We start from the raw sequence: 51,189 nt of genomic DNA on the forward strand, positions 1-51,189 counted from the left end.
TCTGCGCAGTCGACCGGGCCAGCACCGTGCCACCGGCGAGCACGCCCCGCGCGGCCTCCGACCGGTTCCTGCTGTCACGCGGGCTCCTTCGCGGACCGCCCGTCGCCCGGGGCGCGTGGAGCTGATCAACGAGCGTCTCCCGTTCGCACGTCCGCGTTGGTCGCCACCAGAGTGGTGGACGAGGCGCGTCGTCGTCGAGACGACGACCATCTTCGCCATGGTGACGACCATGCCGCCGGCCACTCGCGCGCCCCTGCAGATCTCATCAATCCCCGCCTGACCCGCGGGGCTCATCACCGGTGATCCCGCCGTCGCGTGCGCCACGAGGCCGCGGCGCGATTCCGCTCGCCCCGGCCCGGCCACACGCGAGCAGGACACCGGTATCTGCGAGAGGTATCAGCCATGTCCGTAGCACCCACGACTGCCGAACCCACCCGTCCACCGAAACCCACCCGACCGGCACGAACAGCCGGACCCGTCGCCGAACAGCTCAGGGCGATCCTCGCCCGGATCCACTTCTACGCGGGGCTGTTCGTGGCCCCGTTCCTCATCGTCGCCGCGCTGTCCGGCGCGCTCTACGCGCTGTCCCCCACGCTGGAGAAACTCGCCTACCAGGATCAGATCTCCGCGACGACAACGACGACGACAACGAGCACACCCTTGGCCGAACAGATCGCGGCCGCCCGCGACCGTCAGCCGGGCCTCGAGCTGGTCGAGGTCTGGCCCGCCGACGAACCCGGGACCGCCACCCGCGTCCTCTTCGCCGACGGCTCGCTGCCCGAAGGCGTGAACCGCGCCGTCTTCGTGGACCCCGCGGACGCTTCCGTGAACGGTGCGCTGACCAGCTACTCGGGCCTCGGTGAACTCCCCTTGCGCAGCTGGATCTCCGGCCTGCACAGCGACCTGCACCTCGGCGCCGCGGGCGAGATCTACTCGGAACTCGCCGCCTCCTGGCTGCTCATCCTCACGCTGAGCGGGCTGTTCCTGTGGTGGCGCAGGACCCGCGCCGCCAGGTCCGCGCGTCGGGCCGCGATGCTGCGGGGAGTTCCCGCGCGACCGGGCTCGCGCCGCAAGACGATGTCTCTACACGCGACCCTCGGCACCTGGTTCGCCGTGGTCCTCCTCGGGATCGCCACGACGGGCCTGACCTGGTCCACCTACACCGGCGGCAACATCGATTCCGTGGTCTCGGCGATGAACTGGCGATCTGACCCCTTGCAGACCTCGCTCAGTGGTGATGCCGCCACGACCGACGCGCACGCGGAGCACCGGGGCCACTCCGCCCAGCACGCAGGGCACCGATCCCCCGCCGAACAGGCCCCCTCGGTCCTCGACGCGGCACGCCACGCCGGCCTGGACGGTCCGCTCCGGATGAGCGCGCCCACCGACGCTGACTCGGCGTGGACTGTCAGCCAGCTGTGGGGACCGTGGGTGTTCAGCTCGGACTCGGTCGCCGTCTCGGGGGACGACGGGCGGATCGTCGACCGGCTCGACTTCGAGGAACTGTCGCCGTATTCCAAGCTGTCGTCCTGGGGCATCTACCTGCACATGGGTATCATGTTCGGGCTTCCCCTGCAGATAGCCCTCGCCGCGACAGCGTTGGCGGTCGTGGCGCTCGCGATCACGGGATATCGGATGTGGTGGAAGCGCCGCCCGACCCGAGGCGGACTACCCGCACCCCTCGGGAAGACCACCGGACTCTCGTGGCAGGTCTACGCGATCGCGACAGCCGTCGCAGTGGGGCTAGGACTATTCATGCCGCTGCTGGGAATCTCGTTGGCGGCCTTCGTCGTCGTCGACATCCTGGTCACCCGCCGCGCCACAGTCACGGCCCCTGCGACCGGACCCACCGCAACGGCCGGGCCCCTCTCGTAGCTTCGGCCACCTGACCGACCCGCGGCGCGGCACCTGCCGCGCTGCGGGTCGGCTCGGTTCCCGTCACACCCGGCCGCGCCGCCACGCCCACACGGCCAGGCCGACGGTGGCCACGGCGACGATCGGCAGGACCCACCGCGCCACCGAGAGCACCTGCCAACGCAGGTACATCTGGTTGAACTGCTCGTTGCTCAAGAACTGCCCGATGGGCTCGTAACTCGCGTGGTGCACGACCATCGTCCCCGCGCCGGACACCCCGGCCCAGGACAGTCCCATGGCGATCGAGGTGGCCAACACGGTAGTGCCGGCGGGCCCGCCTCTTCACCCGCTACTTCCGGCCGGATGCCTCCGACGACTCAACGGACGGGACAGGCGCCTCGAGAGCGCCGACACACATACTGACCAGGTCGGCGACGATCACATCGCATTCCTCGACGGTCCTCTCATAGCCCTCCCGCGCGGCAAGCGCCGTCACGAGGAGCATGCCGACGTTCTCAATCCGCCACCGCGCGATGTCGGGCGGCGCCGGGCACAGGCTCGTCAACATCTCCACGGTCGTGACGTAGCTGTCCACCTGGAGGTGCTTCTGCACCACGTCGTCGAGGGCCGGGTCGAACACCGCCTGCACGAGGAAGCGGGCGCATCGACTACCCGCCCGGTACACGGTCTCGGCGGCCAACGGCCTAACGAGTACCTCCATGACCTGAGTCAGAGTCGGATCCTGGCCCGAGCGATCGAGGGCATCGAGCATCTCCTGCCTCCGGGACTGCACTCGCACCATCCGTGAGTCCACCACCGCGTAAAGGAGACGTTCGCGAGAACCGAAATGATATTTGGCGGCGGATTTGTTTGATTGATTCGCCGCGATTTGGACATCCTTGAGTGTGAGCGCAGGCATTCCACGCTCAGCAACTATTCGCTCGGCAGCATCAATCATCGCCTGTCGCGAATCGATTCTCGACATATTCCACACTGTAAGGTCACAGCCTTAACTTGTCAACGAACTGATCATTCGCGCAGCTCAAGGACTTCGTGTTGGCGCCCGCACCGGACGCGCAACGTGGGATTTCTGCGCGAATAATCGGGCAAAAATTCTGCGAGCGAGATGCGCGAGGATCGCCTAAATGAAGCTGAACAATTGTGATTGACTAACCACGCAGGGTGCGTGATACTCGTCACTGCAAAGACGCCTCTGCGGCGATTTTCCGGCCTATGCACCCCTCGAGAAAGCACTCGGAGAGAAATGAAATACGTGAAAACAGCGGCGATCTTCTCGGCCGCAACACTTGTCCTCACCGCGTGTGGAAGCGGTGGCGAGACCGCCGACCACGCCGACTCCACCTCCCTCTTGCCCGCCATGGGCGAAGAGTGCACAGAGGACAAGGTCGGTGGAACGATCACCATGGGCGAGTACGTCATGCTGCCGACGTTCGCGCCGGGTCAGGGTGAATACGGTGTTCGCGGCGGCGCCCAGTCCGCGGCCGTCTACGACCGGCTCATGCGCTGGGACAACCAGGCGGAGGAGTTCGTCCCGCAGCTCGCCGAATCGCTCGAGTCCGGTGAGAACCACACCGAGTGGACACTGACGCTGCGCGAGGGGGTCAACTTCTCCAACGGCGGACCGCTGACCGCCCAGGACGTCGCATACACCGTTGGTATCCATCAGGATCCCGCGACGCGGTCGGTCGCGATGACCGACGCCGCGCAGATCGACGACGTCACGGTGGTCGATCCGCAGATCGTCCGGTTCACACTCACCGAGCCCTGGGCGGGTTTCCCGGCCCTGCTCGCCGGGGTCGTCGGAGAAGTCCTCCCGCAAGAAGCGTACGAAGCCTCGAGCCCAGAGCAGTGGGCCAAGGCGCCGGTCGGTGCAGGGGCGTTCGTCGTCGAGGAGGTCATCCCGGACCAGAAGGTCGTCCTTCAACCGAACCCCGACTACTACGGTGGCCCGGTCTGCCCGACCCTGGAGTTCATCCGGATCCCGGGTTCGCAGGGCACCTTCGAGGCCTTCCAGAACGGCGAACTGCAGGCGGGCTTCCTGCGGGGGCCCAAGTTCGTCACGGTCGCGCAGGATGCCGGCGCCAAGGGGTTCCTCGAAGTGGTCAGCTCGGGTGCGGTCGTCAACATGAACACCGGCACGGCCGGCTACGACGGCGTGTTCACCGACGCACGTGCCCGCAAGGCGGTGAGCCATGCTCTGGATCGAGAGCTGATGGACCAGCGGCTCAACGCCGGAGAGGGGGAGCCCGCGTCCTCGATCATCTCCGACTCGTCGCGGTTCTACGACGGCGCCGAGGGCCCGGAGTACAACAGCGAACTGGCCGCCGAACTGGTGGCCGAGCTGAAGCAGGAGACTGGCTGGGACGGCAAGGTCAACCTGCTCATCTCCGATGCGCCGGAGCTCGTCGAGTCCGGCGTCGTGACCAAGGCACTGCTCGACGCGGCGGGCTTCGACGTGACAATCAGCAACGCGCCGATCTCGCAGGTGGCGGCCCGCCAGTTCACCGGTGACTACGAACTCGTCCTGGGAGGGCTCGCGGTGTCCGACGCGGACCCGGCCTCGGCATTCGGATCCGCCATGACCCCGGGAGGTGCGACCAACCTGACCGGTATCGACGACCCGGCACTCACGGCGGCGATCACCGAACTCAAGGCCGCGGACGGTGTCGACGCCCAGAAGGCCGCGTTGAACAAGCTCCAGGAGGTGCACAACGAGGTTCTCCCGTTCACGGTCTTCGCGAACGGTGTGGAGTACGTGGTCGTGGACGAGTCGGTGCACGGAGTCAAGTCGACGATGCACTCGATCATCCTGTTCGACGGCACCTACGTCGAGGGCTGACGCCGTGACCGAAACTGATGCCACGCCCCGCTCGTCCACGACCGCCTCGCCGCCCCGCGATGCCCTAGCACTGGCCGCCGCCATCCGCTCCGGAGAAGCGGACACCCGGGACGTCGCGGAGGAGGCGTTCCGGCGCATCGAGGCGGTGAACCCCGCGCTCAACGCGGTGGTGTCGACCCGGCGAGAGGAGGCTCTCTCCGAGATCGCGGATGGTCTTCCCGACGGGCCGCTGCGGGGCGTGCCGATCCTCATCAAGAACCTCGGAGCCGACGTGCGCAGCCAACCCGCCACTGACGGTTCCCGACTGTTCGCCGACGTGATCGCCGAGGTCGACTCGACCGTGGTCCAACGGTATAAAGCCGCCGGCATGGTCGTTCTGGGCACCACCAACGTCTCGGAGTTGGGCAAGATGCCGACGACGGAATCCTTGCTCTACGGTCCCTGCCGCAACCCGTGGAACACCGGGTACTCCACCGGCGGCTCCAGTGGCGGAGCAGCAGCTGCTGTCGCCTCGGGCATGGTCCCCGTCGCCCACGGAACCGACGGCGGAGGGTCGATCCGGATCCCCGCCTCGGCGTGTGGGCTGGTCGGCCTCAAGCCAAGCCGGGGACGGGTGCCGACCTGGCCGAATCCGGCAGGGTTCGCCTCGCCGGTGACCTCCCACCACGCGCTCACCACGACCGTCCGGGATTCCGCCGCCCTGCTGGACGTGGTCGCCGGACATATACCGGGCGACGCCTACGGCGCGCCGACTCCGGCCAGGCCGTTCCTCGATGAAGTCGGAACCGATCCCGGCAGGCTGCGTATCGGTCTCGTCCGAGCCGCACCGCACCCGTTCCCCACCGACCCGGTGGCGACGGCGATGGTCGACCGCACGGCGGCTGTGATGGAGGAACTCGGCCACGAGCTCCACGAGGTCGAGCTGGGAGTCGACCTCGTCCACACGATCACGGTCAGCGGACGCATCATGATGGCGCAGATGTCAGCGACCATCGACAGGCGACTGGCCGAACTCGGTCGCGAGCTGCGTGACGACGACCTCGAACCGTGGACCCGCACCATTCTCGACAACGGCCGCGGCCTGAGCGCGGCAGATCTCAACGTCGAGCTGCAGTCGGCGCAGCGGATCGGCTGGCAACTCGGGGAACTGTTCGCGCGCGAGGGCGTCGACGTCATCCTGCTACCGACCATCCCTCTTCGAGTTCCGGAACTGGGCCATCTGGACGTGACGGACCCTGCCACACTGTGGACTCGGGCGGCGACCTATTCCACGTGCACGTCACTGTTCAATGTCTCCGGGCAGCCCGCGATCTCGCTGCCCGCCGGCAAGGACGAGAACGGCCTGCCCGTCGGAGTCCAGTTCGCTGCCGACTACGCACGTGAAGACCTACTCCTCCGTCTGGCGGGGCAGCTCGAGACGGCCGCGCCGTGGCCGTCCGTTGCGCCGGGCCACGTGGGTTGGTGAACCACCGCCACGCTGTTGGACTGCCGGCGGCCACACCGTGGTCGCCGGCAGTCTGCAGGTGACGCGCTCGCGCCGGCCCCTCCGCCGCAGCGCCCCTCCCAGCAGGGGCGGCGACCCTACAGTGAAGGCGTGCAGACCTTGTTCATCGTCATCTCCGTCGTCATCAACACGGTCCTGGTCGCCTGGACGGTCCGGCGGCTGATGGGCGGGCCCGTGGGGTGGCCGCGGATCTTCGTGTTCTCGTTCATCGTCGCCCTCGTCGCCAACCCCCTTCTGCTCACCACACTCGAACACACGGGTATCGACGACCCGTCCGCCCCGGAACACATCTGGAGCACGGTCGCCATCTCGGTGCTCTTCGTCGCCTGGGTCATCGCGTTCGAGATCAGCATCCTGGTCGTGACCGAGATCCTCGTGCCCACGGGGAGCCTGCCGGGTCCGATCGAGTTCGTGCGCGGGATGCCCGGCTGGTTCCGGCGCGCCCGCCGGTTCCGGCAGATCTTCGCCATCGCCGCCCGCCAGGGACTCATCGGCTACCTCGGTCGGTCCCGTTCAGCCGTGGACCGCCTGAACCGACCCGGCACCGCTGTCGCGCTGCGTACGGCGCTCACCGAGGGCGGGGTGACGTTCGTCAAGCTGGGTCAGATGCTCTCGACCCGCCCCGATCTCCTGCCGCCTGCGTACATGAGCGAGTTGGCGCAGCTGCACAGCCAGGTCCCGCCGGATCCGTGGGAGACCGTCCGACAATCCCTCATCGCCGAGCTGGGGGGTCCGCCCGAGGAGGTGTTCTCGGAGTTCGAGCCCGAACCGCTGGCCGCGGCCTCCCTCGGACAGGTACACAAGGCCACGCTGACGACCGGTGAGGACGTGGTGGTCAAGATCCAGCGCCCGTCGGCCGACGCGACCGTGCGCGCCGATCTCGACATCATCACGCGGCTGGCCCGGCTGTTGGAGAAGCGGGCCGCGTGGGCTCGCCAACTCGGCGCGGTCGACCTGGCGGAAGGATTCGGGGCCTCCCTGTCCGAGGAGCTGGACTACCGGACGGAGCTGCGTAACCTCGCGGCCCTGGAGGGAACCGATGGTGTGGTCATCCCCGGTGCGCACCGGCGGTTCTCCACCAGGCGCATCCTCACGATGGACCGCATCGACGGCATCCCCCTGTCCCGCGCCGCGGACCAGATCGACGCGCTGTCCGCCACGGAGCGCGAGGACCTCACCCGCACGATCCTCGAGGTGGTCCTGCGGCAGATCCTGGTCGACGGCGTCTTCCACGCCGACCTGCACGGTGGGAACATCCTGCTCACCCCGGACGGGTCGTTCGCCCTTCTCGACTTCGGCTCGGTCGGCCGCCTGGACCGCCAGGCCCGTCTGGGACTGAGATCGCTGCTCATCGCCATCGACCGCCAAGACGGCGCCGCCGCGACCACCGCCCTCTGCCACATCCTCATCCCGCCCGCGGACCTGGACCTCGTGACCACGCAGTGGCTCATCGGCGACCTCATCATGCGCATCGAGGGCATGCCGGCCGACGTGCTGTTCAATGACCTGCTGCGGGCGGTCGTCTCGGCCGGGTTCAAGGTCCCGTCATCCATCGCCGCGGCCTTCCGCTGCCTGGGCGCACTCGAGGGCACCCTCTCGCTTCTGGCCCCGGATATGGATGTCATCGCCACCACCCGGTCGATCGCCTCGTCGGTGTTCCGGGAGAGCCTCTCGCCCGGCCACTCGGTGCGCACTGGCATCGAACAGGCCGCGCTGGTGGCGCCGATCGCCGAGCGAGCGCCCGCCCAACTGTCGTCGATCCTGGGACGCCTCGACCGCGACAACCTGGGGCTGAGCTTCTCGCCGCTCGCCGACCCGGCGAGCAGGGCGGTGGCCAACCACTTCGCGCAGGTCATCTCCCTGTCCGTGCTCACTGTCGTGGCGGCGTTCAGCGGTATCGCCCTGGTGCTGTCCGAGGAGGGGCCGCGGTGGTCGGACGACCTGCTGATGACCACCTACATCGGGATGTCCCTCCTGCTCATCGCCTACGTGATCGGCAGCCGCCTGGTGATCATGACACTGCAGCGCGGGTTCCAGGAGCACACGCGAACTCCCGCCGGGTAGCGCTGTAGGCGCCCGAGACGATTACCATCCGAACAAACGACCACTATTTGCCGGGAGCGTGGAAATGGCTGGCCCCACCCGTGATGCCGCACGCAGCGAGAGTCGACAACGGCGCGGCAAGGAGCCGGTACTGGCCTCGGCGATCCGCAACTTCACCGAGCGGGGCTTCCACGGAACGTCGATGCGGGACATCGCCGGAGATGCGGGGGTCACGGTCGCCTCGATCTATCACCACTTCGCTTCCAAGCAGGACATGCTGCAGGCGATCATGGTGCAGACATTGAGCGACGTGCTCTCGTCGACCAGAACGGCACTGATGGGTGCCGGCACGGACCCGGCCGCACAACTGGGCGCGCTGGTCCACGCCTGGATCCTCTTCCATACCGATCGCCAGGCTGAAGCACTGATCGGCGCATCCGAACTGCGCAGTCTCGACGGACCGGGACGCAAGCTGATCGTGACACTGCGCGATGAGCAGGAACGGATGTTCCAGGACGTGGTCGACCGGGGGATCAGCGAGGGAGCGTTCACCACCAACCACCCGCGCGAGGCCGCGCGCGCGGTGATCAACATGGGTTACGCGGTGGCTTCCTGGTACCGGAGCTCGGGCGATGTCTCGCCGGGCGAGATGGCGGACAGGTACGTGGAATTGGCGCTCGGCACCGTGGGATTCACAGGCGCCTCGGCCCCGGCCGTACCGGGCGGGGCCGCAGAGAGCTAGAGCCGACTTCCCTCCGGGATCCCTTCGTCGACGCTATGGTGTATCCAAACGATCGTTTAGATGAGGGGCTGCGATGGCAGAGAGTGATTCCTCCGCGGGCACGGTGAACATCCCCGCGCTACGAACATGGATGCACGAGGCTCGGCCCGACGGCCTGGCCGGGCCCCTGACGGCCCGCCTGATCGCCGGAGGCCGCAGCAATCCGACCTACGAAGTGTCCGACGGCACCCATCACTGGATCCTGCGACGTCCGCCGTACGGCGAAGTCCTCCAGTCCGCTCATGACATGTCGCGTGAAGCGAGAGTGATGGGCGCCCTGGCCGGCTCCGCCGTGCCCGTCCCCCACGTGGTGGGCCTGTGCCGGGACCCGGCGGTGCTCGGCGCCGAGTTCTACGTGATGGACAAGCTGGTCGGGCGCACCCTGCGTACCGCAGAGGACACCCGGTCCCTGACCCCGGACCAGCGAGGCCGGCTCACCGACACGATGATCAGGACCCTGGTCGCTCTCCACGAGATCGATCCGGCCGACGTCGGACTGGAGGACTGGGGACGACCTCAGGGCTACCTCGAACGGCAGCTCAACCGATGGGAGCGCCAGTGGCACGCCATCAAGACCTCCGAGCGGCCCCGGGTCGACGAGGTGATCGGCATGCTGCGTCGGTCCATGCCGGAGACGACGCTCCCGGGGATCGTTCACGGCGACTACAAGATCGATAATCTCCTGGTCGCCCACGAGGACCCCACGCAGATCCTCGGGGTGCTCGACTGGGAGATGTCCACCCTGGGAGACACCCTCGCCGACCTGGGCATGCTCATCAGCTTCTGGGACGAGGTCGGCACGTTCCACAACCCGATCACCGCCGGGGCGACCGCCCTCGAGGGCTTCCCCACCGCGAATGAGGTGGTGAGGAAGTACGCCGACCTCCGCAACATCTCGATCGACAGTCTCGACTGGTACATCATCTTCGCCGATCTCAAGCTCGCGGTGATCCTCGAGCAGATCCACGCCCGGCATCTCGCAGGGACGACAGTGGGCGACTGGTACGACGACATCGGCGGCATGGTCGCGCCGATCCTGGACCGCGCCCACGACCGCGCATTCCGGTCGGGACTCTAGATCCACCCACCCCTCACCCACAGAACGGACACTGACATGCAGGACATCTCCGGGCTCCAACTGACCCCGTCACCGAAAGCGCAGGAGCTGCGCGCCACGCTCGTGGACTTCATGAACACCGAAGTCTTCCCCGCGGAGGCCGCCTACCACGCCTATCGCGCCGAACACGGTCAGGACGATCACACGCTCCCGCCCGTCGTGGAGGAACTCAAGACCAAGGCCCGAGCCCGGGGGCTGTGGAACCTCTTCCTCCCGTCCGAGTCGGGCATCTCCCAGCTCGACTACGCGAGCCTCGCCGAGGTGACCGGGTGGTCCCTCGAGCTCGCGCCCGAGGCACTCAACTGTCAGGCCCCGGACACCGGGAACATGGAGCTGCTTCACCTGTTCGCGACCGATGAGCAGCGGGAGCAGTGGCTCGAGCCCCTCCTGCGGGGCGAGATCCGGTCCGCGTTCGCGATGACCGAGAAGAACGTCGCGTCCTCGGACGCCACCAACATCGAGACCTCCATCGTGCGTGACGGCGACGAGTACGTGATCAACGGCCGCAAGTGGTGGACATCCGGCGCCGCGGACCCACGCTGTGCGTTCTTCATCGTCATGGGCAAGACCGACCCGACCGCGGCGCGGCACCTGCAGCAGTCGATGATCATCGTCCCCCGGGACACCCCCGGCGTGACCCTGGTGCGGGACGTCCCGGTGTTCGGGCGGCATGACCAGCACGGACACTGCGAGATGTTGTTCGAGGACGTGCGCGTCCCGGTCACCAACATCCTCGACGAGGAGGGGTCGGGATTCGCGCTGGCCCAGGCCCGCCTCGGGCCCGGCCGGATCCACCACTGCATGCGCGCCCTCGGTGCCGCCGAGCGCGCCCACCAATTGATGACGACCCGGGTCCAGGAACGCATCGCGTTCGGCAAGCCTCTCGCGGAGCAGGGAATGATCCAGGCCGGCATCGCCGAATCCCGCCTCGAGATCGAGCAGGCCCGCCTGCTGTGCCAGCACGCCTCCGCGATCATCGACGCCCAGGGCAACAAGGCCGCCGCCCCGTATGTATCGATGGCCAAGATCACCACGCCGCGAATCGCCCTGAACGTGATCGACCGAGCGATCCAGGTGCACGGGGGCATGGGCGTCAGTGACGACGTCCCACTCGCCGCGATGTACGGCTGGCACCGCGCCATGCGCATCTTCGACGGGCCGGACGAGGTGCATCTGCGCACCATCGCCAAGTCCGAACTCGCCGCGGCCACCGAGCTCAGGCCCTGACCGGACGGGTCGCGGCACCCTGACCGCGACCCGCCCGTCTGCGCACCGGCGATCTCGTCGAACGCTGACCACACCCGATCGCGGAACTCCTGCGGATCGAACCGGTGGTTTCCCCAGAACCCTGTGGTCAGCGCGGTCGCGGCTGCGGCATAGACGTCATGGCCGAGCTGTTCCAGCGGGATGTACTCGGAGGCGCTCAGGTCGAACTCGGCGAGCCGCTAGAACGTCGAATTTCGACAATCGATGAAATCTGACAGGCAGCACACCTAGTCTCCGACTCACCCTGCGGGCGATGATGCCGGCCACTGCGGCGCCCACCATCGTCCGGCACGTACCGGCGACCTCACCGAGCACGTCGCCCGTTCCACCGCCGCAACACGAGGGGCCGACATGAGTCCGACCGTCGAACTGGCCATCCGTACTTCAGGCCTCGTGAAGACCTTCGGCGCGGTCCGAGCCCTCGACGGACTCGATCTCGAGGTCGAGCGTGGCGAGGTCCACGGGTTTCTCGGCCCGAACGGCGCGGGCAAATCCACCGCGATCAGAGTGCTGCTGGGACTGCTGCGCGCCAACGGCGGCACCGCGGAGTTGTTGGGCGGCGACCCGTGGCGAGATGTCGTGACACTCCATCGTCGCCTCGCCTACGTGCCCGGCGACGTGGTGCTCTGGCCTTCCCTGTCGGGGGGTGAGGCCATCGATCTCCTCGGCCGCATGCGCGGCGGGCTCGACGACGCGAGACGTGCCGCCCTCCTCGAGCGGTTCGAGCTGGACCCCACGAAGCGCGGCCGCACCTATTCCAAGGGGAACAGGCAGAAGGTCGCCATCATCGCCGCTCTGTCCTCCGACGTCGAACTCCTCATCCTGGACGAGCCCACCTCCGGTCTCGACCCGCTCATGGAGAAGGTGTTCCAGGAGGAGATCGCCGCGGAGAAGGCGCAGGGCCGCACCATCCTGCTTTCCAGCCACATCATGAGCGAGGTGGAGACTCTGGCCGACCGGGTCAGCATCATCCGCGACGGCCGGATCGTCGAGCGCGGGACGCTCGAGCAGCTGCGGGGGAACAGCCTCGTCACGATCCGCGCCACGCTCGGTCGGGCACCCCGGGACCTCGGGGAACTGACATTCCTGCACGAGCCCGCCCTCGAGGGCGATCGCCTCACGGCATCGGTGCCGCCCGGCCGGATCAACGCCGCCATGGCCGGGCTGATCGCCTACGAGATGTCGGCGCTCACGGTCTCCCCGCCATCACTGGAGGACCTGTTCCTCCGCCAGTACGAGGGCCAGCAGGACACCCGCGGACGGACGGCGTCGCGATGACCTCGACACTCACCGGCACCCGCCCGCTGCTGCGGGTGGCACTGCGCCTGGACGTCCGCAACATCGCACCCTGGGTCGTGCTCATCTCCGCGCTGTCCGCGACCTCCGTCCTCGCCTACACCTGGATCTTCCCGACCGCCGCCGAACGACAGGAGCTCGCCGCGACCCTCGGCGCCAATCCCGCGCTGGCGCTGGTCTTCGGCCCGGCGCGCGACCTGATGACAGCCGACGGGTTCAATGCGTGGCGCGCCGGGCAGCTCGGCGCACTCCTCGCCGGCATCATGGCGATCCTGACGGTCGTACGGAACAGTCGCGAGCACGAGGACTCCGGCCAGGCGGAACTGATCGCCTCCGGTGTCACCGGTCGCCACTCACGTCTCATGGTCGCCGTGCTCCTGGCCGTGGCGGCGTCGGTTGCGGTCGGGGTGGTGTGTTTCCTGCTCACCATCGCCTGTGGGGGCGGCGCGGTCGCCACCCTGACGCTGGCCGCCACCTTCTCCGCATCAGGTCTGATCTTCGGTGCCGTAGCGGCTGTCACGGCGCAGCTGGGATCGGATGCCCGCACCTCGAGCAGCCTGGCGATCGCGACCCTGGCGGTCTGCTTCGCGCTGCGCGGTTACCTCGACGCCGGCGACGCCCCGGCGTGGACGGTCTGGCTGACCCCTCTCGGGTGGTTGGAGCGCACCGACCCCGGTGGTGCGAACAACGGGTGGCCGCTGCTCGCCGCGCTGGCACTGTACGGCGCCCTGGTGACAGCGGCGTTCGCCCTGCAGAGCCGCCGGGACTTCGGCCAGGGTCTGGTCCCCCCGCGGCCCGGCCCGGAGACCGGCGGTGTCGTCACCTCGGTGTGGGGCCTGGCCGTGCGCCTCCACCGCGCCATGATCGTGTCCTGGCTGATCGGGCTGGCAGCACTCGGCGCCCTGGTCGGCAGTCTCACCGGGTCCCTCGGGACGCTCTTCACCGCGAACCCGGAGATGGCGAGGGTGATCGTCTCGGGAGGTTCGGGCGCGACCGACCTGACCATGGCGTTCGTGGCGACCATTCTGCAGATCGTCGCGATCGTCGCGAGCATCATGGGCGTGCAGGTCGTCATGCGTATCCACGCCGACGAGGTCGCACTACGCACGGAACCGTTGTACGCGACCGCGATTCGCCGGTGGGTCTATCTGGCGTCCAATGTCGTGGTGGCGCTGCTCGGAACCGCGATCGGGATGACCCTGGCCGGACTCGCGCTCGGCCTGGTCGCGGCACGCTCCACCGACCTCTCCGTGGCGACGGTCCTCGGGCAGGCGGTGGCAACCACACCGGGGGTCTGGGTGCTCGTCGCGCTCGCGGTCGCGGCCGTCGGGGCGGCGCCGCGGATCCGACTCGTCGGTTGGTTGGGGTTGGTCGCGACGTTCGCGCTCACCCTGCTCGGCCCGACCTTCAGGCTGCCCGACTGGGCACTCGACGTCAGCCCGCTCCGTCACGTCCCGACGGTCGACGCAGCGGCCCCGCACTGGAGCGGGCTCGGCTGGCTCCTGCTGGTCGCCGCCGCCCTGCTCGTCGTCGGGTTCGCGGGCTACCGCCGCCGCGATATCGGCTGAGATCGGGTGACCTCGCGCCCTGCGCGGGCCGGTGGCCTCCCGCCCTATCTACCGCCCGGCTCGCCGCCGCTTCGACTCCCGCTCCGGGTGGGAGGAATAGAGCCACGACTCGGCCGAGCCGGGCCGGTCCAGCGCGCGGCCGACCAGGATGACCGCGGCCTGTCGTAGTCCCGCCGCCTCGACGGAGTCGGCGATGTCGGCGAGCGTGCCCCGTAGTTCCACGCGGTGCGGGCGGCTGGCATTGGCGACCACGGCGACCGGGCAGTCCGCGCCGTGGGTGGGGATCAACCGCTCGGCGAGCTCGCGGGTCCGCGTGATGGCCAGGTGCAGCACCAACGTAGCCCCGGTGGCGGCGAAGTTCTCCAACGCCTCGGCCGACGGCATCGCCGTGGAGCGGGCCTGTACCCGGGTGAGCACCACCGACTGCACCACCTCCGGCACGGTGAGCTCCACGCCCAGCTCGGCGGCGGCCGCCGCGTAGGCGGGCACGCCCGGCACCACGTCCCACGGCACCCCGGCGGCGTCGAGGCGGCGGGTCTGCTCGGCCAGCGCCGAGTACAGCGACGGATCGCCCGAGCACAGCCGCACCACGTCCAGCCCCTCGGCGTGAGCGCCGGCGATCTCGGCGATGATTCCATCCAGGTCCAGGTGTCGGGTGTCGACCAGGCGGACATCGGGCCGGCAGTGATCGAGAACGCCCTCATCGAGGTAGGTGCCGGCGTAGAGGCAGACGTCGGCCGCCCGAAGCGCCGCGGCCGCACGCAGCGTGAGCAGGTCGGCGGCGCCGGGGCCGGCGCCCACGAAATGAACGGTCACGGGGTCTCCTCTACAGACGTCGATAAAGGTTTGACGGCGGCCCACTGCACCACCGCGCGCGCGGGCGCCCAGCCGGTGAACCCGCCGATCGCGTCGGCGTGTTCCACGTGGAACCTGGTCAGTTCTCCGCCGAGTTCGGCGCGGGCGTCCACCAGCACGCGCTCGGTCTCGACGGTGACCGCGTGTGCGACCAGCCGACCGCCCGGCCGGAGCGCATCCCAGCACAGGTCGACCAGTCCCGGAGCAGTGCCACCACCGCCGATGAACACGGCGTCCGGGCGGGGATACCCCTCCAGCGCCTCGGGTGCACGACCCCGGACGACCTCGAGCGCGGGCACCCCGAGGCGGGCGGCGTTGCGACTGATCCGCTCGGCGCGGGCGGGGTTCGCCTCGACCGCGATCGTCCGGCAACTCGGGTGGGCCCGCATCCACTCGATCCCCACCGAGCCGGCACCGGCCCCCACGTCCCAGAGCAACTCCCCGTACCCCGGGGCCAGCCGGGACAGGGCCGAGGCCCTCAGGTCGCGGCGCGTGAGCTGGCCGTCGGATTCAAAGGCGTCATCGGGAAGCCCGGGCACCATGCCCAGACGTCGCGCCGGGTGAGGGGCCACGCTGTCGGCGTTGTCGTCGTCGTCGGGATGCCCGTCGTCCAGCCCCGCGTCGACCGCGCACTCCACCGCCAGCACGTGCAGGATCGGGGCCTCGTCGCCCGGCGCCCACTCGCTCGCGCGACTGCGCTCGCTCGCCTCCGTGGGGGCGCCCAGGTCGGCCAGCACGGTCATCGCACTCGCGCCGAAGCCGGCGGCGGTGAGCGTCGCGGCGACCTCGGCGGGCGTGTGGCGGTCAGCGGAGAGGATCAGGATCCGACGCCCGGGGAACAGTTCGCGGGCGACCGTGCGATGGTCCCGGAGCACCGCCACGGACTCGGCCGACCAGCCCAACCGCGCGCGGGCCAGCGCCACCGACGAGACGGCCGGAAGCACCGTCACCGCGTCGCGGCCGAGTGCTGTGATGAGCGTCGTGCCGATCCCCGCGAACAGCGGATCCCCCGAGGCCAGAGCCACTATCCGGCGGTCGCGGTGGCGCTCGAGGAGCGTGGGCAGATCAGGCAGAAGCGGCCGCGGCCAGGGCTCCCGCACCGCCGCCACCTCGCCCGGGATCATCGCCAGATGACGCTCCCCGCCGAGCAGCACATCGGCGCCACGGACGGCGCGACGGCGGGCCTCGTCGAGGCCGTCCCAGCCGTCGCCGCCGATGCCCACCACGACCACCTGTGCGTTCATGAGCCGGAAGACTACAGCCGAGGCCGCGAGCCGCGCTGTCCGAGATGGTGGGTAGCCTGGCATGCAGATAACTCAAACAACCCCACAGCACGAGGTGCCCCACGACCCGCCCAGGCGGTGCGGAGGGGAGAATCAGGGAAGCCGGTGAGAATCCGGCACAGGGCCCGCTACGGTGACCCGCGCCTCTCGGACGTCCGCGCCCAGCGCACACGTCCGAGATGAGCCGGGAAGTCCGGAGACCGGCCTCGCGCTGACCGCCACTGGCAGACGAGAGCGGGAGCCCCCATGCCACAGCACTACCCTTTCAGCGCCGTCGTCGGATCCGATGACATGGCGCTCGCCCTCATCCTCACCGCGGTGTCGCCGGCGGTGGGTGGTGTCCTCATCCGCGGCGAGAAGGGCACTGCCAAGTCCACGATGGTGCGCGCGCTCACCGGCGTCCTACCGCCCATCGACGTGGTGGCCGGGGACCGCTTCTCCTCCGCGCCCACCGACCGCGGCACCGAGACCCCCGACGGCCGAATCCCCGCCGACGCCCCCGTCGAGCAGCGTGCCGTCCGCCTGGTCGAGCTACCGATCGGCGTGTCCGAGGACCGCATCACCGGCTCTCTACATCTGGAGAGTGCACTCAGCGACGGCGTCACCGTCTTCGAGCCCGGCCTGCTCGCGCGCGCCCACCGCGGCCTGCTGTACGTGGACGAGGTCAACCTCCTGCACGACCACGTGGTGGACCTGCTCCTCGACGCCGCGGCGATGGGTCGGGTGACCGTCGAGCGCGACGGCGTCTCGGTGGACCACGCCGCGCGGTTCGTGCTGATCGGCACCATGAACCCCGAGGAGGGCGAGCTCCGGCCCCAGTTACTGGACCGATTCGGCCTCACCGTGGAGGTGGCCGCCCCGCGCGACCCCGAACTCCGGGCCGAGGTGGTGCGCCGCCGCATCGCATTCGAGTCCGACCCGGCCGGGTTCGCCTCGAGCTTCGCCGCCGACGAGGCCGCGCTGGCCGAGCGGATCGTCGCCGCGCGCGAGATGGTCGCCCGCGTGCCGATGTCGCCGTGGGCACTGGCCACCATCGCGCGGGTCTGCGCCGGGTTCGACGTGGACGGCATGCGCGCCGACATCGTCACCGCCCGCACCGCCGCCGCGCACGCCGCCTGGCAGGGCCGGGCGCGGATCACGCGCGAGGACATCCGCGTCGCCGCGCGCATGGCGCTACCCCACCGCCGGCGGCGCGCCCCGTTCGATGCGCCGGGCCTCGACGAGGACCTGTTGGAGAGGTTGTTGGGCGACGACGACGAGCCCGACCCCGAGCCCGACGGGGATCCGGACACCGAGTCCACGGATCACGCCGAGACCTCGGACGGGCGGCCCGGCACCGACGGGGCTCCCGAGGCGGACGCACCCCGGGATGCGGACACGGCCGATGCAGCCGCACCGAGCGCCGCCGACGGCAACCGCATCGACCCCGGCACAGACACCCACCCGGACACAGAACCCGACACCGACCGCGGCACCGAGGAGTCCGACACCGGCGCCGCAGACCCGCAGCGCCCCGACACCGAGCAGGGCCCCCACACCGCCGAGGAGGGCGACCCGGGTGACTCCCCGGCCGGGGCGCCCGGCGGCGTCCCGCCCGGCACCGTGGCCTCCGCCGCGGACCCGTACCGCACCCGGCTGCTGTCCGTCGCGGGCACCGGCCACGGCGCCGCCGGCCGCCGGTCGCGCGCGCTCACCAGCTCGGGTCGTCGGATCGGATCGGGCGACTTCACCGGCTCGGACCTGCACCTTCCCGCCACCATCCGCGCCGCCGCCAGGTGGCAGGCGGGCCGCGGCCGCACCGGGGGCCGGCAGGGCGGCCGGCTGCTGCTGGCCCCCGAGGACCTGCGCTCGGCCGTGCGCGAGGGCCGCGAGTCCAACCTCGTGCTCTTCTGCGTGGACGCCTCCGGGTCCATGGCCGCCCGGACCCGGATGGAGCAGGTCAAGACCGCCATCCTCTCGCTGCTGCTGGACGCCTATCGCCGCCGCGATACCGTAGGCCTGGTGACTTTCCGCGGGTCCGGCGCGCAGGTCGCCCTGCCGCCCACCTCCTCGGTGGACATCGCCGCGACGCGCCTGGCGGAGCTCCCCGGGGGCGGCCGCACCCCACTGGCGGAGGGACTGCTCGCCACCGCCGAGGTGCTGCGGATCGAGAAGGTTCGCGATCCGCGGCGGCGGCCGCTCGTCGTCGTCGTCACCGATGGCCGCGCCACCCACGGCCCGGACGCCCTCGCACGGTCCCGCGCCGCGGCGACCGGGCTGGCGTCGCTCGGCACTACATCCGTTGTGGTGGACTGCGAGACCGGCCGGTTCCGCATGGGACTGGCCGCCGAACTCGCCGCACAATTGGGCGCCGAGCACGTGCCCCTGGGCGAGGTCACCGCCGAGGGGCTCACCGACACCGTCCGCGCCCGCACCCACTCACGCTCTCCCCGAAACGAGGTGGCCTGATGCCCAAGGGACAGCCCACGACCGTGCCCGATGACGGGCTCAGCACCCGCCAGCGCCGCAACCGGCCGCTGATCATGGTCCACACCGGGCCCGGCAAGGGGAAGTCCACGGCCGCGTTCGGCCTGGCCATGCGCGCGTGGAACCAGGGTTGGGACATCGGCGTGTTCCAGTTCGTGAAGTCCGCCAAGTGGAAGATCGGCGAGCAGAACGTCATGGAACGGCTCGGCAGGCTGCATGCCGAGACCGGCGAGGGCGGGCCCGTCGAGTGGCACAAGATGGGGTCGGGCTGGTCGTGGTCGCGCAAGGACGGAACCGAGGAGGACCACGCCGCCGATGCCGCCGAGGGCTGGGCCGAGATCAAGCGCCGCCTTGCCGCCGAGCAGCACGATCTGTATCTGCTCGACGAGTTCACCTATCCCATCAAGTGGGGTTGGGTGGATGCGGCGGACGTGGCCGAGACCCTCGCGGCCCGGCCCGGGCGGCAGCACGTGGTGATCACCGGCCGCGACGCCGATCCGAAGCTGATCGAGGTGGCCGACCTGGTCACCGAGATGGGCAAGGTCAAGCACCCGATGGATGCGGGGCAGAAGGGGCAGCGGGGCATTGAGTGGTGAGCCGGGCCGGCGCGGCCACCGCGACAGCGGCCACCGCGGCCCCGGCGCGCACGGTGGCGCGCGGTGAGCGCTGACCTGCCCCGATTCGTGGTGGCGGCGCCCGCGTCGGGGCACGGCAAGACCACCGTCGCCACGGGGCTGATGCTCGCGCTGCGGCGCGCAGGCCTGCGGGTCTCGGGACACAAGGTGGGCCCCGACTACATCGACCCCGGCTACCACGCCCTCGCCACCGGGCGGCCCGGCCGCAATCTCGACCCGCACCTCGTCGGCGAGGACCGGATCGTGCCGCTGCTCCGCCACGGGGCGTCGGCCGCTGGCGGGGCCGCGGCCGGCGTCGATGCGAGCTCCGGGGCTCCCGCGGGCGCGGGCCCGGCCGAGGTCGCGGTGATCGAGGGGGTGATGGGCCTCTACGACGGCCACATCGGCGGCGACGGGTTCGCCTCCACCGCGCACGTCGCCGCGCTGACCGGCAGCCCGGTGATCCTCGTGGTGGACATCTCGCACGCCTCTCGCAGCATCGCGGCCGTGGTGCTGGGCATGGCGACGTACGAGCCGGGGATCCGGATCGCGGGGGTCGTGCTCAACAAAGCCGGCTCCGAGCGGCACTCCGACGAGGTCCGCCGCGCGCTGGCGCCCCTGGGCATCCCGGTGCTGGGCGTTCTGCACCGCGACGACAACGTCACCGCCCCCTCCCGCCACCTCGGACTGGTGCCCGCCGCCGAGCGCCCCGAGGCCGCGCGGTCGCTCGACCACCTGGCCGAGCGGGTGGCGGCATCGCTCGACCTGGAGGCCGTCATGCGCATCGCGCGGAGCGCCCCGCCGCTGGCCGGGGCGCCGTGGGACGCGGCCGAGGCGCTGGCGGGGGTCGGTGGCGCCGGGGCCGACGTACTGGCGGGGGGCGGTGGCGGCGGGGTCGACGACAACGACGACGACACGGCCCGCCCTCGCATCGCCGTGGCCGGTGGCCGGGCGTTCACCTTCCGCTACGCAGAGACGGTCGAATTACTGGAGGCGGCCGGCTGCTCGGTTGCGGCGTTCGACCCGCTGGCCGACGAGGCGCTGCCCGAGGGGACCGCAGGGATCTACCTGGGGGGCGGGTTCCCGGAGGTGCATGCCTCCGAACTCAGTGCGAACGGGCCGATGTTGTCCTCGCTGGGCGCGGCGATCGCGGCCGGCACGCCGACGGTCGCCGAGTGCGCCGGGCTGCTGTATCTCTGTCGCACCGTCGACGGCTCGCCCATGGTCGGGGCCGTGCCCGCGGATGCCGCGATGGCTCCCCGGCTCACGCTGGCGTACCGCCGGTCGACCGCGCCCGCCGACAGCGTGCTGGCCGCAGCGGGCACCGAGGTCACTGGCCACGAGTTCCACCGCACCGCGGTCGCCCCTTCTGCGGGGGTCCCGTCTGCCGAAGGTGTCCGCGAGATGGCTCCGGCATGGACGAGCAGCGCCGGGCCGGAGGGGTTCGCGGGTGCGTCGCTACATGCGTCCTACCTGCACACGCACTGGGCGGGCCACCCGGCACTCGCACGCCGCTTCGCCGACCACGCGCACCGCTTCGCCACCCACCCGCGGTTGCAAGACATGCACTCGCAGTAGCACGACCTCAGTGGCGAAACTCGGCTAAATCTCGCGAGAGATGTCTTGCCAAGGGGTGGTCATGTCTTGCAACCGAGGGTGGGTGGCCCAGTCGGCGGCGTCGGCGGGGGCGTCCACCACCCGCACTCCGGGCGGCGGACCGGGCCTGCGGACCACGACCACCGGGATGCCGGCGTCCGACGCGACCGCCATCTTCGGCCAGGTCAACGCCCCGCCGGAATCCTTGGTGACCAGCACGTCGATGCCGTGCCGGTCGATCAGCTCGCGCTCGCCGTCCTCGGTGTACGGACCCCGCGCGCGCAGAACGAGCCACTGCTCGGGCAGCGGATGATCCGGCGGATCCACCACGCGCACGACCGTCGGCACGTCGGCCAACGGCCCGATGAAACGATCCAGCGACTGCCGACCCACCGTCAATAGTGGGCGCATTCCCAGGCGGGCGGCGGTGTCGGCGGCGGCGTCGTGGCTGTCGACCCAGTGCCAGCTCTCCGCGCCCGGTGCCTGCGACCAGCCCGGACGCTCCAGCCGCAGCAGCGGGACCCCGGCCGCGACGCATGCAGCGGCGGCGTTTCCGGAGATGACCCGCGCGAACGGGTGGGTGGCGTCGATGACCGCGCGCACGCCCGCCTCCCGCAGGTACACCGCGAGCCCGTCGACCCCGCCGAAGCCCCCGACACGCACCTCCCCCACCGGTAGCCGCGGCTTCGAGACCCGCCCGGCCAGCGACGACACCACCGGAATCCCACGGTCGACGAGTAGCGCAGCAAGCGCACGGGCCTCTCCCGTCCCGCCGAGGATGAGCACAGCCCCGCCCGCATCGGCATCACCGGCCGTGCCGGATCCGGCTGCCGCGGAGGGGCCGCTCATCGGCTCGCTCCCGGCTCGAGCAGCGGCATCGCGGGCGCGCCGGCCTGAGCAAGCCCGAGCAGCGCGTCGAGGTCGAGATGCTCCTCGGCGAGGTCGGCGAGCAGATCCAGCCGCGCCTCCCGGGCCCGGCCGAAGCTCACACCCGACGCCTCGCGCACCCATCCGGCCCGCCCGTCCCCCGCTGCCCCTGCACTCCCGCCGCGGGCCACCTCGGCCAGGAACGCACTGCGGAACCCGTCCGATTCCAGCGTGCCGTGCCACATGGTGCCGAACACCCGACCCCGCCGGGCGCCGCCGATGAACTCGTCGTCGTCGTCCCCCCGCGTGATCCTCCCGTGGTGGATCTCGTACCCGGTCACGTCCTCGCCGAACTCCCGCCCGGCCGGCAGGCGTAGCGCCTTCTCGGCGGCGAAGCGGGTTGTCAGGCCGAGCAGGCCGAGGCCGTCGACGCGCGCGCCGGGGTGCCCCTCGGTGCCGTCCGGGTCGGCGATTTCGCGGCCGAGCATCTGGCATCCACCACAGATCCCGAGGACCGCTCCGCCACGCTCGACATGTGTAGAGATCGCGCGGTTGAGCCCCCGGGCGCGGAGCCAGGCCAGATCGTCGAGGGTGGCGCGGGTCCCGGGGACGACGACGAGGTCGGCCCCGGCGAGGTCGCGGGGCTCCGTGACGAATCGCAGCTCGACATCCGGCTCGAGGCCGAGCGCGTCGACGTCGGTGAAGTTGCTGATTCGCGGCAACCGGATCACCGCGACGCGCAGAGCGGCCGTCGCAGCGCCGGCGGACGCGGCAGCGCCGGATGCGGCACCGACAGGGGCGGGGACGGCGAGCGCGTCCTCCGAATCGAGCCAGAGGTCGGGATGCCAGGGGAACACCCCGAGCGTGGGCCGGCCGGACAGCGCCTCGAGCTCGCGCAGACCCGGGGTGAGCAGGGACGCATCGCCGCGGAACTTGTTGAGCACGAAGCCGGCGAGCAGGCGCTGGTCGGCGGCCTCGAGCAGCGCGACGGTGCCGTAGAGGGCGGCGAACACCCCTCCGCGGTCGATGTCTCCCACCACCACGACGGGCATGTCGCCGTGTCGGGCGAGGCCCATGTTGACGTAGTCGCTCGCGCGCAGGTTGATCTCGGTGGGGCTGCCGGCGCCCTCGCAGATCACGAGGTCGTGGCGGGAGGCGAGGTCGTCGTAGGCGGCGAATGCGGCCTCGGCCAGGTGCGCGCGACCGTCGACGAAGTCGCGCGAGGACACCGACCCGGCCGGCTGCCCCATCACCACCACGTGGCTGCGCCGGTCGCCGCCGGGCTTGAGGAGCACCGGGTTCATCGCGGGTTCCGGCGGGGCCCCCGCCGCGACGGCCTGGATCCACTGGGCGCGCCCGATCTCGCCAGTGGCCGAAGGGCCGTCCGAGCCAGCTGAGCTATCCGAGCCGCCTGGCCCCTTCGGGCCGCCCGGACTGCTGACGACCATCGAGTTGTTGGACATGTTCTGCGCCTTGAACGGCGCCACCTTGAGGCCGCGGCGAGCGAACGCCCGGCACAGTGCGGTCACCACGACGGTCTTGCCCGCATCGGAGGTCGTACCGGCGATGAGCAGAGAGGCGGCCACGGGCATCGATCCTAGTCGGCCCGCCGACGCCCCTCGCGTGCGCGCCGGAGGCGGTCTGACCTACGCGCCCAGAATGCACATTTTCAGCCGACGTACGTGCCCGGAATGCCGCAAAGAGGGTGCGCACCTCAATGGCCCTGATCATCATGACGCTGCAGGGGGATTCCGCGAGCGCGCACGGGCACCAGCCGATCGGTAGTCGATCGACGGGCGGCCACGTACGGTCGGCGACCATGGTCTCCCTACGAGCTCGAATGGTGATGGCGTCGCTGCGTGCGCGCCGAAGCAAACGGTTCTACGCGGATCCCGCATCCATGCGACATTCACTGCCCCAGGCGCAGGACCCCCACAAGACCGTGCCCCGCGCGTCGTCCTGCAAGGGCCTGAACGTGCGCACCGACCAGGTCGCGGGGGTCGGCGTCCACGTGTTCACCCCGGAGCACGCCGCGCAGCGCTCCGGCACCCGGATCCTCCACCTTCACGGCGGGGCGTTCGTCTCCGAGCCCGACAACCACCACTGGGACTTCGTCCGCGACGTCGTGCTGAGTACCGGCGCCGAGGTGGTGTTCCCGATCTACCCGCTGGCCCCGTCGGTCGGGCACGAGACGATCCGCGACTGCGCGATGTCCGTCTACGAGCACTACCTGTCCGCTCACCCGGGCCACCGATTCGTGTTCGGCGACTCCGCCGGGGGCGCGCTCACCGTATACCTCACCGAGACCCTTCGGGAGCGCGGCGACGGGCTGCCCACCGCGCTCGCGCTGCTCTCGCCGTGGCTGGACATGGAGGTCTCCGACCCGCGCTCCGAGGAGATCGACGCCACGGACCCGGAGCTGGACATCGACGGGCTGCGGCAGGCCGGCGAGTGGTACGCCGACGGCGACGACCCCAATGCCCCGGAAATCAGTCCCGTCTACGCGGACTACACCGACTTCCCTCCGATGATCGTGTTCACGGGGACCCGCGACATCCTCAATCCCGACGCCCGCCGGGTCCGCGACGCCGCGCAGAGATGCGGCGTGCGCGTGGACTTCCACGAGTACCCCGGCATGTTCCACAACTGGACCATGCAGCCCATCCCGGAGGGCCGCCGCGCCCGCCGACAGCTGTACGAGTTCCTCGACCAGATGGAGGTAAAACAATGATCGTGCGCACCACCGACGAGATCACCGGGACCGACCGTCAGGTCAGCGGCGACACGTGGACGTCCAAGCGGATCATCCTGTCGGACGACAACGTGGGTTTCTCGTTCCACGAGACCACGGTGCAGGCCGGCACCGAGACGCCGCTGCACTACCCCGACTACATCGAGGCCGTCTGGCTGATCGAGGGGCACGGCGAGCTGATCAACCGCGAGGACGGCACGACGCACCCGCTGGCCCCGGGCACCATGTACCTGCTCGACGGCCACGAGCGGCACACGATCGTCGCGCACGACCAGCTCCGCATGTACTGCGTGTTCAACCCTGCGACGCCGCCGGGCAGCGACTGACGCGAACGGTCTGTCACGCGTAGCCGGTCACTCGTCACCGGTCATCCCAGGCCGCCGTACAGCGCGAGTCCGTGGCCCGAGCGCCGCGGCCCCGCTGCGATCCGCCATAACGTGACCACCCAGGCCACCAGCGCGAGTACCGCCGGCACGATCATCTCGACCATCACCGGCGTCACGTCGCCGCGGCCTCCGACATCAGACGCGCGGCCATCTCGCGGCCGTCGGTCAGCAGCGACGTGCCGTAGATCCGACGGTGCGCGAACGCCCCTTCCAGGAGGAGGAAGAGGTGCCTGGCCAGCATCCGGTGGTCGCCCTCGGGCGGAGTGTCCTCGCGGACGAGTTCGACGAGCCGGTCGTAGATCGCCTGCTTGTGGTAGCGGATGACCTCGTGGGCGGGATGATCGTCCGGCAGTTCGGCGGCGGCGTTGAGGAACGCGTCGCCGCGTCGGCTGTTCCCGGGATCGGCCGCGTAGACGTCGAAGAAGGCCAGAACCCGGGGACTCTCCGCGCGCTCGACCTCCTCCTCGAGCAGGTGCCACCACCACCGGTGCCGATTCAGTAGGTATGCCACGACGAGGCCGTCCTTCGAGCCGAAGTTGGTGTACAGGACCGGCTTGGTCACCCCGGATTCGGCGGCGATCATGTCGACACCGACCGCATGGATGCCCTGCTCGTAGAACAGGGTCGACGCCTCGTCGAGGATGCGTTGCGCCCCCGGGGTCAGGTCGGACAGGTCGGGGAATTCAGTAGCCATAGCGCCCTTGAATTTACAACCCTGTATAGCTAATCTGAAGTTAGCTATACAGATCTGTATAGCTGCACCCGCATCTACCTCGTAGGGAGGGAACCCCTCATGGCACCCATCCGACCGGCCATCGACCTCGTCCGCCAGCTCTGGTACTCACTCGACACCGCCAGCGCACTCCGTCACGGGGCGCCCATCTCCGAGAGGGCGCGGCAGTACACTATGGCGGCGCCGACCCCCGGCACTCAGATTCTCGCGTAACCGCCGCACCGGAGCGGGCACCCGCGACGGGCGTCGGCTCCGGGGGCGTTCGCACACCCTCCGTCGTGGCACGGATACCCCCAGTGGGTATACCCTCGCGGTCAGCGAACCCGACGAGAGGACACACACCATGAATCGTCAGACCGCCCTCGCAGCAGTCGCACTGGCCTCCGCGCTGGCACTGAGCGCCTGCGGGAGTGACACCGCGGAGACGGGTGAGGCCACCGCGACGGAGACCTCGTCGTCGTCGGACCATACCGGGCACGGCACCGAGGCCGCGCCCTCCGACGACACCGAGCACGACGCCCATCAGCATCCCGCGGACGGCGGGCCCGCGCCCGAGGGCATCGCGGAGGCCGGCGATCCCGCCTTCCCGGTCGGGACGGACGTCGTCCTGGCCGCCGACCACATGCCCGGGATGGACGGCGCCGCGGCCACCGTCTCCGGCGCGTTCGACACCACCACCTACTCGGTCACCTACACCCCGACCGACGGCGGCGAGCCTGTCGTCGACCACAAGTGGGTCGTCCACGAGGAACTGGAGAACCCGGGCCCGGCACCGCTGCCCGACGGCACCGAGGTCGTCCTGCGCGCCGCACACATGCCCGGCATGGACGGGGCGACGGCGACCATCGACAGCTCGACGCAGGAGACCGTCTACATGGTCGACGTCCACTCCGAGAATATGACCATGACCAACCACAAGTGGGTCACCGAGAGCGAGATCCGACCGGCGGACTGACCGCGACGGCCGCCGCGCCGCGCCGACCGCGACGCGGGGGCCTTGTGCCCGGCGGCCGACAGTCCTAATCTTCCGGACACACCGCAGCCCGCACGGCAGGGGACGATATGTCCAGAGTCCGGATCCACAACATGTTCGTCTCGCTGGACGGCTTCGCCGCCGGCACCTACGTCACCACCGACCATCCCATCGGCGACGCCGCGGCGCTCTTCGCGGGCTTCGACGGCCGGGTGATCCACGGGATCGACGGCGTGGATGCGCCTATCACTCTCGACCGTGCCCTGACCAGCCTGTGGGGGCAGGGCATCGGCGCGGAGATCATGGGTAGGCGCAAATTCGGGCCACAGTCCGGGCCGTGGGACGACGACGGGTGGCGCGGCTGGTGGGGCGATGAGCCGCCGTTCCGCACGCCTGTCATCGTGCTCACCCATCACGCGCGGGAGCCGATCGAGTTCGCCAACGGCACCGTCTTCCACTTCCTCGACGCCGCCCCCGCAGAGGCCCTGCAGCGCGCCCGCGAGCTCGCGCCGGGCACCGACGTGCGTATCGGGGGAGGGCCGACAGTCTGCCGCCAGTTCCTCGAGGCCGACCTCGTGGACTTCATGCACGTCGTGGTGGTGCCGGTGGTTCTGGGCGAGGGAGAGCGCGCGTTTCCCCACGGCGCTGCGCTGACGGACCGGTTCGACGTGGAGGTCGTCTCGACCCCGGGTGGACGCACGCATCAGCTGCGGAACCGGCGGGCGCGGGAGATGTAGCGGCCCGCCGGTTCCCACTGCTGGGCTCGATTACCCCAGAGCCACAGCGATCTCGTTCGGTTCGCCGGGGATCTGGCCGGAGGCGACGACCTCACCGGTCCGGAGGTCCACGGCGTGCACGGAGAGCGTCGCAGGCTCGGTCACGTAGGCGATGTCCCCGCGGACGGTCATGGCCGGGTGCGGGTTCTGCCACTCCGCCGGCCCCTCCCACGGCTCGATCACCTCGTGGCTCTCGGAGATCTCGCCGGTGGCGGGATCCATCACGTGGATGGACCCGTCGGTGGCGAGGATGTACGCCAGGTCGCCGGGCCCGCGGGCGACGCCCCGCCACGTGTACTCGACGCCCTCCGGCAGATCCACGACCTCGTGGGTGCCGGCCGCGGGATCGATGAGCGCGACCTGGTCCAGGAGCACGCCCTCGGCGTCCGGGTCGTCCTTGTAGTCGCCGACGATGAGGGGGCTGGTCTCGGAGACGTACGCGTTGCCCATACGCCCGTAGTCGTCGGCGGCGGTGAGCTTCTCGAACTCGCCGTCGTGGAACAGCAGCGCGCCGTCCTCGCAGCCGAAGACCACGGTCTCGTCGGCCGCGGTGCCCTCGCCGTGGACGCCGGGGCACTCCTCACTGCGACTCAACTCGGTGCCGTCGGCGTCCATGGCGCGCACGCCGGAGCGGCCGGCGTCGTCGCCGATCGTGGTGAGGAAGGTGCCGTCCGACAGCACGATGGACACCCCGTGGTGGGCCCGGTCGCCGGGGACCGTCTCGGTCTCGGGGAGCTGTCCGCCACCGTCGAGCAGCGCGCTGGTGGCGAAGATGGTGGTGTCGCTGGTGCCGTCGTCGTAGAGAACCGTCTTGCCGTCGTGTCGGACGACGTGCGCGGGGGTCTCGGCCTCGAATACCAGGTCGGTCAGGGCGGGTTCGGCGGTGTCGAGCACCTGGAAGCCGTCCGACATGGTCACCAGGACGTTCCGCCCGTCACCGACCGCGTTGAGCCGGGTGAACTCCTCGGACTCGAACTCCTCGACCACCTCGAGGGTCTCGCCGTCGAGGACCGCGATCCCGTTCTCGTAGGCCACCGCGAGGCGGTTCTCCGTGGCGCCGGCGTCAGCCGCCGCGGGGGCGGTCGTGGTCGCCGTGTCCCGGGATTCCGGGCTGTCCCCGGCGCCGCTGCCGCCCCCGCACGCTGTCGCCAGCAGCGACGCCGTCGCGAGCATCGCGAGCGCTCCGGCGCCGCGTGTGATCCGTGTTGTCATTCGGTGTTCCTCTCCTATGGGTGATTCGAAAGCCCGTCGGCGATGCGCGTGGTGTTGGCGCGCATCATCGTCAGGTAGGTGTCCGCGCCCCGGCCCGGTTCGGTGAGCGACTCGGTGAACAGTTCGATCACCTCGACGTCGATCCCGGCCTCGCTCGCCAGCACCTGCACCAGCCGGTCGGGCTGGGACGATTCGGCGAAGATCGCGGGAACGTCGGCCTCGGTGATCGCCGAGGCGAGGTCATCGAGGTCGGCGGCACTCGGGGACGCCAGCGTGGTGCCCCCGGGAATGGCCGCGCCGATGACGCGGAAGTCGAAGCGCTCGGCCAGGTAGCCGAACACGTGGTGGTTGGTGACGAGAGCGCGCGCATCGTCGGGGATACCGGCGAACGCGGTCGTCATCTGCTCGTCGAGCTCGGCGAGTTCCGCGCGGTATCGCTCCGCGCCCGCCTCCACGGTCGCGCGGTCTATCCCCTCGACCTCGAGCAACTCGGCCTCCAGCGCGTCCACGACGTCGACGACCCGGCGCGGATCGGTCCAGAAGTGTGGATCCGGGGCGCCGCCGGCCTCCTCCTGCGAATAGGAGATGACCTCGATCTGCTCCCCCGCCGTGAACGTCTCCACACCCGCGTCGGCCACGCGGTCCAGGTGCTGTTGCAGGCCCTCCTCCAGGCCCAGTCCGTTGGAGACCACGAGATCCGCGCGGTCCAGGAGACTCGCTTCCTGGACGGAGATCTCGAAGGAGTGCGGATCGGCGTTGGGCTTCATCAGCGTCGTCACGTCGGCGCTCTCGCCGGCCAGGTTCTCCACCACGTCGCCGAGGATGTTGGTGGTGACGACGACCACGGGCCGGTCCGATGACGCGTCGGTGCCCGTACACCCGGCCAGGGTCAGCACGGCCACGAGGGCCGCGGCCACCGGCCCCCGAGGGACGCCGACCGCGGGTGTCCGCCGCCGCCTCATCGCCCGGTCTCCGCGAAGAAGTCGGGCGCGGTCGGGGTGTCCAGAGAGCGGGCGACGCGCGCACCTGCGCGGTAGTCGATCTCGTGGACCACGCCCCCGGCGGGGTCGTTGACGTAGGCGCGTTCCCGGTCGACGGTGAGGTCGACCCCCTTCCGCGAGTCCGGGTCCGCGAGCGCTGCGGCCACCAGGGGTTCCGTTGCGGCGATCTCGGTTCCGGCGGCGCCGTCGTAGACGCGGATCCGGCCCTCGTGGTCCAGTGCGACGACGTGCCGGTCCGCGTCGTCGGACGCCGAGACCTGGACGAGCGGCTCCGCCGTCGGCACGTGCCGCCACTGCTTCTCGCGGGTATCGAGCAGCCAGAAGCCGGCCTCGCCGGCGAGCGCGGCCGTGGTGGGGCGCCCCTTGCGGTTCCGGAAGTCGGTGGCGCGCGGTGCGTCCGTGCCCTCGGGGTAGGGCACGTGCTCCAGGGTCGGCTCGTCGTCGTCAAGCGTGGCGAGGACGGCTCCGTCAGCGCAGCCGACGACCACGCCCACACGGGTGGTGATGGTGCCCTGCGCATCGGGGCACGAGGCCGCCGCGCCGTCCACGGGTGCGCCGGCCGAGTCGTGGAACCGCACCCCGGTCACGGCGCCCGAGTCGTCGACGGAGCTGACGAGCGCGCCACCGCCGAGCGGGGCGGTCACCCCCTCGTGCGGTTCGATCTCCAGACGGAAGACCTCCTCGATCCGCCCCTTGGACAGCGCCTGGTTGTCCAGCAGCACAGCCTCGCCCGACTCGGGGAAGAACAGCCCGGTGCCGCCGGTGGTCGCGTTGGCCGAGGTCGACACGACCACCGGACCGCTACCCGCCACGGGCCCCAGCACCCGGGGCGAGGTCCGGTAGAAGTGGAAGTGGTCCACGTGATCCCACGTCCATACGCCGCTGTCGACGATCTCGACGCCCTCGCCCGTCTCGGCGAACAGGTAACGGCCGTCGGAGGTGACCGCCGACGGCGGGGCGATGGCCTCCGGTTCGGAGACGGTCCCGTCCAGCAGGTTCACCATTCCCACGGCGCCGTCCGAATCGATACTCACGAGGTGCAGCTGCGGCTCGGCCACCTCCTCGGCGCCGTCGATGGCTCCGTGTCCGGCTCCGGAGACTTCCGCTCCGGCGGGACTCCCAGCGGCGGGGCCCTGTGCGGTGGGCGGCTCAGCGCCCGGCGCGGCGCCGGTTGCATCGGTGCCCTCGTCGTCGGCTCCGGCGCACGCCGCGAGTGAGAGCGCCAGGGCCACGACGAGGGGCACGATCGTTCTGGAATTCTGCATGACCTGCTTTCGGATAGTCATCTGGGTCGGGCGGGTGGTGACGAGATCTGCGGCTACCGGCGGGAAGACGGGTGGTGCGTCAGCTGGCGGGCTCGCGGGATGTCGTACGCAGCTCTGACCAGTGCTGAAGCCCCGGCGAGCGCGATCGCGGAGAAGGCGATGGAGGAGCCGGCGGCCGTGCCCAGATGCCAGGAAGCCAGCAGGCCGACCACCACGGCGGCGCTGCCGAACACGGCGGCAAGTGCCATCGTGGAGGGGATACGCCGGGTCCACCGGTTCGCGGCGACGACCGGCGCGAGCAGCAGCGCCACCACGAGCAGGGTGCCGACGGCCTGGTACGAGGCCACCACCGCGAGGGTCACCAGGCCGATGAGCACCACGTGGGCCAGCGCGGGACGGAGCCCGAGAGTCTGCGCGATGCGCGGGTCGAATGCCGCGGCCACGAAGGCCCGGTGGAAGACCACCCCGAGCGCGAGCGTGACCGCCAGGGCGATCGCCAGGGTGACGAGTTCGGGAGTGCCTACCGCGAGGATGTCACCGAAGAGGATGGCCGTCGCGTCCGTGGCGAAGCTGCCCGAGTGCGACACGATGATCACCCCGACCGACAGCATCGTGACGAACAGCAAACCGATGGTCGTGTCGTAGGACAGCCGCCCGCGCCGCTGCAGTGCGCCGGTCGCCACGCTCATCGTCACCGCGCTGGCGGCTCCGCCGGCCAGGGCAGGCAGGCCGAGCACCGTGGCCAGCGCGACCCCCGGCAGCATCCCGTGCCCGATCGCCTCCCCGAAGAACGCCATCCCGCGGATGACCACCCAGGTGCCCACGACGCCGCATATGGCCGCCACGAGCACACCACCGAGCGCAGCACGCGCGACGAACACCGTGCTGAACGGATCAAGGAACCAGGACACGAGGTAGTACGGTAACGGTACTGATAATCATTTTCAACAAGGAGATTCACCTTGACGCCTCCGAACGTCCCCGCACTGAGCGCCCACGGCGTGTGCTTCGGTTACACAGGACGCGAAGTGATCCATGATGTCGATCTCGAACTGGGCCGGGGGACGGTCACCGCCATCGCCGGACCCAACGGCGCCGGCAAATCGACACTGCTCGAGATCCTCGCCGGGGTACGCACTCCGCAGAAGGGTGAGGTGCGCCGGCTGGGCACGGTGTCATTGGTGGTGCAGCGCCCGGCCGCGCCGGAGACCCTCCCGATCACCGTGCGGGACACCGTCTCGATGGGGACGTGGGGCCGCCTCGGAAGGAGGCAAGCGCGGGAAATCGTCGCGGAAATGATCGACGCAGTCGGCCTGACCGGGTACGAATCCCGCTCCCTGACCGACCTGTCCGGGGGGCAACGGCAGCGCACCCTCCTCGCCCAGGCCCTCGCGCGGCGGGCGGACATCGTACTGATGGACGAACCCGACGCCGGACTCGACGCCGCCAGCCGTGGCCGCATTCACGATCTTCTCCTCGACCAGGCGGACTGTCGAGGCGCCGTCGTCGTCTGCGCGACACACCACGACGGCTTCATCGCCACCGCGGATCGCGTGGTCAGGCTCGGGCACACTTCCCGTCAAGATTTGATTGACTAACTGTCTTCGTCAAGTCATCATTGACACATGGACCCGCAGCTCGACACCGCACTGTCCACCGATCTCGACGCGCCCATCCGGGCGGCGCACGCCGCCGCGGCGGGCGCGGCATTCACCCAGGCGCAGGCCGTACTCGGTGCCACGCCCCCGCCGGGGGCCGACGGTGAGCAGTGGAACGTCGCCGTTCAGGTACTCGCGTTTCGGATCGAACACGCCGCCGGGTTCGACGCGCTCGGCTCCGTAGTGGGCCTGCGGCGATGGGGGGTGACCTGGGACGTGATCGGGCGCGCGGCCGGCATCTCCCGCCAGGCGGCCCACGCGAGGTGGGGCGCCCAGGTGCGCGCGACGCTCGACCGGTACGGCACCGGAGAGCTGGGCGGCCCGGTTGCCGACGACGAGGAGGACCTCAGTTCCTGAGTTGTAACCCCTTGACGTACAACTAGTTGGTTGTATATTGACTAGGTGACCGGGAACGACGAGGACAGAGCGGACGCCCTGTTCCACGCCCTCTCCGACAGGACACGGCGAGACATCCTCCGCCGCGCCCTCGCCGGCGAACACTCGGTCAGCGCGTTGGCGGAGAGCTATCAGATGAGCTTCGCCGCGGTACAGAAACACGTGGCCGTCCTCGAGCGGGCCGGTCTCGTGACCAAACGTCGCAGCGGGCGTGAGCAGTTGGCCTCCGGTGACGTGGACGCTGTGCGGTCGGTGTCCGCGATGCTCGCGGGTATCGAACAGATCTGGCGCGGACGAATCGCCCGTGTCGACGACCTCCTCACTGATACGTAAGGACCACCGCAATGCCTGTCATCGACGTCACCCCTGACACCGAGATGCTCACCCTGACCATCACCGCCGAGTTCGCCGCCCCCGTCGAACGCGTCTGGCAGGTCTACTCCGACCCACGACAGCTCGAACAGATCTGGGGGCCGCCGGAGTACCCGGCCACCTTCACGACTTTTGAGTTCCATCCCGGTGGGCGCGCCGTCTACTACATGACCAGCCCCGAGGGCGAGAGGTTCGGCGGCTGGTGGCAGTTCGTCAAGATCGACGCCCCCACCTCGATGACCTTCGAGGACGGATTCGCCGACGCCGAGGGCAACCCGCTCCACGACATGCCCGTGACCAGCAACGTCTACGAGCTCACGGCGGCCGACGGCGGCACCCGCGCCGTGTACCGCTCGAGTTACGCCTCCGTCGAGGACCTGCAGAAGGTGCTGGACATGGGGGTCGTCGAGGGCAGCACGCAAGCGATCAACCAGATCGACGCGTTCCTCGCCCGTCAGCGCCGGGCGTAGTGGAGGTACGCGGTGTCGCCATAGGTGCGCTGCTCGACGAGGTCCAGGTCGAGCGCCGCGTCGGCGGGTAGGGCACGGAGGCCACCGCCGACGACCTTCGGGACCACGAAGAATCGGAAATCGCGCACCATGCCGGCCCGGATCGCGGCGGCGGCGGTGGTCGGGCCGAAGATCTCCACCTCACCCGACGCGTCGCGGACGATCTGCTCCAGCTCGGACAGCTCGAGCTCCGGCAGCAGCCGATCCCGCGGAGAATCGAGGTCCTCAGGGCCCAGGGTCGAGGACACCACGATGTGCTCGATCCCCTGCCAGCGCCGGGCGAACTCCCGCTCGTCCTCGCCCCAGGACCCGTCCTCGGGCTCGGCGTTCCAGTACGTCATGAGCTGGTAGGTGTTGCGGCCCAGGACCTCGGTGGACACCGCGCCCATGCGTTCGACGTGGAACCGGAACACCTCGTCGCCCGGCGCGGACCACTGGAAGTCCCCGCTCGCGTCGGCGGCGTACCCGTCGAGGGAGACCGTCGCGGTATAGCTCAGCGTTCCCATGGGGCACCCCTGTGTGTCGACGACGACGATGCGGCCACAGTAGTCCCGTCAACGCGCGCGGAGGCGGTTTCCGGATTGTTCGAGCCGATCCGGTCGCCAGACCCCGAACGGATCCGCCTCAGAAGACGCTGACCCCGAGCCTGCGGCGGATCCGCATTTCCCACAGCGCGAGGGTGTACATCTTCTTGAGCGGCATGGGCAAGACCTTGTCGGCGGCGCGCGCAACGGCGTTCATCCTGCGCTTGCGCCGCAGGTCGGCGGGCGTGATCTCCCAGTTCATCTGTTCGCGGATCGACGCCGGGACGCCGAAGCGGGTGTACGAGTGATTGGTGGGCCCGAGCGCGCGCCGCGCCAGGTCGCCGGCACCGCGGAACTTGCCGTCGAGGATCCGGAAGGCGCACAGGTCATCGAGCATCTGTCGGACCGGGTCGTCGATCTCCGCGTCCGCCATCCCCGCGGCGAACCGCTCCTCGTACTCCGCCCAGGTGGCGGGCCAGTCCTCCTCGGGGACGTTGAGCACGGTGGCGAGCGGCGAGGCGAGGGTCAGGACGTGCTCGCGTTCGGCGGAATCGAGTTCGCGGTACAGCAGTTCGTACTGGTCCACGAAGAACCGGATCAGGCACAGCGCCACCCACAGCTGCAGCTCGCGGGAGTTACCGGAGTAGCGCACGGGACTGCTCGAGGTGGAGAAGACCTCGTCGTGGATCCGCTTGACCTCCCGGTGCATGAACTCCTTGTCGTCGTCGTTCCCGATCGTCGCCACGGCGAGGTACAGGGCGGTCGTGCGCGCCCGCTTGACGGGGTGCGTGTCGGCGCGGCCGCGCTCGACGCGGCTCTCGAGCACGCCGTACCCCACGGCCGGATTGGCCAGCTGCATGATCACGTTCGCGCCGGCCAGCCACATCCACAGCCCGCTCGACAGGTCCAGCAGCGAGTCGATCTCGGTGAGGTCCCGCTCGGCCGGCCGCCGCACGGCGATCATCCGGTCGAGTCCGGCGCGGGCGGCGTGGGCGCCGCCGGGCGTCGGGGCGGAGTGGGAGTCGGTCATCGCAGCGGTCATCGGTCCGTCCTCGGAAAAGTAGGGGGAGCTCGCTTCCGCGCTCCCGGCGACCTGTGTGCCCACCGTAAACCCGTGAGGGTCATCTGAGCAAGGGCGTAGTCAGATCAGGTCCGGCGAGCTCGGCGCGTGATTGATACGGTCAGCTGCGACAGTGCGAGACACGGGAGGTCGGGCATGACCGCTGGCGACAAGCCCGGGCGCGTCTACGGCGGCCGCTCGTCGGCCGACCGTGAGGCCGCGCGCCGACAGAGCCTGCTCGACGGCGCGATCGACACGCTCATCACCGGCGAGCCACTCACAGTTCGGGGCATCTGCCAGAAGACCGGGCTGACCTCGCGCTACTTCTACGAGAACTTCGCCTCGACGGACGCCCTGGCGGAGGCCGCGTACGACGCCTGCGTCAGCACGATCGCCACCGAGGTTGCCGCCGCATTCGCCGCGCCGCCGACCGTCGAGGAGCAGATCTCCGGCGCGATGTCCTCCCTCGTCGACGCGCTCGAATCGGACCCCCGAGCAGGACACATCCTCTTCTCGACCCGCATCGCCAACGCGCTCATCGCCCGCAAGCGCCAGGAGTCCACGCAGTTCTTCGTGGACATCACCGCCGCGACCGCCCGCGAGGCGGCCGCCGAGCCCGTGCCCGGAATCGACCCGGACCACGCCGCGCAGTTCGTCGTGGGCGGCGTGACCCAACTGCTGTCGACGTGGCTCAATACCCGATACGACGCGCAGTTCGGGGCCGCGGGGGACGAGCCGTCCGACGCGGATCGGGGCGCCGGTGGCAACGGCAAGAACCATGACTACGACGACGACGCCGAGCCGACAGCCCCCGAACTCGACGGCCCGACGGTCGCCCGGACGGCGTCCACGCTCATCACGGCGCTGGCCCGCCAGCTCGCCGTGGACCTCACGCTCTGACCCGGCCGAGTCCGCCCCTCGACCAGGGTGCGGCGAGCAGCCCGGGCGGATCCCCGGCACCTCGTCGGTCGCGGCGTTACCATCAGGGTGGCGTCGGGAGACGACGGTCCCGGCGGGAACCGTTCACCGTCGCAAGGATGTGGATCCAGTCATGGAGACCAAGCCAGTCATCGTCGGTATCGACGGCGCCGAGGATTCCGTTCGGGCCCTGCAGTGGGCCGTGGTCCACTCTCGTTCCGTGGGCGCTCCGCTGCATGTCATGGCCGTCTACGAGGTGCCCGCCATGCTCAGCCCCTACGGGATGGCCGCGTGGGAGAACCCGGCGAATCTCGAGCAGAACGCGCGGGCCATGCTCGACGCCACCGTGAAGTCGGCGCTCGGCGAGGACGAGGGCGCGGCGGTCGTTCAGCGCGTCGTCCAGGGCCATCCCGGGAAGGTGCTGGTCGAGCAGTCGGACGGAGCCGGACTCCTCGTGATCGGTAGCCGCGGCCGCGGCGCCTTTACCGGGATGTTGCTCGGCTCGGTGAGCCAGTACGTGGTGGCTCGCGCGAAGTGCCCGGTCGTGGTGATGCCGCACAACGCGCCGGACTGACGAGCCGCCGGAGACGGAGACGGCGATAGAGAGGCCCCCGGGTCCGCGGTGCGGATCCGGGGGCCTGCGGGGGCTGGCTGCGCCGTACCGAGCCCGCGACGTGCGACGCCCCTAGTGGTGATGGACTCCGTCCGTGTAGAGCGACTTCTTGCTGGTCTCCGGGGACAGGATCAGCGAGATGATGGTCAGCACCGACAGCCCCACGAGGTAGTAGCCCACCCACGCCACGGAGAAGTGCTGCACCAGCCACACCGCGACGAACGGCGTGAGGGCGGCGCCGAGGATCGCGGAGAAGTTGTACGCCACGCCGGAACCCGTGTAGCGGGTGTGGGTGGGGAACAGCTCCGGCAGCACGGCCGACATCGGGCCGAAGGTAAGGCCCATCAGCGCCATGCCGACACACAGGAAGCCGAGCATGCGGACCACGTCGAGCCCGTCACCGGTGCCCATGGCCTCGGGGCTGAGCCACCAGCCGAACGACAGGCCGAAGAGGATGATCCCGGCGGTGGTGGTGATGAGCATCCGCCGTCGCCCGAAGCGGTCCGCGAGGTATCCGGCGATCGGGATGAACGCCGCGAAGAGCAGGATCGCGATGACCTGCAGGATGAGGAACGACCGGTAACCGTAGCCGAGCCCGCCGGTGGCCTCGCCGCCGATCGCGAACGACAGGATCCACGTGGTCATCAGGTAGAACAGGCCGTAGGTGGCCAGCATGATGAAGGTGCCGAGGATGATCTCCCACCAGTTCTTGCGGAACACCTCGGACACAGGCGCCTTGACGCGCTCGTTCTGCGCGACCGCCTTGGCGAAGACCGGCGTCTCCTCGATCCGCAGCCGCACGTACAGGCCCACGCCGACCATCACGATGGACAGCAGGAACGGGATGCGCCAGCCCCACACGAGGAACGGGTCGGACAGCTCGGCCGCCGTGGAGTCGTAGGCGAACCAGGTGGTGAGCAGCAGGAACACGCCGTTGGCCAGGATGAAGCCGAACGGGGCACCGAGCTGCGGCCACATCGCGGCGAACGCGCGCTTGCCGGGCTTGGCGGTCTCTGCCGCCAGCAGCGCAGCGCCCGACCACTCGCCGCCCAGGCCGATGCCCTGGAAGAAGCGCATGATGGTGAGCATCGCCGGCGCCCAGAGCCCGATCTGGTGGATCGTCGGCAGCAGGCCGATGAGGAACGTGGCGATACCCATCGTCAGCAGTGCGCCGACCAGCGTGACCTTGCGCCCGAGCCGGTCGCCGTAGTGGCCGAAGATCACCGAGCCGAGGGGCCGCGCGATGAACGCGGTGCCGAAGGTCGCCATGGAGGCGAGCAGCGCCGTACCGGAGTCGCCGCCTGCGAAGAACAGCAGCGGGAAGACCGAGACCGCGGCGGTGGCGAAGATGTAGAAGTCGTAGAACTCGATCGTCGTGCCGATGAGGGACGCGAAGATGATCCGACTACGGGGGACGGGCGCGGTGGTCGCCTCCGCGGGCGTGCCCACCGTGGGATCGCCGACAGACTGGTCGACGACGACAACGCCGTCCTCGTCGTCCCTCCTGGGATCGGCGCGCGAATCCGACGTTCTCATGGTCCTCCTCGTGGACGGCGGCGATCGGGATCCGAGGTGACGGATGGCCGACGACGCCTGTCATGGCGGGTGATGCCTGGGGCCCGGGCGGCGCGGTGAGCCGCCGAGCGCACACCACAGTAGAACCATGCTGTGTCGGCCGTCACACCTGCCGACCAGATGCGTACAAATGGTACGGAATCGGCTACTTCGGACCGAATTTCCTGTGCACCGTGTACACCCCGGACACCCCCACCGCGGCAGGAGTTACTGCGCGAGGAACTTGTTGACCAGTCGGGACAGCGCGTTGGGCGAGAACTTGGCGAGGTTGGCCAGCAGCGTCGTCTGGGTTCCCACCGAGTACGACGTGCGGTGCATGCGTCTATCCGTCGGCGTGGGGTGGACCGACTCCCACACCTTGTCGGCGACCTCCGCCGGTGTGATCCGCACGCCGAGGGTCTGGGTGGTCTTGGCGTCGTTGTCCGCCAGGGCGGTCTTGGCCCACAGTGGCCAGATTCCCACCACCCGGATGTCGTCCTTTTCCCACTCGAGCTCGAGCGCCTCGGTCAGACCCGCGACGTAGAACTTCGCGGCGCTGTAGGTGGCGATGCCGGGCTGGCCGTAGATCGCCGAGGCCGAGGCGATGTTCACCAGATGCGCCCCGGGGGTCGCCCGGAGGAACGGGAACGCGGCCTGCGCACCCAGCGTCACGCCCAGCACATCGATGTCGATCTGGGCCTTGACCGCCTGCGGCGTGATCTCGGCGAGGTCGCCGGCCACGAGGACGCCCGCATTGTTGTCCAGCACATCGAGGGTGCCGCCGGTGTGTGCGGTGAACTCGGCGAGTGCCCGCTCCCACTGCTCGGCCTCGCGCACGTCCAGCTCGCCGGTGATCCAGTCCGGGTGAGCGGCCTGGACCGCGGCCAGTGCGGCCGTGTCGACGTCATACACGCCGACGGTCCAGCCCTCACGGCCGAAGCGCTCGGCGGTGGCCAGGCCGATACCCGCCGCTCCGCCCGAGATGAAGATCGATGGCATATCCCACTCCCCCGTGAGTCCTCCAGATGCGGTCCCCGACGACCCTGCCACGCCGGCGAGCATGGCGCATCACCCCGCCGACGATTACGCTCGCGTCTGTGATCAGCGTCACGACTGCTCACGTCCGTCGAAAGGAGTTCTTCCATGGGTTCACTCGGATCGCTCGCAATCGGGTCGCTGGCGGCGCCCCTCCTCGGCTCGCTGGGGCTCGGTTCGCTGGTCTCGCAGGGCAGTGGCGGTGGCAGCGGCGACATGCTGAGCGGCCTGCTGCCGACCGACATCCTCGGCGGCCTGTCCTAAGTTCCCTGACGCCGACGCCCCGGGCCGCACGCAGCGGCCCGGGGCGTCCGTCTTTCTGTACCCCGCCTCCCCGGAGTCGACGCCTGCGGGGATGAGGCGGCGACGAACTAGTGTGTCGCCTCCCGGCGCACCCGGGCGAGCACGTCGGCGAATCCCGCGAGGTAGTCGCCGCTGCGGCGCGCCGCCTGCTGCTCGACGAGCCCGCGCGCCAACACCGCCGAGATACCTTCGAGGTCTTTCCCCGAGTCGAGCTGCGCCAGGCCGAGCTCGGCCGCGAACGCTCGACCCTCGTAGAACACCAGTTCCGGGAGGATCGCGCCGAGCGCCCGCGACAACTCGCCGGCCGGACGCTCCTCGATCACCGAGGACACCGAAACGCGGTACTGCTCGAACTGGTCCCGGGCCGCGTCGAAGGCCTCCCGGAGGTCGGTGGTGCCGGGCATATGCTCCCCTTTTGATCGGTGTGCTCGGACCCTAGGGTGGATCCATGTCGAGTCTCATGAACGATGTTCTCGTGTTCCAGCAGACGACGAACTTCGTCAGGAACGATTTCGCGATCATGGACGACCAGGGGACCCAGGTCGGCCATGTGGAGACCGGTGGCAGCACTCTCGGGCGGATGCTGGTCGGATCGCGTGAGCTGACGGTGTTCGAAGGACCGGAGCGCCCGGCGATCCGGGTGAAGGACACCTACTCGTTCGGCCGGGAGCGGATGGAGATCCTGGACGCCGGCGGCGGCCATCTCGCCTCGCTGGTCAAGCGACTCGCGCTGTTCAAGACCCGGATCACGCTGGATCTGCAGGGCGAGGAACTCGAGCTGACGGGCAACATCTGGGGATTCGAGTTCCAGGTGAACGGTCAGGGCGGCGCCATGGCGTGGGTCTCGCGGGAGTGGTCGGGCGTCGGCAATGCCTTCTTCGGGAAGTCGACCTATGTCCTGCGGCTCGCTGAGCACCTGACCGCCCCTCAGCGCCTCGCGATCATCGGCGCCGTGCTGTCGCTCGACCTCATCCGGGAGAAGCAGAAGCGGAACAGCTGAACCGCCCGCCCACGCCTAACTTCCCGGCGACCTGTCATCCAGACTCGAGGCGATGCTGTCCCCGTAGACGCGGTCGATCGCGCGCCTGCCGTACACGAACCGGGAGGTCGCGCTGAGGTGGGAGCGCTTGTCGCCGAGGATGTGCATCCCCCACGAGAAGAGCGTGGCCAGGCGGTTCCGGAAGCCGATGAGGAAGGCCAGGTGCACGACCAGCCACAGCACCCAGGCGATGAAGCCGTGGATCTCGAACCCACGGATCTTCACCACCGCGCTGTACCTGGACACGGTGGCCATGGAGCCCTTGTCGAAATACTTGAACGGCGGCCGGCCCGTCGGGCTCTGCTTGCCCGCCAGCTCGCGGTCGATCTGCTTGGCGACGTACTTGCCGCCCTGGATCGCGACGGGTGAGACCCCCGGCAGGTTGTCGAGACTCATCATGTCGCCGATCACGAAGATCTCGGGGTGGCCCGGTACCGAGAGGTCCTTGTTCACCTTGACCCGCCCGGCACGGTCGACCTCGGCGTCGGTCTGCTCGGCGAGCATCTTGCCCAGGGGGCTGGCCTGCACTCCGGCGGACCAGATCTTGCACGCCGCCCCGATCCGGTGCGTCGTCCCGTCCGCGCCCTTGATCTCGATCCCCGCGGAGTCGACATCGGTGACCATGGCGTTCAGGTGCACTTCCACGCCGAGCTGCTCCAGGCGAGCCTTCGCCGCCTCGCCGAGCTTCTCGCCGAAGGGCGGCAGCACGGCGGGCGCCGCGTCGAGCAGGATGATGCGCGCGTCGGCCGGGTCGATCCGGCGGTAACTGTTCTTGAGGGTGCGGTGTGCGAGCTCGCCGATCTGGCCGGCCATCTCGACTCCGGTCGGCCCTGCGCCGACGACGACGAAGGTGAGCAGCTGCCGGCGAGCGTCCTCGTCCTCGGTGATCTCGGCCAGTTCGAAACTCCCGAGGATCCGGCCGCGGAGCTCGAGGGCGTCGTCGATTGTCTTCATCCCGGGGGCCCAGCGCTCGAAATGGTCGTTGCCGAAGTAGGACTGGTTGGCACCGGCCGCGACGATCAGACTGTCGTACGGGAGATCGAAGTCGATGTGCCCGGCTACGGCGTGGACGGTTCGGTTCGCCACGTCGATCTTGTCGACCTCACCGAGGGTGACCGTGATGTTCTTGTGCTCCCGCAGGACGAGCCGGGTCGAGGGCGCGATGTCGCCGACGGACAGGATGCCGGTCGCCACCTGGTAGAGAAGCGGCTGGAAGAGGTGGTGACCGGTCTTGGCGACCAGCGTCACGTCGACGTCCGCCTTCGCCAGGCTCTGCGCGGCGGCCAGTCCACCGAAGCCCGAACCGATGATGACGACTCGCTGCCGACGGCCGGCATTCTGGGCACCGGCGTCATAACTGTTCACTGCATCCACCATGGGACTCCTGATCTCGGGTGTGCGCGCCCGGAACGTTACCCCCGCCTCGGCGAATCCGCCTGCGCTTCGAAGGCCGTACCGACTGTGCGGGCCCTGGCGGCGGTCGGCTCGTCGGTGACGGCCAGTCGGATTCCCTTCAGGTGGCGTCCACGCATCGGTCTACTTCGGCGTGGATCACTCGGCGGGCCTCGTCGGCCTGCACCGCCCCCACGATGACACGGAGCGTGAGGCCCTCGGACAGCGCCGCCAACCGGAGGGCATCCCGGCGGTCGTCAGAAGTCGGGGCGGGCTGGACCCGACCACCCCTCCCCCGTGCGCCGGCCAGGAGTCGGGCGAGGGCCCGGGTGCGTTCGGCCAGTGCGTCCGTGACTATCGCCCCGATCCCCGCACTGGAGACCGCCTTGGATTGATAGGCAGCCCACACCGAGGCCCCGATCTTGAAGTCGATGCTCTCCGACATCGCGCCGACCAGGAGTGATCGCAGCTCCTCGGCCGCAGTCCGCGGATCACCCGGCACCTCGCGAGGGCCGTGATCGACCACCGCCGACGCCACCATCTGCCGACACCCGTGCAGGACCAGGTCGTCCTTGGACGGGAAATAGTGCTGGACGCGCCCCACGGACACGCCCGCCGCCTGCGCGACGGCGCGGAACGTCACTCCGTCAATGCCCTGCTCGTGGATCACCTGCCACAGTGCCAGGACCAGTTCGGCACGTCGCTGATCATGATCGACGACTTTCGGCATGCGTCCCCCCTTTAAAATACGGACAACTTGCGAAACTATGTCGGTATGGACGTATTGCATCACGATCAGACGCCCGGGACGACCCGCTCACGTCGGGGCCGGTGGACGCGACGCGCACGCCGACTCACGACCGTCGTGGCCGCCCTGTTCACGGTGATCGGGATCGGCGCGACGTGGACCTTCTTCTTCGGCGCGCCGGGGGTGGGGCACTTCCGCAGCGCCGACGGCCGGAACGCCTACATGGATGCGTACGCGGAAGCGATGGAGGCGCTCCCCGCGCCGACCACCGTGCACGACATTCAGACCGACTACGGCTCGATCCGGGTCTACGAGTGGTCCACAGCGGAAACCCGGGACCGGGCCCCGGCACTACTCGTCCCCGGCCGTGCCTCCGGGGTGCCGATGTGGGCGGAGAATCTCCCCGCACTCGTCGCCGAACGGCGGGTGCTGGCTTTCGATGCGCTCGGGGATTCCGGGATGTCGGAGCAGTCCGTCCCGTTCGCGACGTTCGCCGACCAGGCCCACCCGATCGAGGAGGTGGTCACAGCGCTCGCTCCCGGCGGGGTGCACGTGGTGGGCCACTCGTTCGGTGGCGCCATCGCCGCCTCCTACGCGCGTCAGTTTCCCGAGCGCACCCTCACCCTCTCCCTGCTGGAGCCGGTGTTCACCTTGGCCCGGCCCCCGGCGGGCCTCTTTTTCTGGGCGATGGTCTCGTCTCTGCCGCTCCTGCCGGACGGGATCCGGGAGACTGCTCTGGAGAAGATCGGGGGCGTGGAGGAGGAAGCCGCGGAACTCGGCGATGATCCGATGGCGCGCATGATCGCGGCGGCGACGGAGCACTACCAGGCCGCCCTACCGCAGCCCACCCCCTTGACTGACGAAGAGCTGTCGCAGCTGACCATGCCGGTCTACGTCGCCATCGCCTCTGATGATTCCCTCGCCGGCGGCGCGTCAGCCGCCCGGCGGGCCGAGCAGCTACCCGCCGCAACCGTGCAGACGTGGCCGGACACCACCCACTCCCTGCCGATGCAGGCCGCGGGCGTTGTGGAACCGGTGCTGCTGGACTTCTTCGCGGAGAACGAGCCGTCCTGACTTCCGGTCGGCGCAACACTCGACGAGCCACTGCCGGGCATCGACGCAGCGCTGGCCCAGATCACCGCCCCATTCGGCGTCACCGGCTGATTCGCAGCGGCACTTCGGGGAAGTTCGCTCTCACCCGACGGGCGCCATTTCCCGAGCCAGGCGAGAGATCACCGCCGCGCGAGCAGTTTCAGTCCTCCGGACGTCGAACCTCCACCACCAGCAGAGCCGCAAGCGCCGCGCCGGTGAGTCCGATCGCCCACCACGTACGTGTCACCGTCGAGTTGAGCTCCGTACGCACCGGCGTCATGGAGCCGTCACGCACATTGATCAGCGCCAGCGTCAGGGAAAACAGGGTCCCCCGGAGATCGCCGGCGTCGACCCGGTTGAGCAACTCCAGAATGCGATCCAGGTCCTCGTCGACCCGGTCCGTTCGCGAGCGAACAGACTCGACGCGCTCGGCGACGTTCTCATCCTCGGAGGGGGTCTTGGCCAGGCCGGGTCGGTCAAGGACTCGGTCGATCCGGGCTTGTACCACGAGCGCCAGATTGTGATTAGCCATGTCGAGCATGACCAGTTCCTCGCGGACTTCGTTCTGCCGATGCTGACCGAGGCCGATCGCCAACCCGCCCACGAGCAGAATCACCAGCGAACAGACGAACCACGAGGTTTTCGAGAACACCCGGTACATCGTCGACTCTCCTGTTCTCGAGGCCTGGCGCCTGTCGCCATGAGTCCAGATTGGCAGGAAACGCCGATGCGGATCGACAGAAGCCGAGTATCTCGCACGAGCGTGTCACAGTAGTTGCGAGACCGTCCTCGCGTCTGGCGCCTGGGCACCGGACCGACAGACGACGATGACTCCACTCAGGTGAGGGCGACGGCTTCGATCCCGTCGTCAGCGAGGACTGCCTCAGCCGTTACGCCGTTGCAGCCGAGGACGGAGTAACCCCAATCGACATCGGTAGCCAGGAGCCACTCGCGCCCGTCGGGCCAGAGCGCGTCGACGCCGTGCGCCCGCCCGCGAGCGAGGTTCTTCATGTCGGTGACCCTGTCGACCTTCGTTTGGAACACCGGCATGGTGCGCAGCAGCGTCACCTCGGGCGAGCAGATCTGCGAAGCGGGAACCACGGCGAGTTCGGGGTGGATGACCGCGTCCGGATCAGTGGAGTAGTAGGCCACAGAGTGGTCCGAGCCCGGCCCGTAGGAATCCCAGGCCAGGCTGGCGGTGTCGAAGATCGTTCCGAACGCCACATTCGGTGTGGTGGTGTTGCGGGAGAGAACCGCGAAGAGCGCTTCGATCTCACCGAGCCCCTCGGCACCGTCGTGCGGCCATCCGAAGCGATCGTCGCAGGCATCGAACTCATCCTGGGGCGGGGGTCGTCCGTTGGTGACCGCGATATCCCACCACATCGAGGTCGGCGAGATCGCGACGCCATTGGCTCGGGCCACTTCTTCCCAGGTCACTTCCCTTTCATCGGTGTGCCCCGGGTGGCGAATCAGAAGCAATGCTTCGAAGCCGCTCGGATCCGGGACGGCATCGGCATCGGAGGCCTGCCATGCCATGTTGACCAGTCCCCTGCGCTCCCGGAGCCATCTGCTGTGCGGATCACCGGACAGTGGCTGGATCCCGCAGCTCATAAAGTGTGCCCAGTCCCGATCCTCCGCTTCGAGGTAGGACCGTAGTAGGCCGACCGTGCGTGACGGAAGAGTCGACTCGATCCCGATCACTGAGCCGCTGCCAGAGTCGTCGGAGGCAATCGTGAATAAGACGCTGGCCCCGCCCGGCCCACGCAGTTCCAAGTACATGGACTCTCGAGCAACGACGGAGAAAGCGTGGGTCCGGCGAGGCCGCCTACGCTGCCGGTGCATCTCAGACCGTGCCCACGCGCTGAAGTTGCTCGGTGACGGAGCATCGCGCCGACGACGAACCCGGGCGGGCCGGATCGGCCAATGAACGGTATGGCCAGGCCGCAGCGGCGGCGTCGGCTCCAGCCGGTAACGGGCCGCGATCTCCGGGTCCGCGAAAGCGCGGAAACCCGCGTGAAAGTAGGGAGATCCCAGCAGCGCATCGGCGGTCGCAGGAGCCAGGTCTACGGTGATGTGCTGCGACGCCATGCCCTCACCCTATTCACACGTGCAGCAATTTCCGCGGTTGCGAATCGGACCTCATTTTCAAGCGCCGTACACGCCCTCTCCTCACGTCCCGTGAACGAGTTCGCCGGCAGCGGTGACCCCTCGCAACGACCGCCCGGAGAACCAGACGACGTCGTCGGGGGTCACGGCAACTGAGGGGGCTGGGGTGTCGGTGAGAACGATTGCTGCCGGTTCGAGGTCGTCATTCAGCCGGACAAGAAGTCCCTGGCGGAACTCTCCTCGTGGGCCGAGGTCGCTGAGCATTCCCCGGAGCTGCCAAGGATCCGGGACCTCCGGATCGCGGAGTTCCAGCGCAATCTGATCGGCGCGGAGAGTCAGCCACATGCCTGTGGCGATCGGACCGGCGGCGCGGGGACTATACGGGAGCCGGTGAGCGGTCCCACGCGCCAAGGACTCGGTGAACCGCAGAAGAAGGTCGGCACATTGCACGTGGAAGCCGTCCCGGCTGCGCCACACGGCGGTCGGGGGCACTGGCAGGCCGAACGACTCGCCTACCGCCCATCCGCCAGCTCGATGCAGTGCCAGTCGATAGCGCAGTGGCTGGTCGTCTCGGATCCAGTGTTCGCCGGTGCTGACGTTGTCGTCGTCGTCATCTCTCGGTTCTCTTCCCACCACCACCGGCCCCTCGCCCGCGCGGGCGAGGGAGCCCACCGAGCCGATCTCGGGAGGGAGCGCGATCGGGTCATCCTCGCCATGCGCGGTGAATCGCCGGAGGGGATTGCCAGAGGTCACCAGGTGGTTCCCGATAGTCACCGCGGAGCCCCACCGCACGGTGCCGAGATCGTGCAGGCGTGCCGGGGCGCCAGCGGTTGCCTCCACCGACCAGAGCTTGTGCTGATGCTCGATCCAGATCCCGCCCGGCCCGGCATGCGGCGTGACGGTGTCCGAGTAGGAGCCGACCGGCAGGGGCAGGAGATGATCTTCCGACTGCTCCGGGCGCGAGCCGGATCGATTCTGCAGGATCGGGCGAAAACGGTCACCGATCCAGAGGTCGTCGCCGACAACGGACAGCTCACCGGGCTCAAACGCACTTCGCACTCGGGGCGGTTCAGCCGCATCGAGGTCCAGGTCGAGGGCTACGGCGATGGCAGGCGCGGGGCCCTCCGCGTTGTGTTGGACCATGTGTCGAGCAAAGCCGTTGGGGCACGCAGATTCGCTAGACCAGGCGTTACCAGGTAGCGGCTCTGTCTCCGGGTCAGCGGGCACCGGGCCGGTCAGACGGTTGACGCGGATCCCCGACACGGCGGCTCGCGTGGGAGTGAACCGCGGCGATGCTGCCGCGTCATGAATGATCGCGAAGTGGCCCGTGACCGCGACATGCCCGATCGCTGGCCTGGGCGCGGACCACTTCGCCGTCCAGCCGTCACCCCGCAGCATGGTGGGCCAGCGCAAGACCCCATGATGATCCTCGCGAGGAGTGCCCTGACCAATCGGTTCTGCCAACGCGCGGACCTCGACGGGTTCGGCATTCATCGGTGACGGGTCGTCGAAGAACGTCAGGTACACCTCGATGGTCTCGCCGACGCGGGGCGGCGGGAGCTGGCCATCAGCGATGACGATCTCGTCGAGCCGGGCGCGCAATCGCCGTGCGCGAATGTCGGTCGGCAGTGGCTCCGGGTCAGGAACCGGAATGAGCTGCTCAGTGATCGGGGCAGGAACCCATTCGGCCAGCGGCTGGATCGGGCCAGGGGGCTCCGCGCGGCCCTCCCAGCGGAACTCCGAGTTGTCGACCTGCTTGACCTGTAGGTTCTCGAGCCGGGCCTCCCAGGAGTCGTCCGATGCGGCCACCCGGATGAGGATGCCGGTGTTCAGGTCGACTGAGATCTCGATGGCGCCGAAACCGTCTCTTGCGTCGCCCGACATCACCGCGACGGGCCGACCCTGGTGAGTGGACTGGCGAATACCGCCCGCGGGGAATCCGTAGCCCAGGCCCTCCTCGGCGTTGTCCGGCTGATCGATGAGCAGAGCAGCGTAGCCGGACGTGTTCAGCGACCGAACGCGGAAACTAGTCGCGGTGCCGTCGCCCGCGATCTGCCAGACCTGGCCGTCGTTGAAGACGGTCCGGCGCCCGTCGGCGTGGTCGAGGCGCGCTCGCGAACGGCCGGCTCTAACAAACCTGGTACGACCCGGGCCAGCATGCAGGTTCGCGCGCGGATCATCCATCACCCAGAATCGGACCGGCGGCACGGGCGACGAAGGCGGCCGGACCACGAGCTCCGCCTCGAACGACTCATCGGCGCCGCGAGCAAGTAACTCGCCCATGTCAGACCACGTCAATGGCATAGCGACAGCCTAGGAGCAGAGGACCACGCGCGGCACACACAGTCGAGCGAGCGGGCCTCGGTACAGGCGTTGGAGCCGGAAGAGCGAATAGGCCACCGCGAACTCGCCAAGGTCTGCAAGCATCTTTCTCGGCGAAGGTCTCGGCTGCCGGGGCGGCGCTGGGGCTGGGCCGGGCCACGGGTCGCGTACACCACTGCTGCGTACTGCCAAGGGGCAACGAAGGAAAGCAAACTAACCCGACCAGCAACTGGTCCAGAAGGGCCGCTGCTGAGGGGTCAACAGAACGGGCAGCTCGCACTATGGAGCAACGTGCAGGAGCACGCCTCTCCGTTCCGCTCGGCAACTCTGACTCCTCCCAAGGGGTAGGGGTACTGATAAAGGGCAAAGGGGCCTGGCCTCGCCGCACTCCTGTGCGGCAGTTCGGAACTTGGGACTATGCCGGTAGAGCAAGTCTGACACCCGGGCTTTGTCTTGCGACAGAACGCGGCCTATCGGCGCTGGCTCCCCACTAGCAGGTGTACGTTTAGCTTCGCTGTTTTTCTAGCAGTGTCTTGGCTTTGGTGATGCGCTGCTTGATCGGATGGGATGAATCGATGTCGGCACCATTGCGGTGAGCGGTGTCGAGCCATCGTTGGAGGATGGCGACTTCACTCGCGTGGTCCTTCTGCTTCCGGTAGACGATTGCTGCCTGCTCAGTCCATCCAGGAGCGGGGCATCCACGTGAGCAGTTCTCAGGCCGTTCAACGACGTTGATGACTTCCAGCAGCAATGTGAGGGCTTCGTCGAGTCGGTTGTCGCGTTTGAGTTGCTTGATCGGTTCGCTCCACGCAGTGAAGTGGCGGCCACGCACCTGTTTCCGCAGGTCGTTGCGGTTCTGTCGAGCGATAAAGCTGTCGTCGGCTAAGGCGTAGGCGTCAACCGCTGGCGGAGTGGTCAGGTCGGGGAGCCCCACAGAGCGGTCCCCGACCAGCAGTAGTTCCAGCTGGTGCTGATTGATGATTGAAATGCCCTGGCCAGCATTCTGGAGTCGGCAAGCTTCACTGAACTTCTCGGTCGATGGGGGATAGCTTGTCTCGTCAGGCCAATATCCGGCGACGAGAATCGTCGTGCGGCGGGTCACGGTCTTGTTCACCCGGGCACCGCACTCGGCCAGTCGCGCCCATGCTTGATCGCGACTGAGTCCGGTCAGTGTTCCGGTCAGGACCGCGGTATGGCCATGCAGAGGGTGATTGGGGTCAGCGTCGGGGTTTGGCGCAGGCGGGGTAGCGCTGGAACGTACTGACACCCACGGTGGGACGCCTGTGCGGCTGGTGTTTCGGGGAGCGTCTATCGCTTCTACGGTTGCTCGTCCGAGAGTGATGCCCGTGGCAGTGACGTAGGTATCGACGGTGGGGGTGCCGCGACGATGCATCAACTCCAGTGCGATGCCGGCGGCGGCAGAAGCGTCTGCGGAGGCGTCGTGATGGCTGTGCAGCGGAACCCCGAGTGCTTGAGCCACGGTAGGTAGCCTGTGATTGGGGAGTTCCGGCAGGTCATTGCGGGACCACCGCAGGGTGCATCCGTACTGCAGGGAGCGCCATTTCATTGACTCGGCGGCAGAGGCCTCACGCAGGGCGCCGATGTCGAACGCGGCGTTGTGTGCGACCAATGGCAAGTCGCCGACGAGGTCGAGCATGTCGCCAAGTCTGTGGCGGAAGGTCGGTTGCGTGGCGACGTCGCGTGGGGTGATCCCGTGAATGCCGATGTTTCCGGCATCGAAACGCTCAAGGCCCTTAGGTGGACGGCATAGCCATGAATGGGTCGCCGTGACTCTGCCAGCGTTGACGACGGTCAAACCGATAGCGCAGATGCTTCCTCTGGCGCCGTTGGCGGTTTCTACGTCAAAGCCGACAAAGCTCGGGCCGCTGAATGCATCCACTTTGATGCTGAGCACCGGCTCAGGCCGGTCAGTGTGACGAACCGTAGTCCCGGGCGAGGGGGCGGGCAGTGGCTGATGTTCAAAAATGGTGGCCACATCTGGCCCAGAAGCGGGACTTGGAGCAGGAGCCGGTGGTCGCTGGGTGTGGTTGACCTGGATCACGTGGTGCAGAAACTGCAGCAGGCTATCCATTTGGTCGCGCTGATTGCGCTTGAACATCACGGTGTGGGGGTCGCTCGGTGCTGCAGTGCGACTGAGCTCTGGACGGACAGTTCCCACGCACAACTGAATCCACCCGTTGGTCAGCATCGTCGGTTGTCTGACATACAGGCCAATCACTTCTCGCAGCGGGATTTCAATGCGAGCGCCAGCCACCTTGGCGATGAGCCAATTGCGTTCGATGACCAAACTGTGAGGGGTCCTGGAAACGACCGCATCGTACCCCTGAAACTGCGACAACGGGAGACCTCCTGAAGATGATAAGCAGGAGGCTATATCGAACCTATGACATTAGGGAGCTTGAGCGCACCATTGATGGTCGTCACGGAGGTGTTGATCGCCCCGTGGCGGGGGGGATTTT

At 69.2% G+C, this 51,189-nt stretch carries 49 protein-coding genes and 1 riboswitch (1 of these 50 only partly in view); of the genes, 26 read left to right on the top strand and 23 right to left on the bottom strand.

What is annotated here, in order from left to right:
- Positions 1-125, top strand: partial view of a hypothetical protein gene (locus K3888_RS06085; protein ID WP_230929356.1) — the 3' portion only. 556 nt of this gene lie to the left of the window's left edge; the window shows 125 of its 681 coding nt (coding positions 557-681); its start codon lies beyond the left edge, outside the window; the stop codon is at positions 123-125.
- Between the two features lie 277 nt (positions 126-402).
- Positions 403-1,875, top strand: a complete 1,473-nt coding sequence (locus K3888_RS06090) for a PepSY-associated TM helix domain-containing protein (protein WP_230929357.1) — start codon at positions 403-405, stop codon at positions 1,873-1,875.
- Positions 1,876-1,938: 63 nt separating this feature from the next.
- Here K3888_RS06090 and K3888_RS06095 read toward each other — a convergent pair whose 3' ends face one another.
- Together K3888_RS06095 and K3888_RS06100 are read right to left on the bottom strand one after the other, a co-directional pair.
- Positions 1,939-2,169, bottom strand: coding sequence for a hypothetical protein (locus tag K3888_RS06095; RefSeq protein ID WP_230929358.1), 231 nt, complete (start codon positions 2,167-2,169; stop codon positions 1,939-1,941).
- Positions 2,170-2,203: 34 nt separating this feature from the next.
- Positions 2,204-2,839: a TetR/AcrR family transcriptional regulator gene (locus tag K3888_RS06100; protein ID WP_230929359.1), complete on the bottom strand. Its 636-nt coding sequence runs from the start codon at positions 2,837-2,839 to the stop codon at positions 2,204-2,206.
- Positions 2,840-3,118: 279 nt separating this feature from the next.
- Between K3888_RS06100 and K3888_RS06105 the strand changes: the two genes are divergently transcribed.
- The 8 genes from K3888_RS06105 (at position 3,119) to K3888_RS06140 (ending at position 14,289) form a co-directional block, all read left to right on the top strand.
- Positions 3,119-4,714: an ABC transporter substrate-binding protein gene (locus K3888_RS06105; RefSeq protein ID WP_230929360.1), complete on the top strand. Its 1,596-nt coding sequence runs from the start codon at positions 3,119-3,121 to the stop codon at positions 4,712-4,714.
- A gap of 4 nt (positions 4,715-4,718) precedes the next feature.
- The gene (locus K3888_RS06110; protein ID WP_230929361.1) at positions 4,719-6,179 is read left to right on the top strand and encodes an amidase; all 1,461 of its coding nucleotides are present in this window, start codon (positions 4,719-4,721) and stop codon (positions 6,177-6,179) included.
- 129 nt (positions 6,180-6,308) lie between these two features.
- A complete protein-coding gene (locus K3888_RS06115) occupies positions 6,309-8,282 on the top strand; it encodes an ABC1 kinase family protein (protein WP_230929362.1) in 1,974 nt (657 codons plus the stop codon).
- Positions 8,283-8,346: 64 nt separating this feature from the next.
- Entirely contained in the window at positions 8,347-9,003 is a 657-nt protein-coding gene (locus K3888_RS06120) for a TetR/AcrR family transcriptional regulator (protein ID WP_230929363.1), read from the top strand.
- A gap of 73 nt (positions 9,004-9,076) precedes the next feature.
- Positions 9,077-10,120: a phosphotransferase family protein gene (locus K3888_RS06125; protein ID WP_230929364.1), complete on the top strand. Its 1,044-nt coding sequence runs from the start codon at positions 9,077-9,079 to the stop codon at positions 10,118-10,120.
- A 36-nt stretch (positions 10,121-10,156) separates the two neighbouring features.
- Positions 10,157-11,386: an acyl-CoA dehydrogenase family protein gene (locus tag K3888_RS06130; protein WP_230929365.1), complete on the top strand. Its 1,230-nt coding sequence runs from the start codon at positions 10,157-10,159 to the stop codon at positions 11,384-11,386.
- Between the two features lie 390 nt (positions 11,387-11,776).
- Positions 11,777-12,703 carry an ABC transporter ATP-binding protein gene (locus K3888_RS06135; RefSeq protein WP_230929366.1) on the top strand — a complete coding sequence of 309 codons (927 nt, stop codon included), beginning with the start codon at positions 11,777-11,779 and terminating at the stop codon, positions 12,701-12,703.
- On the top strand, positions 12,700-14,289 hold the full coding sequence (locus K3888_RS06140; RefSeq protein WP_230929367.1) for an ABC transporter permease: 1,590 nt from the start codon (positions 12,700-12,702) through the stop codon (positions 14,287-14,289). Before K3888_RS06135 ends, K3888_RS06140 begins: the two co-directional genes overlap by 4 nt.
- 48 nt (positions 14,290-14,337) lie before the next feature.
- Here the strand turns inward: K3888_RS06140 and K3888_RS06145 are convergent, their stop codons facing one another.
- Together K3888_RS06145 and cbiE are read right to left on the bottom strand one after the other, a co-directional pair.
- The gene (locus K3888_RS06145) at positions 14,338-15,105 is read right to left on the bottom strand and encodes a cobalt-precorrin-4/precorrin-4 C(11)-methyltransferase (protein ID WP_230929368.1); all 768 of its coding nucleotides are present in this window, start codon (positions 15,103-15,105) and stop codon (positions 14,338-14,340) included.
- Entirely contained in the window at positions 15,102-16,388 is a 1,287-nt protein-coding gene (gene cbiE, locus K3888_RS06150; RefSeq protein WP_230929369.1) for a precorrin-6y C5,15-methyltransferase (decarboxylating) subunit CbiE, read from the bottom strand. The genes K3888_RS06145 and cbiE overlap by 4 nt, the downstream gene beginning before the upstream one ends.
- Positions 16,389-16,463: 75 nt before the next feature.
- Positions 16,464-16,650: riboswitch (cobalamin riboswitch) on the top strand.
- Between the two features lie 23 nt (positions 16,651-16,673).
- Between cbiE and K3888_RS06155 the strand changes: the two genes are divergently transcribed.
- From K3888_RS06155 to K3888_RS06165, 3 genes are all read left to right on the top strand, one after another.
- On the top strand, positions 16,674-18,875 hold the full coding sequence (locus K3888_RS06155) for a magnesium chelatase subunit D family protein (RefSeq protein ID WP_230929370.1): 2,202 nt from the start codon (positions 16,674-16,676) through the stop codon (positions 18,873-18,875).
- Complete coding sequence (gene cobO, locus K3888_RS06160; protein ID WP_230929371.1) at positions 18,875-19,489, top strand: cob(I)yrinic acid a,c-diamide adenosyltransferase; 615 nt, start codon at positions 18,875-18,877, stop codon at positions 19,487-19,489. The genes K3888_RS06155 and cobO overlap by 1 nt, the downstream gene beginning before the upstream one ends.
- Before the next feature lie 63 nt (positions 19,490-19,552).
- Positions 19,553-21,085, top strand: a complete 1,533-nt coding sequence (locus K3888_RS06165; protein ID WP_230929372.1) for a cobyrinic acid a,c-diamide synthase CobB — start codon at positions 19,553-19,555, stop codon at positions 21,083-21,085.
- A 24-nt stretch (positions 21,086-21,109) separates the two neighbouring features.
- On the opposite strand, the gene K3888_RS06170 is transcribed toward K3888_RS06165, so the two are convergent.
- Together K3888_RS06170 and K3888_RS06175 are read right to left on the bottom strand one after the other, a co-directional pair.
- Positions 21,110-21,952, bottom strand: coding sequence for a cobalt-precorrin-6A reductase (locus K3888_RS06170; RefSeq protein WP_230929373.1), 843 nt, complete (start codon positions 21,950-21,952; stop codon positions 21,110-21,112).
- Positions 21,949-23,562 carry a cobyric acid synthase gene (locus K3888_RS06175; protein WP_230929374.1) on the bottom strand — a complete coding sequence of 538 codons (1,614 nt, stop codon included), beginning with the start codon at positions 23,560-23,562 and terminating at the stop codon, positions 21,949-21,951. Before K3888_RS06175 ends, K3888_RS06170 begins: the two co-directional genes overlap by 4 nt.
- 125 nt (positions 23,563-23,687) lie before the next feature.
- On the opposite strand from K3888_RS06175, the gene K3888_RS06180 reads away from it, so the two are divergent.
- The gene (locus K3888_RS06180; RefSeq protein ID WP_230929375.1) at positions 23,688-24,701 is read left to right on the top strand and encodes an alpha/beta hydrolase fold domain-containing protein; all 1,014 of its coding nucleotides are present in this window, start codon (positions 23,688-23,690) and stop codon (positions 24,699-24,701) included.
- Positions 24,698-25,048, top strand: a complete 351-nt coding sequence (locus K3888_RS06185) for an ectoine synthase (RefSeq protein WP_308281902.1) — start codon at positions 24,698-24,700, stop codon at positions 25,046-25,048. The genes K3888_RS06180 and K3888_RS06185 overlap by 4 nt, the downstream gene beginning before the upstream one ends.
- A gap of 41 nt (positions 25,049-25,089) precedes the next feature.
- Here K3888_RS06185 and K3888_RS17595 read toward each other — a convergent pair whose 3' ends face one another.
- Both K3888_RS17595 and K3888_RS06190 read right to left on the bottom strand, forming a co-directional pair.
- Complete coding sequence (locus K3888_RS17595) at positions 25,090-25,224, bottom strand: hypothetical protein (protein ID WP_269074850.1); 135 nt, start codon at positions 25,222-25,224, stop codon at positions 25,090-25,092.
- On the bottom strand, positions 25,221-25,802 hold the full coding sequence (locus K3888_RS06190; RefSeq protein WP_230929376.1) for a TetR/AcrR family transcriptional regulator: 582 nt from the start codon (positions 25,800-25,802) through the stop codon (positions 25,221-25,223). The genes K3888_RS17595 and K3888_RS06190 overlap by 4 nt, the downstream gene beginning before the upstream one ends.
- A 382-nt stretch (positions 25,803-26,184) precedes the next feature.
- Here K3888_RS06190 and K3888_RS06195 point away from each other — a divergent pair, with 382 nt between their 5' ends.
- Positions 26,185-26,796, top strand: a complete 612-nt coding sequence (locus tag K3888_RS06195; RefSeq protein WP_230929377.1) for a YdhK family protein — start codon at positions 26,185-26,187, stop codon at positions 26,794-26,796.
- A 107-nt stretch (positions 26,797-26,903) separates the two neighbouring features.
- A complete protein-coding gene (locus K3888_RS06200) occupies positions 26,904-27,551 on the top strand; it encodes a dihydrofolate reductase family protein (RefSeq protein ID WP_230929378.1) in 648 nt (215 codons plus the stop codon).
- A gap of 30 nt (positions 27,552-27,581) precedes the next feature.
- Here K3888_RS06200 and aztD read toward each other — a convergent pair whose 3' ends face one another.
- Genes aztD through aztB form a run of 4 tightly spaced genes read right to left on the bottom strand, consistent with a single transcriptional unit; the run spans position 27,582 to position 31,979 of the window.
- The gene (aztD, locus tag K3888_RS06205) at positions 27,582-28,802 is read right to left on the bottom strand and encodes a zinc metallochaperone AztD (protein ID WP_230929379.1); all 1,221 of its coding nucleotides are present in this window, start codon (positions 28,800-28,802) and stop codon (positions 27,582-27,584) included.
- Positions 28,803-28,816: 14 nt separating this feature from the next.
- Positions 28,817-29,764, bottom strand: coding sequence for a zinc ABC transporter substrate-binding protein AztC (aztC, locus tag K3888_RS06210; protein ID WP_230929380.1), 948 nt, complete (start codon positions 29,762-29,764; stop codon positions 28,817-28,819).
- Positions 29,761-31,068, bottom strand: a complete 1,308-nt coding sequence (locus tag K3888_RS06215; protein ID WP_230929381.1) for an ABC transporter — start codon at positions 31,066-31,068, stop codon at positions 29,761-29,763. Before K3888_RS06215 ends, aztC begins: the two co-directional genes overlap by 4 nt.
- Positions 31,069-31,121: 53 nt before the next feature.
- Complete coding sequence (aztB, locus tag K3888_RS06220; protein WP_230929382.1) at positions 31,122-31,979, bottom strand: zinc ABC transporter permease AztB; 858 nt, start codon at positions 31,977-31,979, stop codon at positions 31,122-31,124.
- A gap of 51 nt (positions 31,980-32,030) precedes the next feature.
- Between aztB and K3888_RS06225 the strand changes: the two genes are divergently transcribed.
- The 4 genes from K3888_RS06225 to K3888_RS06240 are packed head-to-tail and all read left to right on the top strand — an operon-like array spanning position 32,031 to position 33,964.
- Entirely contained in the window at positions 32,031-32,666 is a 636-nt protein-coding gene (locus tag K3888_RS06225) for a metal ABC transporter ATP-binding protein (protein ID WP_230929383.1), read from the top strand.
- A 27-nt stretch (positions 32,667-32,693) separates the two neighbouring features.
- Complete coding sequence (locus K3888_RS06230; protein WP_230929384.1) at positions 32,694-33,083, top strand: hypothetical protein; 390 nt, start codon at positions 32,694-32,696, stop codon at positions 33,081-33,083.
- A 45-nt stretch (positions 33,084-33,128) separates the two neighbouring features.
- Positions 33,129-33,455, top strand: a complete 327-nt coding sequence (locus tag K3888_RS06235; RefSeq protein ID WP_230929385.1) for an ArsR/SmtB family transcription factor — start codon at positions 33,129-33,131, stop codon at positions 33,453-33,455.
- Positions 33,456-33,466: 11 nt separating this feature from the next.
- Entirely contained in the window at positions 33,467-33,964 is a 498-nt protein-coding gene (locus tag K3888_RS06240; protein ID WP_230929386.1) for an SRPBCC family protein, read from the top strand.
- On the opposite strand, the gene K3888_RS06245 is transcribed toward K3888_RS06240, so the two are convergent.
- Positions 33,949-34,509, bottom strand: a complete 561-nt coding sequence (locus tag K3888_RS06245) for a dihydrofolate reductase family protein (protein WP_230929387.1) — start codon at positions 34,507-34,509, stop codon at positions 33,949-33,951. The genes K3888_RS06240 and K3888_RS06245 overlap by 16 nt on opposite strands.
- Positions 34,510-34,627: 118 nt before the next feature.
- A complete protein-coding gene (locus tag K3888_RS06250) occupies positions 34,628-35,569 on the bottom strand; it encodes an oxygenase MpaB family protein (RefSeq protein ID WP_230929388.1) in 942 nt (313 codons plus the stop codon).
- 174 nt (positions 35,570-35,743) lie between these two features.
- On the opposite strand from K3888_RS06250, the gene K3888_RS06255 reads away from it, so the two are divergent.
- Together K3888_RS06255 and K3888_RS06260 are read left to right on the top strand one after the other, a co-directional pair.
- Complete coding sequence (locus K3888_RS06255) at positions 35,744-36,487, top strand: TetR/AcrR family transcriptional regulator (protein ID WP_230929389.1); 744 nt, start codon at positions 35,744-35,746, stop codon at positions 36,485-36,487.
- 151 nt (positions 36,488-36,638) lie between these two features.
- Positions 36,639-37,079 (top strand): universal stress protein, encoded by a 441-nt coding sequence (locus tag K3888_RS06260; protein ID WP_230929390.1) that lies wholly within the window; start codon positions 36,639-36,641, stop codon positions 37,077-37,079.
- Positions 37,080-37,190: 111 nt separating this feature from the next.
- On the opposite strand, the gene K3888_RS06265 is transcribed toward K3888_RS06260, so the two are convergent.
- Together K3888_RS06265 and K3888_RS06270 are read right to left on the bottom strand one after the other, a co-directional pair.
- Positions 37,191-38,654, bottom strand: coding sequence for an MFS transporter (locus K3888_RS06265; protein ID WP_230929391.1), 1,464 nt, complete (start codon positions 38,652-38,654; stop codon positions 37,191-37,193).
- A 246-nt stretch (positions 38,655-38,900) separates the two neighbouring features.
- Positions 38,901-39,671 carry an SDR family oxidoreductase gene (locus K3888_RS06270; RefSeq protein ID WP_230929392.1) on the bottom strand — a complete coding sequence of 257 codons (771 nt, stop codon included), beginning with the start codon at positions 39,669-39,671 and terminating at the stop codon, positions 38,901-38,903.
- Between the two features lie 144 nt (positions 39,672-39,815).
- On the opposite strand from K3888_RS06270, the gene K3888_RS06275 reads away from it, so the two are divergent.
- Positions 39,816-39,971 (top strand): hypothetical protein, encoded by a 156-nt coding sequence (locus tag K3888_RS06275; protein ID WP_230929393.1) that lies wholly within the window; start codon positions 39,816-39,818, stop codon positions 39,969-39,971.
- A gap of 107 nt (positions 39,972-40,078) precedes the next feature.
- Here the strand turns inward: K3888_RS06275 and K3888_RS06280 are convergent, their stop codons facing one another.
- Positions 40,079-40,414, bottom strand: coding sequence for a zinc metalloprotease (locus K3888_RS06280; RefSeq protein WP_230929394.1), 336 nt, complete (start codon positions 40,412-40,414; stop codon positions 40,079-40,081).
- 44 nt (positions 40,415-40,458) lie between these two features.
- Between K3888_RS06280 and K3888_RS06285 the strand changes: the two genes are divergently transcribed.
- Positions 40,459-41,010 (top strand): LURP-one-related/scramblase family protein, encoded by a 552-nt coding sequence (locus tag K3888_RS06285; protein WP_230929395.1) that lies wholly within the window; start codon positions 40,459-40,461, stop codon positions 41,008-41,010.
- Between the two features lie 15 nt (positions 41,011-41,025).
- Here K3888_RS06285 and K3888_RS06290 read toward each other — a convergent pair whose 3' ends face one another.
- Positions 41,026-42,426 carry an NAD(P)/FAD-dependent oxidoreductase gene (locus K3888_RS06290; RefSeq protein ID WP_230929396.1) on the bottom strand — a complete coding sequence of 467 codons (1,401 nt, stop codon included), beginning with the start codon at positions 42,424-42,426 and terminating at the stop codon, positions 41,026-41,028.
- Between the two features lie 136 nt (positions 42,427-42,562).
- Positions 42,563-43,171 carry a TetR/AcrR family transcriptional regulator gene (locus tag K3888_RS06295; RefSeq protein ID WP_230929397.1) on the bottom strand — a complete coding sequence of 203 codons (609 nt, stop codon included), beginning with the start codon at positions 43,169-43,171 and terminating at the stop codon, positions 42,563-42,565.
- Positions 43,172-43,216: 45 nt separating this feature from the next.
- On the opposite strand from K3888_RS06295, the gene K3888_RS06300 reads away from it, so the two are divergent.
- Positions 43,217-44,263 (top strand): alpha/beta fold hydrolase, encoded by a 1,047-nt coding sequence (locus tag K3888_RS06300; RefSeq protein WP_230929398.1) that lies wholly within the window; start codon positions 43,217-43,219, stop codon positions 44,261-44,263.
- A gap of 178 nt (positions 44,264-44,441) precedes the next feature.
- On the opposite strand, the gene K3888_RS06305 is transcribed toward K3888_RS06300, so the two are convergent.
- The 4 genes from K3888_RS06305 to K3888_RS06320 form a co-directional block, all read right to left on the bottom strand.
- Positions 44,442-44,942 carry a hypothetical protein gene (locus K3888_RS06305; protein ID WP_230929399.1) on the bottom strand — a complete coding sequence of 167 codons (501 nt, stop codon included), beginning with the start codon at positions 44,940-44,942 and terminating at the stop codon, positions 44,442-44,444.
- A 176-nt stretch (positions 44,943-45,118) separates the two neighbouring features.
- On the bottom strand, positions 45,119-45,817 hold the full coding sequence (locus tag K3888_RS06310; protein WP_230929400.1) for a hypothetical protein: 699 nt from the start codon (positions 45,815-45,817) through the stop codon (positions 45,119-45,121).
- Between the two features lie 633 nt (positions 45,818-46,450).
- Positions 46,451-48,691: a hypothetical protein gene (locus K3888_RS06315; RefSeq protein WP_230929401.1), complete on the bottom strand. Its 2,241-nt coding sequence runs from the start codon at positions 48,689-48,691 to the stop codon at positions 46,451-46,453.
- A gap of 523 nt (positions 48,692-49,214) precedes the next feature.
- Positions 49,215-51,017, bottom strand: coding sequence for an exonuclease domain-containing protein (locus K3888_RS06320; RefSeq protein WP_230929402.1), 1,803 nt, complete (start codon positions 51,015-51,017; stop codon positions 49,215-49,217).
- Positions 51,018-51,189 lie beyond the last annotated feature (172 nt).

The sequence above is a fragment of the Dietzia aurantiaca genome (assembly GCF_021033825.1).
Taxonomy (GTDB): domain Bacteria; phylum Actinomycetota; class Actinomycetes; order Mycobacteriales; family Mycobacteriaceae; genus Dietzia; species Dietzia aurantiaca.

Excerpts from the sequence above, each read along its gene's own strand:
- K3888_RS06170 (WP_230929373.1), bottom strand. The coding sequence starts at position 21,952 with ATGAGCGGCCCCTCCGCGGCAGCCGGATCCGGCACGGCCGGTGATGCC.
- K3888_RS06180 (WP_230929375.1), top strand. The coding sequence starts at position 23,688 with ATGGCCCTGATCATCATGACGCTGCAGGGGGATTCCGCGAGCGCGCAC.
- K3888_RS06195 (WP_230929377.1), top strand. The coding sequence starts at position 26,185 with ATGAATCGTCAGACCGCCCTCGCAGCAGTCGCACTGGCCTCCGCGCTG.
- K3888_RS06135 (WP_230929366.1), top strand. The coding sequence starts at position 11,777 with ATGAGTCCGACCGTCGAACTGGCCATCCGTACTTCAGGCCTCGTGAAG.
- cobO (WP_230929371.1), top strand. The coding sequence starts at position 18,875 with ATGCCCAAGGGACAGCCCACGACCGTGCCCGATGACGGGCTCAGCACC.
- K3888_RS06265 (WP_230929391.1), bottom strand. The coding sequence starts at position 38,654 with ATGAGAACGTCGGATTCGCGCGCCGATCCCAGGAGGGACGACGAGGAC.
- K3888_RS06290 (WP_230929396.1), bottom strand. The coding sequence starts at position 42,426 with ATGGTGGATGCAGTGAACAGTTATGACGCCGGTGCCCAGAATGCCGGC.
- K3888_RS06140 (WP_230929367.1), top strand. The coding sequence starts at position 12,700 with ATGACCTCGACACTCACCGGCACCCGCCCGCTGCTGCGGGTGGCACTG.
- K3888_RS06175 (WP_230929374.1), bottom strand. The coding sequence starts at position 23,562 with ATGCCCGTGGCCGCCTCTCTGCTCATCGCCGGTACGACCTCCGATGCG.
- K3888_RS06090 (WP_230929357.1), top strand. The coding sequence starts at position 403 with ATGTCCGTAGCACCCACGACTGCCGAACCCACCCGTCCACCGAAACCC.
- K3888_RS06285 (WP_230929395.1), top strand. The coding sequence starts at position 40,459 with ATGTCGAGTCTCATGAACGATGTTCTCGTGTTCCAGCAGACGACGAAC.
- K3888_RS06280 (WP_230929394.1), bottom strand. The coding sequence starts at position 40,414 with ATGCCCGGCACCACCGACCTCCGGGAGGCCTTCGACGCGGCCCGGGAC.
- K3888_RS06190 (WP_230929376.1), bottom strand. The coding sequence starts at position 25,802 with ATGGCTACTGAATTCCCCGACCTGTCCGACCTGACCCCGGGGGCGCAA.
- K3888_RS06270 (WP_230929392.1), bottom strand. The coding sequence starts at position 39,671 with ATGCCATCGATCTTCATCTCGGGCGGAGCGGCGGGTATCGGCCTGGCC.
- K3888_RS06240 (WP_230929386.1), top strand. The coding sequence starts at position 33,467 with ATGCCTGTCATCGACGTCACCCCTGACACCGAGATGCTCACCCTGACC.
- cbiE (WP_230929369.1), bottom strand. The coding sequence starts at position 16,388 with ATGAACGCACAGGTGGTCGTGGTGGGCATCGGCGGCGACGGCTGGGAC.
- K3888_RS06185 (WP_308281902.1), top strand. The coding sequence starts at position 24,698 with ATGATCGTGCGCACCACCGACGAGATCACCGGGACCGACCGTCAGGTC.
- K3888_RS06275 (WP_230929393.1), top strand. The coding sequence starts at position 39,816 with ATGGGTTCACTCGGATCGCTCGCAATCGGGTCGCTGGCGGCGCCCCTC.
- K3888_RS06105 (WP_230929360.1), top strand. The coding sequence starts at position 3,119 with ATGAAATACGTGAAAACAGCGGCGATCTTCTCGGCCGCAACACTTGTC.
- K3888_RS06315 (WP_230929401.1), bottom strand. The coding sequence starts at position 48,691 with ATGCCATTGACGTGGTCTGACATGGGCGAGTTACTTGCTCGCGGCGCC.
- K3888_RS06230 (WP_230929384.1), top strand. The coding sequence starts at position 32,694 with ATGGACCCGCAGCTCGACACCGCACTGTCCACCGATCTCGACGCGCCC.
- K3888_RS06310 (WP_230929400.1), bottom strand. The coding sequence starts at position 45,817 with ATGGCATGGCAGGCCTCCGATGCCGATGCCGTCCCGGATCCGAGCGGC.
- K3888_RS06120 (WP_230929363.1), top strand. The coding sequence starts at position 8,347 with ATGGCTGGCCCCACCCGTGATGCCGCACGCAGCGAGAGTCGACAACGG.
- aztC (WP_230929380.1), bottom strand. The coding sequence starts at position 29,764 with ATGAGGCGGCGGCGGACACCCGCGGTCGGCGTCCCTCGGGGGCCGGTG.
- K3888_RS06305 (WP_230929399.1), bottom strand. The coding sequence starts at position 44,942 with ATGTACCGGGTGTTCTCGAAAACCTCGTGGTTCGTCTGTTCGCTGGTG.
- K3888_RS06255 (WP_230929389.1), top strand. The coding sequence starts at position 35,744 with ATGACCGCTGGCGACAAGCCCGGGCGCGTCTACGGCGGCCGCTCGTCG.
- K3888_RS06155 (WP_230929370.1), top strand. The coding sequence starts at position 16,674 with ATGCCACAGCACTACCCTTTCAGCGCCGTCGTCGGATCCGATGACATG.
- K3888_RS06215 (WP_230929381.1), bottom strand. The coding sequence starts at position 31,068 with ATGCAGAATTCCAGAACGATCGTGCCCCTCGTCGTGGCCCTGGCGCTC.
- K3888_RS06125 (WP_230929364.1), top strand. The coding sequence starts at position 9,077 with ATGGCAGAGAGTGATTCCTCCGCGGGCACGGTGAACATCCCCGCGCTA.
- K3888_RS06245 (WP_230929387.1), bottom strand. The coding sequence starts at position 34,509 with ATGGGAACGCTGAGCTATACCGCGACGGTCTCCCTCGACGGGTACGCC.
- K3888_RS06100 (WP_230929359.1), bottom strand. The coding sequence starts at position 2,839 with ATGTCGAGAATCGATTCGCGACAGGCGATGATTGATGCTGCCGAGCGA.
- K3888_RS06300 (WP_230929398.1), top strand. The coding sequence starts at position 43,217 with ATGGACGTATTGCATCACGATCAGACGCCCGGGACGACCCGCTCACGT.
- K3888_RS06200 (WP_230929378.1), top strand. The coding sequence starts at position 26,904 with ATGTCCAGAGTCCGGATCCACAACATGTTCGTCTCGCTGGACGGCTTC.
- K3888_RS06130 (WP_230929365.1), top strand. The coding sequence starts at position 10,157 with ATGCAGGACATCTCCGGGCTCCAACTGACCCCGTCACCGAAAGCGCAG.
- K3888_RS06295 (WP_230929397.1), bottom strand. The coding sequence starts at position 43,171 with ATGCCGAAAGTCGTCGATCATGATCAGCGACGTGCCGAACTGGTCCTG.
- K3888_RS06260 (WP_230929390.1), top strand. The coding sequence starts at position 36,639 with ATGGAGACCAAGCCAGTCATCGTCGGTATCGACGGCGCCGAGGATTCC.
- aztD (WP_230929379.1), bottom strand. The coding sequence starts at position 28,802 with ATGACAACACGGATCACACGCGGCGCCGGAGCGCTCGCGATGCTCGCG.
- K3888_RS06250 (WP_230929388.1), bottom strand. The coding sequence starts at position 35,569 with ATGACCGCTGCGATGACCGACTCCCACTCCGCCCCGACGCCCGGCGGC.